Origin of the sequence: Sphingomonas kyeonggiensis (assembly GCF_014204495.1) — a bacterium.
GTDB lineage: Bacteria > Pseudomonadota > Alphaproteobacteria > Sphingomonadales > Sphingomonadaceae > Sphingomonas > Sphingomonas kyeonggiensis_A.
Genome location: NZ_JACHLN010000003.1, coordinates 115,344 through 173,014, shown reverse-complemented (window position 1 = coordinate 173,014; position 57,671 = coordinate 115,344). Strand labels below are relative to the sequence as shown.

At 67.5% G+C, this 57,671-nt stretch carries 41 protein-coding genes (2 of these 41 cut by a window edge); 23 read left to right on the top strand and 18 right to left on the bottom strand.

The annotated features are described in order from the left end of the window. Positions 1–272, bottom strand: partial view of a DUF4336 domain-containing protein gene (locus HNP52_RS15165; RefSeq protein WP_184168482.1) — the beginning only. It extends 457 nt beyond the left edge of the window; 272 of the gene's 729 nt are visible here — the first part of the coding sequence; the start codon lies at positions 270–272; its stop codon lies off the left edge, out of view. A gap of 185 nt (positions 273–457) precedes the next feature. On the opposite strand from HNP52_RS15165, the gene HNP52_RS15160 reads away from it, so the two are divergent. From HNP52_RS15160 to HNP52_RS15145, 4 genes are all read left to right on the top strand, one after another. Continuing rightward, complete coding sequence (locus HNP52_RS15160) at positions 458–856, top strand: Imm39 family immunity protein (protein ID WP_184168481.1); 399 nt, start codon at positions 458–460, stop codon at positions 854–856. Between the two features lie 281 nt (positions 857–1,137). After that, positions 1,138–4,215 carry a YdbH domain-containing protein gene (locus HNP52_RS15155; RefSeq protein WP_184168480.1) on the top strand — a complete coding sequence of 1,026 codons (3,078 nt, stop codon included), beginning with the start codon at positions 1,138–1,140 and terminating at the stop codon, positions 4,213–4,215. Further along, on the top strand, positions 4,212–4,436 hold the full coding sequence (locus tag HNP52_RS15150) for a YnbE family lipoprotein (RefSeq protein WP_260396173.1): 225 nt from the start codon (positions 4,212–4,214) through the stop codon (positions 4,434–4,436). The genes HNP52_RS15155 and HNP52_RS15150 overlap by 4 nt, the downstream gene beginning before the upstream one ends. Then, positions 4,436–4,813: a YdbL family protein gene (locus HNP52_RS15145; protein ID WP_184168479.1), complete on the top strand. Its 378-nt coding sequence runs from the start codon at positions 4,436–4,438 to the stop codon at positions 4,811–4,813. The genes HNP52_RS15150 and HNP52_RS15145 overlap by 1 nt, the downstream gene beginning before the upstream one ends. Positions 4,814–4,882: 69 nt before the next feature. Here HNP52_RS15145 and HNP52_RS15140 read toward each other — a convergent pair whose 3' ends face one another. The 8 genes from HNP52_RS15140 to HNP52_RS15105 all read right to left on the bottom strand — a co-directional run bounded on the left by HNP52_RS15140 (position 4,883) and on the right by HNP52_RS15105 (position 17,549). Beyond that, positions 4,883–8,158, bottom strand: coding sequence for a TonB-dependent receptor (locus HNP52_RS15140; RefSeq protein ID WP_221416447.1), 3,276 nt, complete (start codon positions 8,156–8,158; stop codon positions 4,883–4,885). An 84-nt stretch (positions 8,159–8,242) separates the two neighbouring features. Continuing rightward, on the bottom strand, positions 8,243–9,196 hold the full coding sequence (locus tag HNP52_RS15135; protein ID WP_184168478.1) for a FecR family protein: 954 nt from the start codon (positions 9,194–9,196) through the stop codon (positions 8,243–8,245). Continuing rightward, positions 9,162–9,806, bottom strand: coding sequence for an RNA polymerase sigma factor (locus tag HNP52_RS15130; RefSeq protein ID WP_184168477.1), 645 nt, complete (start codon positions 9,804–9,806; stop codon positions 9,162–9,164). Before HNP52_RS15130 ends, HNP52_RS15135 begins: the two co-directional genes overlap by 35 nt. 52 nt (positions 9,807–9,858) lie before the next feature. Continuing rightward, positions 9,859–11,265 carry an alkaline phosphatase gene (gene phoA, locus HNP52_RS15125; protein WP_184168476.1) on the bottom strand — a complete coding sequence of 469 codons (1,407 nt, stop codon included), beginning with the start codon at positions 11,263–11,265 and terminating at the stop codon, positions 9,859–9,861. A gap of 63 nt (positions 11,266–11,328) precedes the next feature. Further along, the gene (locus HNP52_RS15120; protein ID WP_184168475.1) at positions 11,329–14,088 is read right to left on the bottom strand and encodes a TonB-dependent receptor; all 2,760 of its coding nucleotides are present in this window, start codon (positions 14,086–14,088) and stop codon (positions 11,329–11,331) included. A 422-nt stretch (positions 14,089–14,510) separates the two neighbouring features. Further along, positions 14,511–15,344, bottom strand: coding sequence for a ThuA domain-containing protein (locus HNP52_RS15115; protein WP_184168474.1), 834 nt, complete (start codon positions 15,342–15,344; stop codon positions 14,511–14,513). A 13-nt stretch (positions 15,345–15,357) separates the two neighbouring features. Next, positions 15,358–16,476 (bottom strand): CaiB/BaiF CoA-transferase family protein, encoded by a 1,119-nt coding sequence (locus HNP52_RS15110; protein ID WP_184168473.1) that lies wholly within the window; start codon positions 16,474–16,476, stop codon positions 15,358–15,360. Continuing rightward, positions 16,470–17,549 carry an extracellular solute-binding protein gene (locus HNP52_RS15105; RefSeq protein ID WP_260396224.1) on the bottom strand — a complete coding sequence of 360 codons (1,080 nt, stop codon included), beginning with the start codon at positions 17,547–17,549 and terminating at the stop codon, positions 16,470–16,472. Before HNP52_RS15105 ends, HNP52_RS15110 begins: the two co-directional genes overlap by 7 nt. Before the next feature lie 144 nt (positions 17,550–17,693). On the opposite strand from HNP52_RS15105, the gene HNP52_RS15100 reads away from it, so the two are divergent. The 13 genes from HNP52_RS15100 (at position 17,694) to HNP52_RS15040 (ending at position 33,413) form a co-directional block, all read left to right on the top strand. Next, the gene (locus HNP52_RS15100; protein ID WP_184168471.1) at positions 17,694–18,842 is read left to right on the top strand and encodes a CaiB/BaiF CoA-transferase family protein; all 1,149 of its coding nucleotides are present in this window, start codon (positions 17,694–17,696) and stop codon (positions 18,840–18,842) included. Beyond that, positions 18,839–19,288 carry a MaoC/PaaZ C-terminal domain-containing protein gene (locus HNP52_RS15095; protein ID WP_184168470.1) on the top strand — a complete coding sequence of 150 codons (450 nt, stop codon included), beginning with the start codon at positions 18,839–18,841 and terminating at the stop codon, positions 19,286–19,288. Before HNP52_RS15100 ends, HNP52_RS15095 begins: the two co-directional genes overlap by 4 nt. Positions 19,289–19,293: 5 nt before the next feature. After that, the gene (locus HNP52_RS15090) at positions 19,294–20,295 is read left to right on the top strand and encodes a sugar ABC transporter substrate-binding protein (RefSeq protein ID WP_184168469.1); all 1,002 of its coding nucleotides are present in this window, start codon (positions 19,294–19,296) and stop codon (positions 20,293–20,295) included. Beyond that, positions 20,289–21,935: a sugar ABC transporter ATP-binding protein gene (locus HNP52_RS23120; RefSeq protein ID WP_260396172.1), complete on the top strand. Its 1,647-nt coding sequence runs from the start codon at positions 20,289–20,291 to the stop codon at positions 21,933–21,935. The genes HNP52_RS15090 and HNP52_RS23120 overlap by 7 nt, the downstream gene beginning before the upstream one ends. Continuing rightward, positions 21,932–23,050, top strand: coding sequence for an ABC transporter permease (locus HNP52_RS15080; protein ID WP_260396171.1), 1,119 nt, complete (start codon positions 21,932–21,934; stop codon positions 23,048–23,050). Before HNP52_RS23120 ends, HNP52_RS15080 begins: the two co-directional genes overlap by 4 nt. Continuing rightward, complete coding sequence (locus tag HNP52_RS15075) at positions 23,047–24,222, top strand: extracellular solute-binding protein (protein ID WP_184168468.1); 1,176 nt, start codon at positions 23,047–23,049, stop codon at positions 24,220–24,222. Before HNP52_RS15080 ends, HNP52_RS15075 begins: the two co-directional genes overlap by 4 nt. A 17-nt stretch (positions 24,223–24,239) precedes the next feature. Further along, positions 24,240–25,283 carry a Gfo/Idh/MocA family protein gene (locus HNP52_RS15070; RefSeq protein ID WP_260396223.1) on the top strand — a complete coding sequence of 348 codons (1,044 nt, stop codon included), beginning with the start codon at positions 24,240–24,242 and terminating at the stop codon, positions 25,281–25,283. An 11-nt stretch (positions 25,284–25,294) separates the two neighbouring features. Continuing rightward, positions 25,295–26,017, top strand: coding sequence for an SDR family oxidoreductase (locus HNP52_RS15065; RefSeq protein ID WP_311768483.1), 723 nt, complete (start codon positions 25,295–25,297; stop codon positions 26,015–26,017). Further along, entirely contained in the window at positions 26,014–27,060 is a 1,047-nt protein-coding gene (locus HNP52_RS15060; RefSeq protein WP_184168466.1) for a hypothetical protein, read from the top strand. The genes HNP52_RS15065 and HNP52_RS15060 overlap by 4 nt, the downstream gene beginning before the upstream one ends. A gap of 203 nt (positions 27,061–27,263) precedes the next feature. Then, entirely contained in the window at positions 27,264–29,045 is a 1,782-nt protein-coding gene (locus HNP52_RS15055) for a DUF5060 domain-containing protein (protein ID WP_184168465.1), read from the top strand. Positions 29,046–29,065: 20 nt separating this feature from the next. Continuing rightward, positions 29,066–29,518 carry a hypothetical protein gene (locus HNP52_RS15050; protein ID WP_184168464.1) on the top strand — a complete coding sequence of 151 codons (453 nt, stop codon included), beginning with the start codon at positions 29,066–29,068 and terminating at the stop codon, positions 29,516–29,518. A gap of 11 nt (positions 29,519–29,529) precedes the next feature. Continuing rightward, on the top strand, positions 29,530–31,140 hold the full coding sequence (locus HNP52_RS15045) for an alpha-L-fucosidase (RefSeq protein ID WP_260396170.1): 1,611 nt from the start codon (positions 29,530–29,532) through the stop codon (positions 31,138–31,140). Positions 31,141–31,202: 62 nt separating this feature from the next. After that, positions 31,203–33,413: a hypothetical protein gene (locus HNP52_RS15040; RefSeq protein WP_184168463.1), complete on the top strand. Its 2,211-nt coding sequence runs from the start codon at positions 31,203–31,205 to the stop codon at positions 33,411–33,413. A 177-nt stretch (positions 33,414–33,590) separates the two neighbouring features. Here HNP52_RS15040 and HNP52_RS15035 read toward each other — a convergent pair whose 3' ends face one another. Then, positions 33,591–34,793 (bottom strand): SGNH/GDSL hydrolase family protein, encoded by a 1,203-nt coding sequence (locus tag HNP52_RS15035; protein ID WP_311768482.1) that lies wholly within the window; start codon positions 34,791–34,793, stop codon positions 33,591–33,593. Beyond that, positions 34,790–36,868, bottom strand: coding sequence for a beta-galactosidase (locus HNP52_RS15030; RefSeq protein ID WP_184168462.1), 2,079 nt, complete (start codon positions 36,866–36,868; stop codon positions 34,790–34,792). The genes HNP52_RS15035 and HNP52_RS15030 overlap by 4 nt, the downstream gene beginning before the upstream one ends. A gap of 144 nt (positions 36,869–37,012) precedes the next feature. On the opposite strand from HNP52_RS15030, the gene HNP52_RS15025 reads away from it, so the two are divergent. From HNP52_RS15025 to HNP52_RS15000, 6 genes are all read left to right on the top strand, one after another. Further along, positions 37,013–41,062 carry a glycosyl hydrolase gene (locus HNP52_RS15025; RefSeq protein WP_184168461.1) on the top strand — a complete coding sequence of 1,350 codons (4,050 nt, stop codon included), beginning with the start codon at positions 37,013–37,015 and terminating at the stop codon, positions 41,060–41,062. 121 nt (positions 41,063–41,183) lie between these two features. Continuing rightward, on the top strand, positions 41,184–42,227 hold the full coding sequence (locus HNP52_RS15020; protein ID WP_260396169.1) for an aldo/keto reductase: 1,044 nt from the start codon (positions 41,184–41,186) through the stop codon (positions 42,225–42,227). Between the two features lie 95 nt (positions 42,228–42,322). Then, the gene (locus tag HNP52_RS15015; protein WP_184168460.1) at positions 42,323–43,084 is read left to right on the top strand and encodes a FadR/GntR family transcriptional regulator; all 762 of its coding nucleotides are present in this window, start codon (positions 42,323–42,325) and stop codon (positions 43,082–43,084) included. A 257-nt stretch (positions 43,085–43,341) separates the two neighbouring features. Further along, positions 43,342–45,165, top strand: a complete 1,824-nt coding sequence (locus HNP52_RS15010; RefSeq protein ID WP_184168459.1) for a beta-L-arabinofuranosidase domain-containing protein — start codon at positions 43,342–43,344, stop codon at positions 45,163–45,165. A gap of 4 nt (positions 45,166–45,169) precedes the next feature. Beyond that, on the top strand, positions 45,170–46,435 hold the full coding sequence (locus HNP52_RS15005) for a ribulose-bisphosphate carboxylase large subunit family protein (protein WP_184168458.1): 1,266 nt from the start codon (positions 45,170–45,172) through the stop codon (positions 46,433–46,435). A gap of 105 nt (positions 46,436–46,540) precedes the next feature. Continuing rightward, positions 46,541–47,815 carry a four-carbon acid sugar kinase family protein gene (locus HNP52_RS15000; RefSeq protein WP_184168457.1) on the top strand — a complete coding sequence of 425 codons (1,275 nt, stop codon included), beginning with the start codon at positions 46,541–46,543 and terminating at the stop codon, positions 47,813–47,815. 124 nt (positions 47,816–47,939) lie between these two features. On the opposite strand, the gene HNP52_RS14995 is transcribed toward HNP52_RS15000, so the two are convergent. From HNP52_RS14995 to HNP52_RS14965, 7 genes are all read right to left on the bottom strand, one after another. Next, positions 47,940–48,380, bottom strand: a complete 441-nt coding sequence (locus HNP52_RS14995; protein ID WP_184168456.1) for a hypothetical protein — start codon at positions 48,378–48,380, stop codon at positions 47,940–47,942. 389 nt (positions 48,381–48,769) lie between these two features. Next, positions 48,770–50,842 carry a beta-galactosidase gene (locus HNP52_RS14990; protein WP_311768481.1) on the bottom strand — a complete coding sequence of 691 codons (2,073 nt, stop codon included), beginning with the start codon at positions 50,840–50,842 and terminating at the stop codon, positions 48,770–48,772. Continuing rightward, positions 50,839–52,227, bottom strand: coding sequence for a glycoside hydrolase family 140 protein (locus tag HNP52_RS14985; RefSeq protein WP_184168455.1), 1,389 nt, complete (start codon positions 52,225–52,227; stop codon positions 50,839–50,841). The genes HNP52_RS14990 and HNP52_RS14985 overlap by 4 nt, the downstream gene beginning before the upstream one ends. 11 nt (positions 52,228–52,238) lie before the next feature. Then, the gene (locus HNP52_RS14980) at positions 52,239–53,483 is read right to left on the bottom strand and encodes an MFS transporter (protein WP_184168454.1); all 1,245 of its coding nucleotides are present in this window, start codon (positions 53,481–53,483) and stop codon (positions 52,239–52,241) included. Further along, complete coding sequence (locus tag HNP52_RS14975; RefSeq protein ID WP_184168453.1) at positions 53,480–54,151, bottom strand: aspartate/glutamate racemase family protein; 672 nt, start codon at positions 54,149–54,151, stop codon at positions 53,480–53,482. The genes HNP52_RS14980 and HNP52_RS14975 overlap by 4 nt, the downstream gene beginning before the upstream one ends. Before the next feature lie 2 nt (positions 54,152–54,153). Then, positions 54,154–57,234 (bottom strand): alpha-L-rhamnosidase, encoded by a 3,081-nt coding sequence (locus HNP52_RS14970; protein WP_184168452.1) that lies wholly within the window; start codon positions 57,232–57,234, stop codon positions 54,154–54,156. Continuing rightward, positions 57,231–57,671: the 3' portion of an amidohydrolase gene (locus tag HNP52_RS14965; protein WP_184168451.1), read on the bottom strand. 471 nt of this gene lie beyond the right edge of the window; the window shows 441 of its 912 coding nt (coding positions 472–912); its start codon lies off the right edge, out of view; its stop codon occupies positions 57,231–57,233. Before HNP52_RS14965 ends, HNP52_RS14970 begins: the two co-directional genes overlap by 4 nt.

The following is a 57,671-nucleotide window of genomic DNA, read 5'->3' as shown; positions in this document are numbered from 1 at the left end:
GGTACAAAAACATGAGCGTCGCGGTAGATTGCTGCACATTCCCTGAGGAAAAAATGGTGGTAGAGGCTGGGAGCAACAATCGCCGACACATAGCCCAGATCGTCGATTTGTTGGATGTGCGCCCGTGTCAATGAAACTGGTGAGTAGAGTACCAGCCCTTGGGAGGTGGCGACGACACTCATGCGCAAACTGCCCTTGCATCCTAGCGCCCTGAAATGAGAATCAAGGCACCAGATATCCGTTGCCACCTGCTGAAGGCTCTGCGCTTTCATCGCTTCTTCTTAGCGTACCGATGTGTGGCGCCAACGACGAAATTTGGGGCGTTTGCGGCCCGGCAGCTTTTGGATCGGCCGTCTCCGCTGAGCGGCCGCTATTGGGCGGAAAGCGGTCGTTGTGCTTGCCTAGGAAATGGTCGATCGTTCTCACGAACGAGCGATAGCGGGAAGCGGGCTTCGACATGGCTCACAATAGAAAGTTGGTAATAGGCTGTGTCGCGCTTACGATGGCTAGAGTGCGGCCCACAAAGGCCGTGGCATCGGCCGGTAATCGGGTACGCGAGGAATTGGAACAGGAAATAATCCAGTCAGAGTATCTCGAAAATACGCCATTCAGGTGGGTCGGGCTCATCATTAGAGAGGGGTTGGTCGATGAGGAAAAGCCGCATTTTGGCAGGATAGACCCCAAAGATGGTGAACTGCCACTGGCGATAGAAATCGATGTTCATCGGCTATTGGGCGTAACCGAAGATGAGATGGCTCGGGTATATCGGAAGGCAACGCTTACTGCACTGGTCCACGCTGGCAAGAAATACAATTTGCCCATCGATAGGTTTAAAGAACTTCTTGATGCGACTTGAGGCCGGCAAATCCCACGTCCGCTATTGGGGCGTTAGCCGACAAGCTGCTCTTATGAGCCCACGGCCTAAACCGCTGCATCTGAATATCGATACGCACCCCTCCCTCTAAGGCAGGGGTGTAACCCGCACGCCGTTGCCTTTCACGGAACCTTTGCAGCATAGAAAAGCTCTAAGTGATTACGGCGCCGCAACCGGACGGCCGCTGGTGAGCTGGAGCGGGTGTGAGCGGCAGGGAGGAAGAGACGGACGCAGGGAGTGTGCAACCCGCTGCCCCCCGCGGGATGTCGCGCCGGCGCCGCATTGCCATTGTCCTGTCCATCGTTCTGGTGGTGGCGCTCGCCGCGGTCTGGCTGCAGCGGCGCACGATCGCGCGCGGCTTTGTCGATCGCGAGCTGGCCGCGCGCGGCGTTGCCGCCCGCTACGAGATCGAGCAGCTGTCGCCCTGGCGGCAGCGGCTGACCAATGTGTCGATCGGCGATCCGCGCGATCCCGATCTGGCCGCGGACTGGATCGAGCTGCGCACCGCGCTCTCTCCCTGGCGTGCCGAAGTGCTGGTGGTGAAGGCCGGCGCGATCCGGGCGAAGGGGCGCATCGTCAATGGGGCGCTCTCGCTGGGATCGCTCGACCGGCTGATGCCGCCGCCCTCGGGCAAGCCTTTCTCGCTCCCCCGCATGATCGTCGATCTCGCCGATGCCCGGCTCCGGCTCGACAGCGATGCCGGCCGCGTCCTGCTGCAGTTCAGCGGTAAGGGGATGCTGAGCGACGGGTTCGCCGGCAATGTGCGCGCCACCGCGCCGCGCCTGCGCCTTGCCGAGTGCACGCTCGACGGCACCACCGCCCGGATGCAGCTGCGCATCCGCAAGGGAGCGCCCAGCCTCGAAGGGCCGGCCCAGGCGGCGCGGCTGGCTTGTGCGGATGTCCGCGCCGCGCAGCCGCGCATCGATCTCCGCGCCGCGCTCGACGCGTCGCTGGCACGCTGGCAGGGCAGTGCCGGCCTCGCCGCGCCGGCCGTCGCGTCTTCGCTCGGCAGCCTGCGCCTGTTCAGCGGCACGGTCGATTTCGCCGGCACCGGCGCCCGCACCGAGGGCAAGGTCGCGCTCCGCTCCGGCGCGCTGGCCGCCCGGGAGATCAGCGCGGGCGCGGCTGCGATCTCGGGCAGCTACGCGCTGGGCGACGCGGCGGCGTTCCAGGGCGAAGTCGCGGTCGAGCGCGCGGCGCTGCCGCCGGCGATGCTTGCGCGCCTGGCCGGCTATGGCGATCTCGGCCAGGGCAGCCCGGTGGCGCCGCTGGTCCGCAAGTTCGCCGGTGCCGTGCGCGACGCCGGCCGGCGTTTCAGCGGCACCGCCGCGGTGGCGGTCACCCCGGCCGAGCTGCGCCTGCGCAACCTGGCGGTCGCGGCGGCATCGGGCGCGCGGCTGCATTTCGGCCAGGGGCCGGGCGGGCGGCTGGCCTTGCCCGGCGGCGACATCGATCTGGCGGGCCAGCTGTCGCTCGGCGGCGGCGGACTGCCCGATGCGGTGGTCCGCCTGTCGCGCCGGCCGGGCAGCGCCGAGCTGCGCGGCACCGGTTTCGTCCGGCCCTATGTGGCGGGCGATGCGCGGCTCGCCTTCTCCAATCTCGATTTCCGCCTGCGCGGCACCGCCGGCGAAATGCGGACTTCGGCGACGTTGTCGGGGCCGGTGAGCGGCGGGCGGGTCGACGGGCTGGCGATGCCGTTGCTCGCCCGCTGGGACGCACGCGCGTTCGAGCTGAACCCGGGTTGCGCCACGCTCGGCTTCGCGCGGATCTCGGTGGGCAGCCTGGTGCTGGACGGCGATCGGCTGCCGCTTTGCCCGGTCGGCCAGGCGATGGTCCGGTGGAGCCCCCGGGGCCTTGCGGGCGGGGTCCGTAGCACTAGATTGAACCTGCGCGGCAAGGTCGGCGACAGTCCGCTGGATCTTGCCGTGGACGCGGCGCAGCTCGATCTGGGGGCGAGCGGCTTCCGCCTCGCCGGCGCGGCGCTGCGCCTGGGTGCCGATCAGCCGACGCGGCTCGATATCGCGCAGTTGGACGGCGGTTTCGGGTCGGGGCTGGCCGGCGATTTCCTGGGGCTTGGCGGCCGGATCGGCGCGGTGCCCTTGGTGGTGTCGGAAGGGAAGGGGCGCTGGAAATTCGAGGACGGGAACCTCGCGCTGCTGGGCGGTTTCACCCTGTCGGACGCCGAAGCCCCTGCGCGTTTCGAATCCCTCGCCGCCCCCGCCGCGACCGTGAATTTTCGCGATGGCAGGATCGAAGCCCATGCCGATCTGGTCGGCACCAAGCGCCAGGTCGCGGTGGGCAAGGTGGAAGTCGCGCATGATCTGGCGAAGGGCGAGGGGGATGCCGTGCTCGATATCCCGGGCATCCGCTTCAAGGCCGACGGCCTCCAGCCGACCGATCTTACCGCGCTCACCTATGGTGTGATCGCGGATGTCGAGGGCCTGGTAGCCGGCACCGGCCGCTTCGCCTGGTCGGGGGATGCGGTGACGAGCACGGGCCGCTTCACCGCGACCGACATCGCCCTGGCGGCGGCCTTCGGTCCGGTCTCGGGGCTGACCACGCAGCTCGATTTCGTCGACCTGCTCAACATGCGCACCGCGCCGGGCCAGGCCGCCCGTGTCGCCGAGATCAACCCCGGCGTCCCCGTCCGCGACGGCACCCTGCGCTACCAGCTGCTCGACAGCCGCCGCGTCCAGGTAGAGGGTGCGCGCTGGCCCTTCGCGGGCGGCGAGCTCGTCCTCGACCCGACCATCCTCGACTTCAACGAAAAGGGCGAGCGGCGGCTGACCTTCCACGTCAGGGGCGCGGATGCGGCGCTGTTCCTGAAGGAAATGGCGTTCGACAATCTCGATGCCACCGGCACTTTCGACGGCACCCTGCCGATGATCTTCGATGCGAATGGCGGGCGCATCGAGGGCGGCGAGCTCCGCGCCCGGAAGGGGGGACACATCGCCTATGTCGGCGAGGTCTCCCGGCAGGATGTCGGCCTTTGGGGCAACATGGCCTTCCAGGCGTTGAAGTCGCTCAACTACCGGAACCTCACCATCCGCATGAACGGCCCGCTGGCCGGCGAGATGATCACCGACATCAACTTCTCCGGCATCAGCCAGGGCGAGGGCACGAAATCGAACTTCCTGATCCGCCGGCTCGCGCGGCTGCCCTTCGTGTTCAACGTGCGGATCAGCGCGCCCTTCCGCCAGCTGCTCGACTCGGTTCAGTCCTGGTACGATCCCCGCCGCCTGATCGAGCGGAACCTGCCCGCATTGATCGAGGAGCAGAATCGTGCACAGGAAGCGGCGAAACCAGCCGTTCAGCCTCGCGAAAGCGCCCCTGTTCCATGAAAGGCAAGAAGATGCAGTTTCGACGCATGACACAGGTGCAACCATGCTGGCGCAGATATCTTGCAGTAGCTCCGATCCTGCTCGCGGGCGGCTGCATCAACGTGACCGCGCCCGACAAGCCGATCGTCATCAACCTCAATATTTCGATCACCCAGGAAGTAGTCTATCGTCTCGACAACAAGGCGAAGGAACTCATCCAGGACAATCCGGGAATTTTCTGATGCGCAACATGCTCTCTACCCTCGGCCTGTCGGCGGCGCTCACAGCCAGCCTGATCGCTCCTGCCTTTGCCCAGCGCGACCCGGCCTATCAGGCCGCGCGCGAGGACGGGCTCGTGGGCGAGCAGCCCGACGGCTATATCGGCATCGTCGGCGCAGCCACGCCCGCGCTTCAGGCGATCGTGAACAACATCAACATCCAGCGGAAGAGCCAGTACACCAAGCAGGCCGCCGCGAGCTCCACCGTGGAGCAGATGGCCTTCGTCACCGGCTGCAACCTGATCCTGCGCACCGTGCCGGGCGAGAAATACCGGGCGCCCGATGGCCGCTGGCTGACCCGTGGCAACGACGCCCCGGTGCGCGATCCCCGCTGCCTCTGACGCGATCGCGTCAGAATTGCAGGAATGGGGTGTGGCCGGGTGGTGAGGGAACCGCCCGGCCATCCTCCTTCAGAACTTGATCGTCGAACCGAAGAAGAAGCCCATTCCCATCGCGTCATAGGTGGTGGGATAGGTGTTGGCGCGCGGGTTGTTGACGATCGGCGGCTTGTGATCGAGCAGGTTGTTGATGCCGCCGAACAGCCGGACATTGTCCATCTTGTAGGCGAAGGACAGGTCGAAATATTGCTGCGGGCGGATCCGCGGATTGACCAGGTTCGCCATGTCCGGCGTGGTCGCGCTGCCGCGGCGCTTGGGCAGCAGATAGGTGTCGATCGTCACCGCATCGATGAAGCGACCGCGCACGCTCAGGTCGAGCGGGCCGTTGCGCCAGGTCACGCGGGTAACGCCGCGGAACGCGGGGATCGGCTCGCCGCAGGTGGTGCCGAACGCGCCGACGCACTCGTTCTTGATCGCCGGCAGCGCCGCGACCGGAACCGAGGTGAATTCGCGCGTCCAGGTCCAGTTGGTGCCCAGCTCCAGCGTGCTGCGCCCGTCGCCCAGCCCCGGCAGCGCGAAGCCCAGGTCGAAGGCATAGCGCGCACCGAAGTCGATGCCCGAGGTCTTGAGCGAGCCGGTGTTCGCCTGGAGGATCTGCGCGGTATACTGCCCGCTGATCTCGCCGGTCGCCGGATTGCGACTGATCGCGCGGCAGAACGCGCTCGTGGCGTCCTGCACGGTGTTGTAGCAGAGGCTCAGCGTGTTGTTCAGCCCGCCACCCAAGGGCGCGATCGCGCCGTCCAGCGTGATGTTGAAATAGTCGACGCTCAGCACCAGTCGCGGGATCGCGCGCGGGGTGATCACCGCACCCAGCGTATAGGTGTTCGAGCGCTCCTCACCGACATTGGGGTTGCCGCCATAGGTGGCGGTGACGGTGTTGTTCGGCTGCACGGGCGCGGTGAAAACCATCGATGCCGGCACGCCGGTGGCGATGCAGAGATCGCGCACCGCTGCGGTCTGCTGCGCGGTCGGCTGGCGGCTCGAGCAGGGGTCGATCGCCGCTTCGCTGCTCTGGCGCAGGCCGCCGAACAGCTCGCCGACATTGGGCGCACGCACCGCGCGCTGATACTGGCCGCGCAGCGCGATATTGTCGTCGACGCGCCACTCCACGCCACCCAGATAGGTCCAGACGCCGCCGACACCCTTCAGGTCATAGTCGGAGTAGCGGAACGCGCCATTCACCGCGAGGCGCTGGATCAGCGGCAGGTCGTGGAGCAGCGGCAGCTTGACCTCGCCGAAGATCTCGCGCGCGGTGATGCTGCCCTTGGTCGGCTGGCTGGCCGGAAAGCCGACCGCGTCGCCCGAGGACAGGAAGGTATCGGGCATGTAGCGCGCCGAGGACTTGCGCCACTCCGCACCCAGCGAGAAGCCCGCCGGGCCGGCCGGCAGCTTGAACAAGGTGCCCGAAAGCGTCGCCTGCGCGACCTGCTGCTTCGCGACGCTGCGGTTGGTCGCGTCGCCGACGATCGAGTCGACTGCCGCTTGGGACATGTTCTGGCCGAAGATGTTGATCAGCGGCGCCGTGCCATTCTGCGAGAGCAGCCCGGCCTGGTAGCGGCTGCGCGAGATATTGCCGTCCTGGCTGTCGCGCTGCCTGGTCTCGGCATAGCTGTAATAGACGTCGTAGCTGAGGTCGCTCAGGAAGCTGCTCGAAACGCTGCCGATCGCGCCGCGCAGGCCGAACACGCCGCGCGCCACGTCGCGCTGGCTGTGGTTGACGCGCTGGCCGACCTCGACCAGCCGCCGCGCCGCGGTGAGCGCGACGATGCCGTCGCCGGGCCGGTTGGTGGCGCTTGAGGTGCGCTCGGCCAGGTCGAGCTGACGCAGCACATTCTGCATCGTCGGGGTGAGATAGAGGTTGTTGGTGTTGAACAGGAAGGTACCGCTGATGCTCGCCGGCGCCAGCTGCTGATCGACCTTGTTCTGGCTGTAGTGGAACTCGCCATAGGCGGTCGCCGCGTCGCTGAAGTCGTAATGGCCGAACGCGTTCACCATCCAGCGCTTCTGCGGGACGATCAGGTAATTGTCCGGCTGGAGGTTGTAATTGTCCTCCGGATCAAGTGCCGGACGCGCGGCCGTGCCGGCATCGTTGAAGGTGAAGCCGCGCGAGCCGAGCCCGCCCAGCCCGGCGGCGATCAGCGCCGCATCGAGCCCCGGGGTCGAGGTCGAGGAGCCGACCAACGGCACGCCGGTGAAGCGGCCATTGGGGATGTCGCCGCTGCCGCTGGCGATCAGCCCGGGCACGCCGCCCGCCGCGCGGCAGGTCGAGCCCGAAGGCACCGTGATCGGCTTGCCTGCGCCGCGCTTGTCATAGCTTTCGGGCGTCACGCAGCCATCGACCAGCCATTGCGGGGCGAAGTCACCGCGCTGGCGCCGGGTGACCGCACCGCGATCGAGATAATTGCCCGACACGGTGAGGTTGCCGCGCCCGCCGCCGAAATTCTTACCCAGCGTCAGGTCGATGCTGTACGTTGGCGTCGCGGTCGGGCTGTCGAGGTTGAGCTGGCTGCCCAGCTCGATCCCCTCGAAGTCATCGCGCAGGATGAAGTTGATCACGCCGGTGATCGCATCCGAGCCATAGACCGCCGAGGAGCCGCCGGTGACGATCTCGGTGCGCTTGATCAGCGCGGTCGGGATCGTGTTGAGATCGGTGACCTGCTCGGGCCCCGAGATGGTGAAGCGGCGGCCATTGACCAGCACCAGGTTCCGCGTCGCGCCGAAGCCGCGCAGGTTCGCATCCGCCGTGCCGCCGGGCACGACATTGCCGTACGCGCCGCCATTGGTGGAGGGCACGAACTGCGGCATGTCGTTGAACAGGTCCTCGACGTTGATCGTGCCGGAAAGCTGGACGTCCTCCTGGGTCACCACCGCGACCGGGGTGGCGGTGTCGCGGACGCGCTGGGCGATGCGCGAGCCGGTGACGGTGATTTCCTGGCCCTCGTCCTCGGCGACAGCAGGTTCGGCCTGGGGGCGGGGAGGAGTCTCCGGTCCCTGGCCGAGACTGATCGTCGAGCCGCTGCGCGCGACGACGCGCAGGCCGGTGCCGCGCAGCAGCTGCTCGAGCGCGGCGTCGATCGACATGCGGCCGCTCACCGCCTTGGTCGTCTTGCCGGCGAGCCGGCCGGCGGGCGCCACGACCTGGATGCCGGCCTGGCGGCTGAACTCCGGAATGCCCTTCACCGCCGCCTGCTCGCGCAGGTTGAACTGGCGCACCTGCGCCTGGGCCGGCTGCGAGACGCACGCCATCACCACGGCAATCGCCGTGCCACACACCATCCTGGACTGCATTGAGTATCCCCGCTTGGCCGGCGAACGCCGGCGTCACCCGGTAGATGGCCGGGGCGCGATCTTCCCCCACCCGGTACGCGGAAATTATTTCGCCGCCGGTTTCCGGCTCAGGCGGATCGTGTCGCCTTCGATCGCGACGCGCGCGCCAAGGCTGGCGGCGATCGCCCGGGCAAAGCCGCGCGGATCATTGGCGGCGAAGCTGCCGGTGATCGGCTCGCGTGCCAGTACCGGGTCGGCAATCACGATCCGCGCCGCGCCATAGCGATCGAACTGTTTGGCCACGCTGGCCAGCGTGTCGCCTTCGAAGGCCAGCATCCCCTCGCGCCAGGCCAGCGAGCGTTGCAGAGCATCGGGCTCGAGCCGGGTCACCCGCGCCGCCGCGCCGGGCGCGCTGGCGTCGAGCCGCATATTGGCCTCCAGCACCCGCGCCGCGCCGCCGGCACCGATGCTGACCTTGCCGGTGGAGACGATCACCGATAGCGGAACGCCCTCGATCGCGCGCACCCCGAAGGCGCTTTCGATCGCGCGCATCGTCATTTGCCCGGCGATGACGACAAAGGGTCTGCGTGCATCCTGCGCGACTTCGAAGAAGGCTTCGCCCGAGACCAGCTCGATCAGCCGCCGGGCAGTGTCGAAGCTCCGCCGCAACCGGGTGCCCGGCCCCAGCGTGACCGCCGATCCGTCCTCCAGCGTCACCCGCCGCGTCTCGCCGATCGCGCTTGCGAGTTCGCCGTTGTCGCCCAGCAGGCGCGGCACGACCAGCACGCCGGCGAGCGTCGCGGCGAGCGCCGTTGCGCCTCCGGCGAGCAGCCGGCGCCGGTTGAGCAGTCCTTGGCGCGGCTCGCTCTCGACGCGCGCGGCCCGTTCGGCATGCACCCATAGCGCCCGCGCCCGGGCCAGCGCGCCGATCCGCCGCGTATCGACCGCCAGCCAGGCGTCGAGCGCCTCTTGCTCGGTTCCGCTCAGCCCACGATCGATCCGCGCCGCCCATTCGGACGCCGCATCATCGATAGTTTCGGCTGTCTCGCGATCGTGCATCCGGCGTGGCGTTCTTCTGGTTGGTTTCGTTCGGCTCCGGCGTGCCCGGCACCCTTTCCCCGGATGTAGATGCACGGGGCCCTGCTTTTCCGCCACGTCCAAATTGCGCCATCAATATTCTGATGCCGCGGCCGATATGTTTTTCCACCGTGCTCTCGGAAAGCTGGGTCGCGGCGGCGACTTCGCGCTGCGACAATCCCTCGACCCGGCGCAGCTGGAAGGCGCGCCGCGTCTGGGGCGGCATCGCCTCGATCGCGGCGGCGAGCCGGCGCAGATCCTCGCGCCCGGCGGCCTGATCGAAGGGCGAGGGCGCATCATCGGCGGTGTCGAGCTCGGCCAGATCGGCGACGGCCTGGATCGACACGATCTTGGCGCGCCGCACCCCCTGGAGGAACAGCGAGCGCGCGACCTGGAACGCATAGGCGCGCGGATCGGCGATCTCCGCCACCGAAGCGCGGGTCGCCAGCACCGCATAGGTTTCCTGCACCAGGTCATCGACATCCGCGTCGTCGAGCGCGCTCAGTCCGTGCAGCCAGCGTCGCAGCGCCGGCTCATGCGGCAGGATGCGCGTGGCGAGCCATAGGCTGCGATCGTCGGACGGAGCACTCATCTCGGCGCCCCCTGCCACGCCATTGTGACAAGTCGGATGCGGTCGCGCCCGATCACTTCAGCCCGAGCGCGTCCCGGATGATGTAGTGCAGGTCGGTCTGGTCGAGCAGGCCGCTGACGTTCACCGCGCGCGGGCCATAGGCCGCGATGCGCAGCTGGGTGCCGGTATGCCCCTGCGAGCCTTCCTCGGCGGTCCCGTAGCTGACCGTCATCACGCCGCCCTCGAGCGTGTTGAGCGCCGCGGTCAGGCCCGGTGCCCGGGTGCCGTTGCCGACGATCTGGCTGGTATGCGCATGGTCCGCGGTGACGATCACCAGCGTGTGGCCGTCCTTGCGGGCGAATTCGAGCGCGACCTGCACCGCTTCGTCGAGGTCGACCGTCTCGCCGATCTGCCCGCACGGATTGGCGGCGTGATCCTGCTTGTCGATTGAGGCGCCTTCCACCTGGAGGAAGAAGCCCTTGGGGTTGCCCTGGAGCAGCGCGATCGCCTTGCGCGTCATCCCTGCCAGCGTCGGGATGCCGGCATCGCGCGCGGCATTGGGCTGGCAGGTGATCGCCGGCTGGTCGATATTGCCGTGGTAGCTCGCCTTGGGGCCGATCCAGCGCACCGGCATGTTGCCCTCGGCGAACAGGCCGATCAGCGGCTGCTTGTCGTCGGCGCGGGTGACGGCGTCGAGCTCGGCGGCGTTGCGGACGATCCGATAGCCGCGCGCCCGGGCCTGCTGCTCCAGCGTCTTGCCCTTCCACTTGCCGGCACTCGCGGCCTCGGCGAAGCTCTTGGCGCCGCCGCCCAGCACCAGGTCGGCCCGGACGTCGAGCAGCTGCTCGGTGATCGAGCCGAGGCCGCCATTCTCCAGCGCGTTCTGCGGGCAGGTCTTGAGCGTCACCGCCGGCGCATAGCAGCTGCGGAAGGCGACATGGGCGATCTGCGCGCCCGGGGTCGCGTCCTGGATCTCGGCGGTCGAGACGTCGCCGGTGGCGAGGCCGGCGGCCTTGGCATATTCGAGCAGCGTGCGCTGCGCCTTGCCGTTCACGTCAACGCCGATCGCGCCGTTATAGCTCTTCACGCCCGATGCCCATGCCGTCGCCGATGCCGCGCTGTCGGTGACGTAGTTCGGCTTGCCGGTCTCGCGATCGAGCGAATAATGCGTGTACTGGCCGGTGAAGGGCAGGGCGTCGATGCCCTTGAAATAGCCGCCGGCGCCCTCGGCATAGTTGCGCGCCAGGGTGATCTCGGAATCGCCCATGCCGTCGCCGATCAGCAGGATGACGTTGCGGACTTCGCCCTCCCTGCTCAGCTTCTCGTAGAGCGCGCGCATGTCGCCCGGCAGGCGGCGCGCGCCGCCCGGTTCGCGCGCGTCTCCCCGCGCGGCGCGCGCCAGGTCGGGCGTGGTTTCCTGCGCAAGCGCGGGCTGGCTGGAAAGCGCGAGAAGCGCGGCGAGGGCGATGCGCGAGATCATGGCAATACTCCGAAGCGGATGGCGGGCCGGCATGCCCAGGACATGCCGGCCCGGTCAGAGGGGTCAGAACTGGGCGCGAATGCCCAGCGTGATGCGGCTTCCCGAGAATTCGTAGGTGGTCGGGAAGGACGGATCCATCGTGTAGCCCGTGGTCTTGGCGTTCCCCACGTTGATGCCCTGCAGCTCCACGCGGAAGTTGCGCATCAGCTGGTAGCTCGCCGCGAAGTCGAACTGGCCATAGGCGTCGCGATAGACCGGATACATGTTCCGCTCGATCCGCTCCACATAGGCGCCCTTGCGGTTGTACGACACGCGCAGCGAGATCGGGCCCTTATCGTAGAACACCGTCGCATTGTACGTGTTGTCCGACAGGCCGATCGGCGAGGTCGGCACGCCCAGGTCGGACTGGCCGGTCAGCGAGCTGTCCAGGAAGGTGGCGTTGGCGTTGATGCCGAAGCCGTCCATCCAGCGGGCGAACATCCCGAACGGGATCACCGCGTTCAGCTCGACGCCGCTGACATTGTACGAACCTTCGGCATTGACCGGCTGGTAGACGTCGAAGTCATAGACGCCGTTCACCGAGCCATTGGCGTTGTACACGGTCACGTTCGGCACTTCGCCGGTCAGTCGGCTCTGCACCACGCCCTTGATCTTCTTCCAGAAATACGACGCCGCCAGGATGCCGCCGTCATTGCCGAGATACTTCTCGACGCCGACTTCCCACTGATCGGCCAGCGTGGGCTTCAGCCCCGGATTGCCATCGGTGTAGCGGAAGCTGCTGAAGCTCGCCGTGCGCTTGTATGCCAGGTCGGTCAGCGCCGGGCGGATCAGTGTCTTGGAGGCAGCCGCGCGCAGGTAGAGCGTGTCGGTCAGTTCGGCATGCGCGTTGAACGAGGGCAGGAACTTCTCGTAGCGGCCGGTGCTCGAAATCGGCGTGCCGGTGAGCCCGGTGGTGCCGTTCGAGTTCTGGATCTGGTGGAAGCCTTCCGAGGTGATCGTGGTGCGCAGATAGCGGCCGCCCAGGTTGACGAAGACCGGGATCGAGACGTCGAACTCGAGGTCGAGCATCGCATAGCCCGCGATCGTCTCTTCCTTGACCTTGTAATAGTTGGCGTTCTGGAACGGCGTCACGAAGCCGGCCGGGCGGAAGAAGCTGCGGGCATAGTCGTTCGAGATCTGCGACCAGCTCAGGTTGCGCGCCTGATAGTCCTTGCCGCCGACGATGTCGGTCACGTTGGTGAGCGGGCTGTCGCCGAGCTTGCGGACGTTGACATAGGCGGTGCTGCCGCGCGTCGGGCCCTGGATCTTCTCCTCGCCATATTGGCGCTCGTTGGTCTTGCTGGTGTAGCGGCCGCCGAGCGTGAAGCGCTTGAACACCGAAGAGCCGAAATCATAGCCCAGGTCGACCTGGCCGGCATATTTGTCGTCGTTGATCTGCTCGCGCGTCGTCTCATAGGCCTCGAACAGGTACTTGCTCGGCGCATTGTACATGTCGATCGTGTTGGGGTTGGCGCTCGGGATCGTCTCGCCGCCATTCTCGGTATAGCGGGTGCGCGACGGCGCATAGGCGACGTGCTTGAGGTTGGCATAGTCCAGCACCCGCTTGGCGCCCGAATAGCCGCCCAGCGCGTTGATCGTCAGCCGGCCGGTCTTCCAGTTCATCTCGCCGCTGAACTGGCGATAGTCGGTGTCGGTGGTGTACTGCTTGCTCAGGAATTCATGCTGGGTGTTGGTGTACGAAACGTCGCGCAGCACCACGATGCCCGCGCTCGACAGCGTCGTCGCGTCGAAGCCGTGGATCGTCTCCAGCGTCGAGTTGCTCGAAGCCGAATAGCCGGCCGCGTCATACTCATCCTCGGTCGTGTCGTACGAGCCGAGGAACGCGTCGAAGGCGAGGCTGAAATTATTGTGCGGCTTGTACTGGAGCGAGCCCGAGATGCCGAGCCGGTCCTGGTCGTTCTGGTAGACGCGGTCGCCCACCTTATCGAGGAAGACGATCTTGTTCTTCATCGCGTCGGTGAAGGTGATGCCGGCATCGCGCTGCAGCACCGCGATCGCCTGGTTGCGATAGGTGGTGCCGGCACGGTCGGTCCAGCGCGCGATCGGGCGGAAGTTGATGCCCGAATTGGAATCGGTGCGGTTGGTGCGCTGCTGCTTGGCGACCGAGATCAGCGCGCCGAAATCGCCGAAAGTGTTGCTGGCGAGGAACGAGAAGCTCGGGTCGATCTTCTCGGAGATCGAATTGTAGGCACCCTCTGCGCTGCCGACCAGGCGCAGGCCGGGATTGTCGAACGGGCGCGCGGTGCGGATCGCGACCGAGCCGGCGATGCCGCCTTCCTCGTCCGCCGCGGTCGGCGACTTCTGCACGGTGACCGACTGGATCAGTTCCGAAGCGAAGATGTCGAACTCGACGTCGCGGCCGCCCGAGCCCGAGGCGGTGGCGAGCTTGTTGATCGAGACGAAGGTGAACTCGCTCGGCAGGCCGCGCACATTGACGCGGGTGCCCAGGCCCTTTTCGCGCTCGATGGTCACGCCGGGCACGCGCTGCAGCGCTTCGGACAGGTTCTGCTCGGGGAAGTCGGCGATGTCGGTGGCGACGATCGAATCCGAGAAGCCGATCGTGTTGCGCTTCATGTCGATCGCGTCTTCGAGGCTGCGGCGATAGCCGGAGACGACGATCGCGCCGTCTTCCTCGGCGACCGGGGCGGCGGGTGCCGAAGCCGGCGCGGTCTGCGCGGCGGCGGGGGCAACGCAGAGCGCCGCGAGCGCCGCGCCCAGCAGAAGCTGCGCGGCATGGGTACGATGACTGGACTTGATAAGCATATCTATCCCCCTCTGGATATGGATCCCGCCATGTTGCGCGGGCGAACGCCGGCGTTTCCCGGCCTGCGAGAGACCGGGATGGCGGTGTTGTTCGAACTTCATCTGTCGGCGTTTCAGGGACCCGTCGGCCCCTTCACACCTGCCTCTCCGCTTCTCCAGGTCTGACGACGGCCCTGACGCGTCTCGACCTGAAACTTTTCTTTCGCGGGGTCCGGTGGGGAATAGATATTACGTGGCTGTGACGCGGGGCGAATATATCCGCGGCGCGCGGGCATCCCCGCGCGGCGATCCGCACACGCAAGCATGCAGGCCGTAGGGGAAAGTACCCCCATGGCCGGATATCAGACAAAATGTTGCTGGGGATGTTGGCTGGCAGTTCCCCGGCGAAGGCCGGGGAAAAGAGAATGGAATGTCGCTACGCCCTAGCGCCGCGCGGCCCAGCGGATCGCGCCCGAGATCAGCGTCTGGTGCAGCGGCTCGGCATAGGTCTCCGCCTTGTGCCCCAGCGCCGAGAAGAAGACCCGCCCCTTGCCGACGCATCGGGTCCAGATCAGCGGATGTGTCTTGCCCATCCGGGTGCGCTCCGGAAACGGCTCGTAGCTGGTCTCGTCCAGCGTCGCGAGGATGCGGGTGCAGTTGCCGCTCGGCACCTTGTCGAACGAATACCATTCCTCGGTCCGTACCCATTTGGCGGGCAGGTCGCGGGTCGCGGGGTTGCTGCGATCGATCACGTCGATGCTGCCCTGCTGGAACTGCTTGGGCCGCCCGGTATGGCCGATGAACTGCGCGCCGATCAGCGTCTCGGGATACCACTTCCAGTCATAGGTCGGGTCACCGCCCGCGCCGTGCAGCAGCACTACGCCGCCGCCTTTCTCCAGCCAGGCCTTGAACGCGGCGCGCTGGCTGTCGTCGAAGATGTTGCCCGAAGTGCTGTTGAGCACGATTGTCGAGAATTTGGCGAGGTCGCGAGGGTTGATCACCGCGGCATTCTCGGTCTCGAACACGTCGCGACCCTGCTTGCGGACGATCTTGGCGAGCACGGCCTTGGCGGCATCGATCTGCTCGGGATCGCGGAAGCCGTTGGTCTTGGACAGGACGAGCACCGCGCCGCGCCGCAGCGGCGGCAGCTTGGGTGCCACTGTGTCCATCACCGGCGCAGGCCAGTTGCGCGGGTCGCGCGGCGGCGGCGTCGCCGATTGCGGTGTGGCGGGCGCTGTCTGGGCGAGAAGGGCGAGGGCAAGCAGGCTCAGCGACATCAACTCTCTCCGATCAATCCTGGTCGAGGCCAAATTCGGCGACGATCGCGTCATCATGTTCGCCCACCCGCGGGGCTCCGTTTGGGCTGGCCGCGCGCGTGCCGTCGATGCGGACGGGGCTGCGCGTGGTGGCCACGCCGCGTCCCACCTGCTGGAGCATGTCGAGCCGCTGGAAGGCGTCTTCGGCAAGCAGGCGCGGCCAGTCGTTCACCGGCGCGCACCAGATGTCGTGCGGGCGCAGCCGGTCGAGCCAGTGCCGGGTGGTTGCCCCGACAAGGCGGACGGCGATCAGCGCCTTGATCGCGTCGCGCTCGGCAAAGGCGTCGTGGCCGGTCAGCGGCAGGTCGAGCAGCGGTGCCAGCCTGTCGAGCGGGGTCATCGCCAGTGCCAGCCAGCCGTCCTGCGTTCGATAGGTGCCATAGGGTGCGGCGAGATAGGCATGGGCATTGTCCACCGCCGCGCGGCGCGGCGGGCGGCCGCCGTCGTTCAGATGGGTGGTGAGCACTTCGAACTGCAGGTCGATCAGTGCCTCGAGCAGGCTGGTCTCGACATGCGCGCCTTGGCCGGAAATCCCGCGCCGGACGAGCGCGGCGAGGATGCCCTCCACCAGAACATGTCCGGCAAGCATGTCCGCCACCGACAGGCCGAAGGGTACCGGGCCGTCCTGCGCGTCTCCGCTCAGCCACATCGCGCCGGACAGGGCCTGGGCCAGCAGGTCCTGGCCGGGCAGGTCGGCCCAGGGGCCGTCCTCGCCATAGCCGGAGATGCTGCCGACGATCAGCCGCGGGTTGTGTTCGCGCAGAGCCGCCGGGCCGAAGCCGAGCCGTTCGGCGACGCCGGGCCGGAAGTTCTGGATCACCACATCGGCCAGCGCGATCAGCCGGTGGACGCGCGCCGCGTCGCGCGGGTCCTTCAGGTCGGCGGCGAGGCCCTGCTTGTTGCGGTTGATCGCGTGGAACAGCGTGGAGTCGCCGGCGATGTCAGTGTCGCTCAGGTAGAGCGATCGGCAGATGTCGCCGCTCCCCGGCCGCTCGACCTTGATCACCCGCGCGCCGAGGTCGCCCAGCCGCAGCGCGGCGGAGGGCCCCGACAGGAACTGCGCCATGTCGATGACGAGCAGCCCCTCTAGCATTTCGAGGCCCTGTACAGTTCATTGAGCGCCGCGATGACGGAGGCGCCATCCTCGCCCGCGCGCAGCCCCTGGTTGAGCCGCTCCGAAGCGGCATGCTGGAATGCCATGTACCCGGCATGCCGCGGGCGGACCCAGGCATTGTCCAGCGTGTCCCGGGTCGCGCGGTAGAAGTCGCCGCTGGCCGCATTGGCCTCGGCATCTTCCCACGCATCCGCATGCCCCGGCTGGCCGCCATTCGGCGCGATGATCCCACGCTGCACCGCCCCGCTCGCCACCCAGGCCGCGAAAGCAACCGCACCCGCCCGGTCCTGCGCATAGGCGGAGACGGCGATGCCCGTGCCCCCCAGCGCCGATCCGCGCGGGCCGTGGTCCAGCACCGGGATGTCGGCGAAGCGGATGCGCGTGTCGCGGTAGCCGGGCAGGGCGTAGTTCACATAGCCATAGATCAGCGGCACCACCGCCAGCTTGCTGTCCGGCGCCGCCATCGCCTCGAACATCGCGATCGGGTCCATCCCGAACGCCGCCGGATCCGCCACCGCGGCGAGCAGCTCATAGGCCCGCACCGCCTCCGCCGGGAAGAACGCGTCGCCGCCCAGTTCGACACCGGCGAGCCCGCACAAGGTGAACAGGCTCATCAGGCTATGCGGCGGCCGCAGCGGCAGCGATGCGCGGCCCTCGGCGACCAGCGCCGCGAGTTCCTCCCAGCGCACCACCGGCCCCGCGACCCGCCCAGGCACCCAGGCCTGGACCTGCGCCGCCGCGTCGATCGGCAAGGCCCATTGATGCCCGCCCCAGGCATAGCTCGCATACGAGCCGCCGACCGACCCGCCCGCAATTTCCGCCAGCCCGACCACGTCGTCCAGTGCCACCAGGCACCCGCTTTCCGCCACCTGCCCGACATGCGGATGATCGATCACGATCAGGTCATAGCGCCGCGCCAGTTCCTCGACCGGCCAGCTCTCGAAATCCTGCAGCGAGCGCCGGTCCCAGGCGATCGCCTGCCCGGTGCGCGCTTCCCACACCGAAGCCGCCGCCACCAGCGGATCCGCCCCACGCGAATGGTCCCAGGTCATGCCGCGCACGGCGTTCTCTCCCGTTTCTCCCGCTTCCCGGGAAATCGTTTGACTCGGCATAGCCGCGACAATAGCGTCAGGGCAATAATCATATTAGAATATTAATCGGAGTGGATTGTGGGAGAGGGTGACCACAGCACAGGCATGGGCGCACCAGCGCCGCTGGCCGGCGTGACGGTGCTGGATTTCAGCCAGTTCCTCGCCGGCCCGTCCTGCGCGCTACGCCTTGCCGACCTCGGCGCGCGCGTCATCAAGGTCGAGCGGCGCGAAGGCGGCGACGCGAGTCGCGGCCTGTTCCTCGCCGACATGGCGTTCGATCAGGACAGCGCGCTGTTCCACGCGATCAACCGCGGCAAGCAGAGCTACGCCGCCGACCTCAAGGATCCCGAAGACCTCGAAGCCGTCCGCCGCCTGGTCGCCCGCGCCGATGTGCTGATCCACAATTTCCGCCCCGGCATCATGGAGCGGCTCGGCCTCGGCTGGGCCGACGTCTCCGCCCTCAACCCGCGCCTGATCTATGCCGGCGTCAGCGGCTATGGCCCCGACGGCCCCTGGCGCGACAAGCCGGGGCAGGACCTGCTCGTCCAGTCGCTCTCGGGCATCGCCTGGCTCTCGGGCGAGGGCAGCGGCCCGCCAGTCCCCGCCGGCCTCTCGATCACCGACATGATGGCCGGCGCCCAGCTCGCCCAGGGCATCCTCGCGCTGCTCGTCCGCCGCGGCACGACGGGGCAGGGCGGCCGCGTCGATGTCAGCCTGATCGAGACCGCGATCGACCTCCAGTTCGAGCACCTCTCGGTCCATCTCAACCGCGACGAAGCCATGCCCGCGCGCAGCAGCGTCGCGAACGGCAATGTCTATCTCGCCGCCCCCTATGGCATCTACCAGACCCAGGACGGCTGGCTCGCGCTCGCCATGGCCCCGGTCGACAAGCTCGGCACCATCCTGGACCTCGAAACCCTGGCCGGCTTCCCGCCGACAAGCTGGTTCGCCGAGCGCGACGCGATCAAGGCGCAACTCCGCGACCACCTGCGCACGCGCCCCACCGCCGACTGGCTCGCCCTGCTCGAGCCCGCCGGCATCTGGGCGGCGCCGGTGCTCGACTGGCCGGCGCTCCGGGCCGAACCCGCCTTCGCCGCGCTCCACGCCACCCAGACCGTGCGCTCCCCCGACGGCGCCGAACTCACGCTCACCCGCTGCCCGATCCGCATCGACGGCAGCATCCTCACCTCGCCGCCCGCCGCGCCCCGTCTCGGCGCCGACCGCACCGCAATCGACCGGGAGTTCGCCGCATGATCGTCGAGCAATATTTCGAGCAGTACGAAATCGGTGCCACCCGCACGAGCTTCGGCCGCACGATCACCGAGACCGATTTCGTCGTCCACGCCGGCCATACCGGCGATTTCTTCCCGCATCACATGGATGCCGAGTGGTGCAGCACGCAGGAGATCGGCCAGCGCATCGCGCACGGCACGATGATCTTCGCGATCGGCATCGGGCTCACCGCCACGGTGATCAATCCCCACGCCATGTCCTATGGCTATGATCGGCTGCGCTTCATCCGCCCGGTCCATATCGGCGACACGATCACGACGATCACCCGCATCGCCGACAAGCGCGACCACCCCAAGCGCACCAGCCACGGCGTCGTCACCGAGGCGGTCGATATCCGCAACCAGCGCGGCGAGACCGTGCTGGCCTGCGAGCATCTCTATCTCGTCGCCCGGCGCGATCTGGCCTGAACCCGATGCGGTTGCGCCCGATCCCCCTGGTCCTCGCGCTCTGCGTCGTCGCCATCTCGGCGGCATCGCTCGCCGGCGTGCGCAATGCCGCGCGCGCGGCCAATGGCGCGGTGGCGAGCCAGGCGGGCAACGGCCCGCGCTACGGCCTGTCCACCGTCGGGCTCAGCTATCCCTTCGCCGCCGCCATCGCCAAGGGCTTCAGCGACGCCGCCGCCAAGGCCGGTGCCCGCGCCGTGGTGCTCGATGCCAAGGGCGACGTCCAGAAACAGGCCAACGACATTGACGACCTGATCGCCCAGAAGGTCGCCGGCGTCGCGGTGATGCCGATCGACTCCGTCGTCGCCCAGGGCTGGGTCCGCCGCGCCAATAGCCAGAATGTTCCGATCGCGGCGGTGGCGGCGCTGGTCGGCGATCCGCGCACCCGCGCGATCGACAACGTCTATCCCGGCCTCGTCGCGCTCGCTTCGCAGGACGAAGTCGCCGCCGGCCGCGCGGCGGGCTCGCTCGCCGCGACCTGGCTGCCGCGCGACCGCACCGCCCGCATCGCGATCATCGAAGGTGCTGCCGGCTTCCCCGAAGTCGAGCAGCGCGCCCGCGGCTTCCGCCTGGCGCTCGATGCCGCCGGGCTGCGCTACCGGATCGTCGCTTCGCAGCCGGGCAACTGGACCAGCCAGGGCGGGGAGGCGGCCTGTCAGAACATCCTGGCCGCCCAGCCCGATATCGACCTGTTCTATAACGAGGCCGACGACATGGTGATCGGCTGCGCCCGCGCCGTGCGCGCGGCGGGCGCAAAGGCCCGGCTGATCGGCGTCGGCGGCTCGAAGCTCGCCATCGCCTCGATCAAGGCCGGCGCGGTCGACGGCACCGTCTGCTTCAAGCCCGAGGCGCTGGGCGCGCTCGCCTTCGAAGCGCTGCACGACAAGGCCCAGGGCGCCTCGCGCTTCCGCACCTATCCGATCCCGGCGGTGACCCGGGCGACCGTCAGCGAATGTGTCGGCCAATGGTAGGCGCGCCGCTCCTCAGCCTCGCCGGCGTCGAGAAGGTCTGGCCGAACGGCACCGCCGCGCTGCGCGGGGTCGATCTCACCTTGCATGCCGGCCGCGTCCACGGGCTGCTCGGCGCCAACGGCGCGGGCAAGTCGACGCTGATCAAGGTGCTTGCCGGCGCGATCCCGGCGAGCGGCGGCACGATCCACTGGCGGGGCGAGTCCGTGCATTGGACCAGCCCGCGCGCGGCACGGGCGGCAGGCGTGGCGACGATCTACCAGCATATCCCGCTGGTGCCGACGCTGTCGGTGGTCGAGAACATGCTGCTCGAGCGTGCCGGCGGCTGGCGCGCCGATCGGGCAGGGCGCGCCCGCGCCGCCGAAGTGGCCGGCCTGCTCGGCAATCCCTTCGATCTCGATGCGCTGGTCGGGGATCTGCCGATCGGCACCCGCCAGATGGTCGCGATCGCCCAGGGGCTGATGGCCGATCCGGCGCTGCTCATCATGGACGAGCCGACCGCCTCGCTCGCCGAACATGAGCGCGAACGCGTCTATGCCGTGGTCCGCCTGCTCGCCGCACAGGGCCATGCGGTGCTGTTCGTCTCGCATTTCCTCGACGAGATCCTGTCGCTCACCGACGAAGTCACCGTGCTGCGCGATGGCCGCGCAGTGCTGCACGCCCAGACCGCGACGCTGGACGAAGCGGCGATTGCGGAAGCGATTGCGGGCCGTTCGGTTCAGGCGCTCGAACGTAGGTCGCGGGCCAGGCCGTTGGGCGCAATCGTGCCCACGGCACTTTCTGTTCCCCGGCGAACGCCGGGGCCCAGGGTAACAGAGCAAGACGGCAGAGAAACTCTGGGCCCCGGCGTTCGCCGGGGAACAGCTGGGGTGACGATCCCGCCTGAAGGTCGATACGATCTAACCCCGTCAGATCCACCCGCCCTCGAACTCCGCGACCTCGCTTCCCCCGGCAAGCTCGCCCCAACCAGCCTGACGGTCCAATCCGGCGAGATCGTCGGCATCGCCGGCATGCTCGGTTCGGGGCGCAGCGAATTGCTCCACGCGATCTTCCGCGCCGATCCCGCCGCGCGTGGCGCGGTGCTGCTCCACGGCAAGCCGATCGGGCGCACGCCCGAGGAAGCCGTGGCGGCAGGCATCGCGCTGGTGCCCGAGGACCGGGCAACGCAGGGGTTCATCGCCGGCATGAGCGTCGCCGAGAATATCGCGCTGCCGCGCACCGGCCTGTTCCAGTCGCCGGAGCGCGAGCGCGAAGCCGCATTGGCAGCGATCGAGCGGCTGGCGATCAAGGTGCAGGGCCCCGATGCGCCTGTAGGTGAGCTTTCGGGCGGCAATGCCCAGAAGGTGGTGATCGCCAAATGGCTCACCCCCGACACGCGGCTGCTGCTGCTCGACGAGCCCACCGCCGGCATCGATATCGGCGCGCGCACCGACATCCTCCGGCTGATCCGCGGCCTCGCCGATGACGGTCTGCCGGTGCTGCTGGTCAGCTCCGAGTTCGAGGAGCTGATCGGCATCTGCGATCGCATCCTGGTGATGCGCGACGGGCTGGTGATCGCCGAAGTCGATCCCGAAACCACCGATGAGGCGGCGCTGATCCAGCGCGCCAGTGGCAATTTTCCAAGCACAGGAATGGCTGCATGATGCAGACGACAGACTGGCGCGCCGGCCTCGGGCTGCGCAAGGCCGGCATTTACTACGCGCTGCTGATCCTGCTCGCGCTGCTTGCCGGCATCGCCCATTCGCGCGGGCTCCCGGCGTACCTGTCGGCGCAGAATCTCGGCAACATCGCCTATCAGGCGTCGCTGGTCGGGATCATGGGCGTGGCGATGACGGTGATGCTGATCACCGGCGCCTTCGATCTCTCGGTCGCCTCGGTCGCGGCGCTCGCGGCGGCGGTGCTGGTCGGGCTCGCCCCGAGCATCGGCTTTCCGCTGGCGGCGCTCGCCGCGATCGTCACCGCGATATCGGTCGGCCTGTTCAACGGGGCGGTCGTCCAGTTCGTCGGTATCAACGCCTTCATCGTCACGCTCGGCACGCTCACGGCGGTGCGCGGGCTGGTGCTGGTGCTCACCGATGGCCGCTCGCTGATGGTCGAGCAGCCGGAGGTGCTCCAGCAGATGCTGGCCTTTGAGAGCACCCGCGTGCCGCTGTTCTGGCCGCTGCTCGCGCTCGCCGTCGCGCTGTTCGCCTGGGCCGCATTCCGCCACCGGATCCTGATCGGGCTGGCCGGCCTGGTCGTCGCGGGTCTGGCCTTGCTGGCTGGGCGCGATTTCGCGGTGGCGGCACCGGTGGTCTATCTCGCATTGTTCACGGCTTTGGTCTGGGCGGTGCTGCGCTTCACCGTGGTCGGCCGGCGTATCTATGCCGTGGGCGGCAATGCCGAGGCCGCGCGGCTCTCGGGCGTCAACGTCCACGCCTACAAGCTCGGCGCCTTCATCCTGTCGAGCGCGGCGGCGGGCTTTGCCGGCGTGCTGTTCGGCTGCCGGCTCGGCGCGATCAACCCCACCGCGTTGCAGGGTGCCGAGCTTACCGTCATCGCCTCGGCGATCCTTGGCGGCACGTCGCTGTTCGGCGGGGCAGGGAGCGTGCTCAAGACGGTGGCCGGCGCGCTGCTGCTGTTCACGCTCACCAACGGCTTCAACGTGCTCGATCTGGGCGCCAGCTATCAGGGGCTGATCGAAGGCGTGGTCGTGATCGCCGCCGCCGCGATCTACACCGTGGGCGGCGATCGCCGTCGCAAGGAGGCGGCGCGATGAGCCGGCTGCGCATCGCCGTCCGCCGCTTCGGTCCCTTCGAAAGCACGATCCGCAAGCAGTTCGACGATTTCCTGCGGGTAAGCGGCCGCGATGCCGGGCTCGAAGCCGTGGCGATGGACCTCAATCCGCTCCACGAAAGCGCGATTGCCGGGCGCGGGCTGGCCAGCGGCGAATGGGACATCGCCTTCCTCAACACCGATTGGCTGGCCGAAGCGGTGGCCGACGGGTTGCTCGAGGATCTGGCGCCGCATCAGGCGCGCGCGCCGATCCCCGATTGGCCCGATGCCTGGAGCCCGTCGCTCACCGGCCTGCAGCAATTCGGCGGCGGGCTGTGGGCAATGCCCTATCATGACGGGCCCGAGTGCCTGGTCTACCGCAAGGACCTGATCGCCGAGCCGCCTGCGACCTGGCAGGAATTCCATGCGCTGGCGCGGGCGCATCATGCGCCGGCCGAGGCGCGCTACGGCACGGTGCTCGCGCTCTATCCGGACGGGCACAACAGCTTCTACGATTTCTGCATCCATGTCTGGTCGCGCGGCGGCGAGGTGTTCGACAGCCTCGGGCGGCCCGACCTGGCTTCGTCCCAGGCGCAGGATGCGCTCGATTTCCTGCGGATGCTGGCGCGCGATACGGAGGCTATCGCGCCCGATTGCCGGTCGCTGGACAGCGTCGCGTCGGGCGGGCTCTTTGCCGAGGGCAAGGTCGCGCTGATGGCCAATTGGTTCGGCTTCGCGGCCTATGCCGATACCGCGCCGGAGAGCCGGGTGCGCGGGCTGGTCGATGTGGCACCTTTGCCCGGCAACGTGTCGCTCAACGTCTTCTGGGTGCTGGCGATCGGTTCGGGTGCGCGCGACAAGGTGCTGGCCTGGGATTTCCTGCGCCACTGCGCGACCGCGCCGATGGACCGGCTGACCACCAGCGAAGGCGCGATCGGTGTGCGGCGCTCGACCTGGCGCGATCCGGAGATCAACGCGCGTCTGCCCTATTACCACCGGCTCGAATGGCTGCATGAACATGCCCGTTCGATGCCGATCACGCCCGATCTCGCGCGGATCAGCCATATCGTCGACGATCTGATGACCGAAGCGGTCACCGGTGATCGCCCGACGGCCGAACTGCTCGCCGAAGCGCAGCGGCGTGCGCTCGCCTGCCAGCCTCCCGCCCTCTCATGAATGTCCCGGTGAATTCCATGCTCCAGCAGAGCTGGCCGATGCCCTCGGCCCCGCGTCCGATCGTCATCCTCGGCACCGGGGGGATCGTTGCGGATGCGCACCTCCCTGCCTATCTCAAGGCCGGTTTTCCGGTCGCCGGGCTCTACGATGTGGATCGCGGGCGTGCCGAGGCACTGGCGGCCGAGTGGGGTGTACCCCGCGTGTTCGCCTCGCTCGAAGAGGCCGCAAAGGCGGATGCGGTCTTCGATATAGCCGCTCCGCCGGTGGCGCACGGAGAGATTCTCGAATCCCTCCCCCAAGGCGCGACGGTACTTCTGCAGAAGCCGATGGGCCTCGATCTGCAGGCCGCAACGGCAATCCGGGACACCTGCCGCAACCGCGGCCTGGTCGCCTCGGTCAACTTCCAGCTCCGCTATTCGGCGATGATGCTGGCGATACGGGATGCAGTACGACAGGGCAGGTTGGGCACGCTGACGGAAATCGAAGTCCGCATAAACCTCGCAACCCCCTGGCACCTGTTCCCGCATCTGAAGAGCAACAAGCGGGTCGAGATCGTCAGCCACTCGATCCACTATCTCGACGCGATCCGCGCGTTGGTGGGAGAACCGGAAAGCATCTTCGCCCGTAGCTTCGACCACCCCTCGGGCGAGCTGGCGGATACGCGGACGTCGATGATCCTCGACTACGGTCCGACATTGCGCTGCCTGTTGTCGATCAACCACCAGCACGACTTCGGCCGCCGCTTCCAGGATGCGAGTTTCAGGGTGGAAGGCCTGGAAGGCGCGGTGATCGCCACACTGGGGGTGCTGCTTGACTATCCCGCAGGCGAGCCGGACGCGCTGTGGCTGACCGATCGGCGGCGGGACTGGGAACAGGTCCCATTGGCGGGCGCCTGGTTCCCCGACGCTTTCATCGGCCCGATGGCCAATCTCCAGCGCTTCGCTGCGGGCGAGGACACGGTGCTTTCCACCCATGTCGAGGACGCGTGGCGCACCATGGCGCTCGTCGAGGCTGCTTATCGCTCGGGCGACCAGTCCGGCATGTCCATTCCCAGACCCTGAAGGACCCAATTGTGACCGACCTTACCGGAAAGACCGCGCTCGTGACCGCCGCCGCCCAGGGCATCGGCCGCGCCTCGGTGCTCGCCCTTGCCGCCGCCGGTGCGCGGGTGATCGCGACCGATATCGACGAAGCGCGGCTGGAAGGGCTTGCGAGCGACCGCATCGAGACGCGCCGGCTGGACGTGCTCGATCCTGCCGCGGTGGCTGCGCTGGCTGACGAGACGATCGACATCTTGTTCAACTGCGCCGGCGTCGTCCACGGCGGCACGGTACTCGAGACCAGCGATGTGGATCTCGACTTCGCCTGGCGGCTCAACGTGATGGCGATGGTGCACACCTGCCAGGCGGTGCTGCCCGGCATGGCCGCTCGGGGCGGTGGTTCGATCATCAACATGTCGTCGATCGCGTCGAGCGTGAAGGGCGTGCCCAACCGTTTCGCCTATTCGGTGACGAAGGCGGCGGTACTCGGCCTCACCAAATCGATCGCCGCCGATTTCGTGAGCAAGAACATCCGCGTCACCGCGATCTGCCCCGGTACGGTCGATACCCCGTCCCTGCAGGAGCGGCTGGGCGCGGGCGGCGACTATGAGGGCACCCGCGCGGCCTTTGTCGCGCGCCAGCCGATCGGCCGGCTTGGCACGCCGGAGGAGATTGCCGACCTCGTCGTCTATCTCGCCGGCGCGAGCTACACCACCGGCCAGGCGCACGTCATCGATGGAGGCTGGGGCATATGACGATCGATCGGCGAGCGCTGCTTGGGAGCGGCGCGGGGGCGTTGCTGCTTTCGGGAGCCGCAAGGGCGGGCACCCGCGATCCTCTCGCGCCCTATCGGACGCCTTACAAATATCCCAAGCTGATTCTGGGCGGCTCGGGCATTCCCGGCAGCTTCGACGAGAAGGCGGTCGATTGCCCGTTCGTCTTCTCCGCCAACGGCAAATTTTACCTGACCTATGTCGGCTTCGACGGCACCGGCTACCAGACCGGCATCTGTGAATCGACCAACCTGATCGACTGGACCCGCAAGGGCGTGATCCTGGCCCGCGACCCCAGCGACCCGATCACCCGGTTCAACATCGCCTGCGCCTCGATCCTGCGGGAGAACGAGCTGCAATCGCCCGCGCGGCTGATCAAGGTGGGCGGGCGCTATGTCGCTGCGTGGCATGCCTATCCCAATGCGGGCTATGAGGAAGGGGCGGCCGTGATCGGGCTCGCCTGGAGCGATGACCTGCTCCACTGGGAACGCGGCCCGGTGATCCTGCGGGCCGAGGACGGTGCGGAATGGGAGCGCGGCGGGCTCTACAAGCCCTATCTGGTCAAGATCGGCGACACCTTCCACCTTTACTACAATGCCAAGACCACGGGTCGCCCCTGGAAGGAGCAGACGGGCCTTGCGATCTCGAAGGATCTCAGGAGCTGGACACGGCATCCCGCCAGCCCCTTGATCCGCAACGGGCCTGAGGGTGCGCCCGACTTCCGCTTCGCGAGCGACCCCGTCGTCGTCTCGCACCGCGGGCAATGGGGCATGTTCTATTTCGGCCTCGCCAAGGACGGCTATGCGCGCGACCTGTTCGCGTTCGGCGACAGTCCGACCCGATTCACCAAGGCGGACGAGGTGCTGATCGATGTCGGCCCGCCGGGCTCGATCGACGAGAAATTCGCCCACAAGCCGGCAGTGATCCACCACGACGGCGCGCTCTACCATTTCTACTGCGCGGTAAGCGGCAAATGGCCGAACGACGTGCGCGGGCTCGCAGTGGCGCGCTCCAAGCCGTGGTGAGCGATCAAAATATTTGACTCGGCAAAACTGCAGAAATAGCTTCGCTGAATAATCATATTAGAATATTATTGATGCGGTTGCGTAGGAGCCGGTGCCCAGTGAAGAGCGGGTGCCCAGGAGCGCTCTGACGCGGGGTTGCCGCGCAAACAGGGAGAGGGATGATGGCACACGCCCAACGGCGGTGGAGGCCGCTGCTTGTCTGCTTGAAACTCGTCGCCGTGCTGGTCGGCATTGGCGGCGGCGTTGCAGCTTCGGCGGCAACGATCGAGGGCAAGCTCCAGCAATGGCGCGATGTCCAGCTCAGCTTCAACGGACCGAAGACGAGCGAGACCGCTGATCCCAATCCCTTCAGCGACTATCGCTTGAACGTCACCTTCACCAACGGCAGCAAGACCTATGTCGTGCCCGGCTATTTCGCCGCGGACGGTAGTGCCGCCGAGACCAGCGCGACCGAAGGTAGTGTGTGGCGCGTTCATTTCGTGCCGGACGCGGCGGGTGCCTGGACCTATCAGGTCTCGTTCCGCACCGGCAAGGACGTGGCGGCGAGCCAGGATCCTGGTGCGGGCACTGCGGTGTCGATCGACGGCGAGAAGGGTGTGCTGCAGATTGCGGCGGCGGACCGGTCGGGCCGCAACAAGCTCGACAACGGCATGCTGCAATATGTCGGCCAGCATTTCCTGCGCTATTCCGGCAGCGGGAAATACTTCGTGATGGCGGGATCGCAGAGCCCGGAGAATTTCCTCGCCTATTACCAGTTCGACAACACCAAGGACCATCGGGGGGCGAAGGGCTTCGCGACCGAGGATCAGCTCCACCATTACGACCCGCATGTCCGCGACTGGAAGCCCGGCGATCCGACCTGGCAGGGCGGCAAGGGGAAGGGCATCATCGGCGCGCTCAACTATCTCGCGTCGAAAGGGATGAACTCCTTCTACACGCTGACGATGAACAACTATGGCGATGCCATGGATATCAATCCATGGATCTCCTACGACGCGCATACCCGCTATGACGTGTCGAAGCTGGCCCAGTGGGAGATCGTCTTCTCGCACATGGACCGGCTGGGCATGCAGGTCATGCTCATCACCCAGGAGGAAGAGGGCGAGCAGACGCTCGGCAAGCTCGGGGTGGAGCGGCGGATCTACTATCGCGAGCTGGTCGCCCGCTTCGCGCACCATCGCGGGGTGATCTGGGATCTCGACGAGGAGATGGACCGGTTCCGCTATTTCACGACGCGGGATATCGAGGAAATCTCCAACTACATCAAGGCGATCGATCCCTGGAAACACCCGATCCAGTATGTCCAGTGGAAGGCGGAGATGATCGCCGACGACAAGACCTATGGTCGGCTGCTCGGCTTCAGGAACTTTGACGCGACCGCGCTCCAGCACGATCCCGAGAACACTCATGCCGAGACGATCAAGTGGCTCGACAAGTCGGCCGCTGCCGGACACCCGTGGCTGGTCCAGCTGATCGAGATGAACCCCGGCGTGCACACCGACGTCGAGGATCCCGGGCACGACAAGGTGCGCAAGCTGGCGATCTGGGGCCATTACATGGCCGGCGGCACCGGCACGATGTTCTTCTTCACCGATCCGATCGGCGATCTGAACATGGAGGATTTCCGTAGCCGCGATCAGCTGTTCGACCTGATCCGCCACGCGCATGATTTCGTCAGCACCTACCTGCCGGTCACCGAGATGAAGCATGCCGATGCGCTGACCCCGGCGACCGATGACTATGTGCTGGCCAAGCCGGGCGCGGTCTATGCGGTCTACCTGCCCGAGGGTGGTACGACCACGCTCGACCTGTCGGCGGCGACGGGGCCGTTCGAAGTCAAATGGTACAATCCGCGGACCGGCGGCGCGCTGCAGAACGGCAGCGTGCGCAGCGTGCAGGGCGGTGGTTCGGTCGCGCTCGGCAATGCGCCGAAGGGCGATGGCGGCGACTGGACCGTGCTGGTCCGCAAGACCGGCAAGCGCTGAGCGCAGAGGGGATCAAGCCAATGAACAAGCTTCTACTCACGCTCGGAGCGCTGCTCCTCTCGCCTGCTGCCTTTGCGCAGGAGGCGAGCGGCGGCGCGGAGGTCGTGTCGCCGATGAACAGCAGCATGCTGGTCAAGATGAATACCTCGATCAGCAGCACCGCCAGCAAGCCCGGCGACCCGATCACCGGCATGCTGATCGACCCGCGCGAGCTGCGCGGGGCGGTGATCGAGGGCAAGGTGGTGCGCGCCGATCACGCGATCCTCGACTTTGCGTTCGACCGGATCATCGTCGGCGGGAAGGTGATCCCGATCCAGTCGCGGATCGTGTCGCTGACCAGCTCCAAGGGCAATGAAGGCCGCGATGACCTGGACAACCGGGTGCGCATCGAAGGTGTCGGGATCATCGCTTTCGGTACCGCCACAGCAGTCGACGAAGGCGCGGAAGTTCGCATCACTGCGTGGAAGCGGTGAGCACCAGGATCATGGAGAAGATCAGGATGATATCGGGCAAGCGCATTTTTGGCGCGTCGGTGGCGATGGCCGCGCTGGCGCTGGCCGTACCGGCGGCGGCGCAGGTGCCGGGTTATGAAGCCAAGGTCGATGCCAAGCTGCGGCAGGTGAAGGCGGGGATCGCCAAGGGGCCGTTCAAGTCGGACTGGGACGCGCTGCGCGGCAAATATCGCACGCCCGAATGGTTCCGCGACGCCAAGTTCGGCATCTTCATCCATTGGGGCCCGTATTCGGTGCCAGCGTTCGCCAATGAATGGTATTCGCGCAACATGTATGTGCCCGGCAACGCCGCGTACAAGCATCATGTCGAGACCTACGGCCCGCAGTCCAAGTTCGGCTACAAGGACTTCATTCCGCAGTTCAAGGCGGAGAAGTTCGACCCCACGGGCTGGGTGAAGCTGTTCCAGCAGGCAGGTGCCAGATATGTCGTGCCGGTCGCCGAGCATTGCGACGGCTTCGCGATGTACGCGTCGGACTTCACCGAATGGGATGCCTCCAAGATGGGGCCGAAGCGCGACACCACCGGCGAGATTGCCAAGGCCGCGCGCGCCGCGGGCCTGCATTTCGGCCTGTCCTCGCACCGCGCCGAGCATTGGTGGTGGTATTATATGGGCCGCACCTTCGATTCCGACGTGAACGATCCGAAGAATGACGGCCTGTACGGTCCGGCGGCGCCGATGGGCCTGCCGGCCGACAAGCCGGAGAGCTGGCCCGATGGTGGCCAGCTCCAGACCTGGATGCCGCCCAACAAGGCGTTCCTCAACGACTGGATGGCGCGCACCGCGGAGTTGGTCGACAAGTACAAGCCGGAGCTGATCTATTTCGACTGGTGGACCGCGGCGCCCAGCTTCGAACCGCTGATGCGCGACACCGCCGCCTATTATTACAACCGCTCGGCAGGCTGGGGCGGGCAGGGCATCATCGCGTACAAGGGCGGGCAGTTCGCCGAGGGCAGCGCGCTGTTCGACATGGAGCGCGGCAAGACCGACGCGCTCAAGCTGACGCCCTGGCAGTCCGACACGTCGGTGAGCGTGCATAGCTGGGGCTATGCCAAGAATGACAGCTACCGTACGGCGCAGTCGCTGATCTCCGACCTGATCGACATCGTCAGCAAGAACGGCAATCTGCTGCTCAATGTCGGCCCCAAGGCCGACGGGACGATCCCCGACGAGATCGCCCAGGTGCTGCAGGGCATGGGCGGCTGGCTCAAGGTGAACGGCGAAGCGATCTACGGCACGCGCCCGTTCCAGTTCTTCGGCGAGGGGCCGACCAAGTCGGGTCAGGTGCGCGTGGGCGGCCAGGTCGAGGAATCCGCGGTGAAGGGCTACACGCCCGCCGACATCCGCTTCACCACCAAGGGCGACAATCTCTACGCGCTCGGGCTCGAGCGGCCGAAGGACGGCGCGGTGCTGATCAAGACGCTCTATGCCGGCACGCCCTATCTGACGGCGCCGATCAAGAGCATCGCGCTGCTCGACGGCGGCAAGGTCGAATGGGAGCAGACCCCCAAGGGGCTGCGCATCGCGCTGCCGGCGGTGGGCGACGGGGCCTACCCCTACGCACTCCGCATCCGCACGCGCTGAATCAACGAAAAGGCACGGCCGGGCCAGGTGCACCGGCCGGCCGACACTCAGGGGAAGATATCATGAAGCGGTTCGCTTGCCTGTTCACCGCCGCCGCGCTTGCGGGGACGGCGCTCTCTGCACCTGCCTCGGCGCAGGACATTCCGATGCAGCCCTTCCCGGTGGACCATGAGGCACGGGTCGATTCCGGCGCCGATGCCCGGTTCCTGCTCGACGGGCCGGCGGGCAAGTACGGCTTCATCCAGGCGCGCGATGGCCACCTCTATCGCGGCGACGGCAAGCGCTTCCGCTGCTGGGGCGTCAACCTGACCGGCTGGACGATCGGCGGCGAGGAGATCCCCTCGCACAAGGACGCCGAGACCTATGCCAATGCGCTGGCGCGGCTGGGGGTGAACTGCGTCCGCATGCACTTCCTCGACCGGCCCGACACGCCGGATCAGATGCGCAACGAGGGTACGAACGGGCCGGTCACGCACGGCCCGCGCGGCCTGATCCGCGGCGATGTGAACAATAGCCGCGAGATCAATCCCGAGCGGATGGAACGGCTCGATTACTGGTTCGCGCAGCTCAAGAAGAACGGCATCTACGTCAACTTCAACCTGAATGTCGGCCGGGTCTTCAAGTCCGGCGACGGGGTGCCCGATGTCGATCTGATCAACAACGCCAAGGCCTTCACCTATTTCGGCCCGGAGCTGGTCGCGCTGCAGAAGGAATATGCCAAGCAGCTGCTCGGCCATACCAACCAATATACCGGGCTGCGCTATGCCGACGATCCGGCGGTGATGACCGTCGAGGTGGTCAACGAGAATTCGGTGCTCGAATTCTGGATGCGCAACTGGCTGCGCGGCGAGCGGGTGAAGGGCGGGGCGAACTACCAGCTCGACATGACGCCGCATTACCAGGCGCTGCTGGTCGACAAGTACAATGCCTGGCTGGCGAAGAACCGCACGCCGGCGCAGGTCGCCGAGCTGCACCGCATGGCGGGTGTGGCGGCGGACAAGCCGGTGCCGTTCATGCGGCGCGGCGATCACCCCGATGCACCGCGCCTGCGCCTCGATGCCGAGCTGGCCTTCCTCACCCAGGTCGAGATCGACTTCCACGCCGACATGAAGCACTTCCTGAAGGACGAGCTGGGCGTGAAGTCGCCGGTCGTGCCGATGGCGGACCACACCTATTTCATCGCCAACCAGCCGCTGATGCGCACCGCGCTCAAGGGCGACATCGTCGATGCGCATGTCTATTGGCAGCATCCGGCGATCTATGGGCGGCGGAACGAGCCGATGGTCAACAGCCCCGAGCTGTCGATCATCCAGAAGCTCGCGCGCAGCACCGCTGTCGGCAAGCCGTTCACGGTGAGCGAGGTCAACCACCCGTTCCCGAGCCAATATGGATCGGAGATGATCCCGATCCTCGCCTCCTATGCGGCGCTGCAGGACTGGGACGGGATCTTCTTCTACACCTTCGAGACCAAGATCAGTGGCGAGTGGAAGCCGGCGATCGCCGACCATTTCGACATGACACTGGACCCGGTGAAGATGGCGCAGATGCCCGCCGGCGCGATGATCTTCCTGCGCGGCGACGTCTCGGCGGCGAAGACGCTGCTGACGCGCTCCTATTCGACCGACCAGATCAGCGAGGCATCACGCCTGCCGCGGGCCGAGATGCCCTATTATACGCCGGGCTTCGACAGGATGATCCCGCTGGTCCATGGCTCGCGGGTCTCGTGCCTCGATTGCAAGCCGAGCCTGCCCGCGCCGCTGCCGGCTGCGAACCCGATCGTCTCGGATACGAAGGAGCTCAGCTGGAAGACCTCGGAGGGCAAGGACGGCATCGTCAGCGTCGATACGTCGCGCAGCCAGGCGCTGGTCGGCTTCGTGCGTGAAAATGCCAAGGTGCAGACGCGCAATCTCTCGGCCGAGATCGCCAACCGTTTTGCTACGATCACGCTGTCGTCGCTCGACGGCAAGCCGATCAATCTGTCGAACCGGCTGCTGCTCACCACGACGAGCACGACCCAGAATACCGGCGCCACCTGGGACGAGCGCCGCGCGATGCTGACCAACTGGGGCACCGCGCCGACGCTGATCGAGCCGGTGACCGGCTGGATCCAGCTCAAGGACCTGGAAGGCGCGATCGGCGTGTTTGCCCAGCCGCTGGACGGCGCGGCACGGCCGATTGGGAAGGAGATCCAGGGCAAGATGATCGAGCCGGGCTGGGAGATCCGCGTGGGAGCGCCGGCTACGACGAGCTATCTGATCCGGGTGGAGCGCTGAGCTCAGCCGCCGGGCAGGCGCTTCTCCGCTCCCTGCAAGGGAGGGGCTGGGGGTGGGTTGCGAGCGGAGCGAGCCCAGCCACGCACTTGGTGTAAAAGAAAAGGCCGGGCATCGAGCCCGACCTTTTCTAACCCACCCCTAACCCCTCCCTTGTAGGGAGGGGAATGTGAAATGTGGCTACCGGCAGCCCTGCTTCAGGATCTGGGGCAGGGCGGTCCTCGCCATGTGGGTATAGCCCGCATCGTTCGGGTGGAGATGGTCGCCGATCTGCTCGGCCAGACGCATGGTGCCGGGCTGGCCGGGCTCGTCCATCGCCTTGTCGAAGTCGATCAGGCCGTCGAAGCGCGCGGCATTGGCGCGGATCCAGGCATTGGCGGCCTGGCGGCGCTGCTCGCCCGCAGCATCGGCATAGGCGGCGCCCTGATAGGGCAGCAGCGTGCCGAAGATCACCTTGAGACCGCGTGCCTTGGCCCGGACCAGCAGCTGCTCATAGGCGGCTATCAGGCTGGCGGCGGGGGGCTGCCAGTCCTTGTCCGGGTTCTTCACCTTGCCGATGTCGTTGATGCCTTCGAGGATCACGACATGGGTGGCGCCGGGCACCGACAGCACGTCGCGATCGAAACGGGCGAGCGCACCGGGGCCACGGCCCTGGCTTAACAGGCGGTTGCCGCTGATCCCGGCATTGGCGACGGCCCAGCAGCGGCCCTGCGGATTGGCGGGCAGCAGCCTGCCGAGCTGGTCGGGCCAGCTCATCGCCTTGGACGCGCCGGCGCCCTCGGTGATCGAATCGCCGAAGGTTACCAGCACCTTGGTGGCCATGGTGCCCGACAGCTCGAGCGCACTGACCACGCCCGAGGCGCGGGCGCGGCGAGGGCTGGGGAGGATGAGCTCGGCGGTGGCGTCGCCGCCGGCGATGTCGACCATCTGGGCGTGGGTGGGCGGGGCCACTTCGTCGGGGAAGTAGAGTGAGACCGCGAGCCGCTCGCCGGCGGCCACCGGATAGGCGAGCGGATCGGAGAGCATCGGGGCGCGGGCGGGGATGCGAACATCGCGCGCGGCGCTGAAAGTAAGTGTGCGCAGGCTGCCGGGCACCGGATTGCCCTCGGCATCAAGGCGGAGGATCGAGGCGCCGCCGATGCGTAGCGGCTCGTCGGCCAGCTCGTTGCTGAGGCGCACCCGCAGCGTCTTGCCGGCGATGCCGGCACGCAGCTCCTGGCGGACCGTCTCGGCCTTGAACGGGCGGCCGAGCGCCTTGCCGTCGCGCGTATCGGGCTCATAGCCGATCGGCGGGCCAGACCAGGCGGGCACCCAATGATCGGGGCCGGCTGCCGCGCCGGCGAGGATGAGGGCGGCGAGCGAGAGCGTCAGCGGCTTGATCACTTGGTCTCTCCCAGCGTGAACCAGGCGATGCCGTGGGCGGCGACCTGGCCGTCCGCCCAGTCGCCGCCGGCCGGCTTCGCACCGGCGGGTAGGGCGAGCGGGTGGGCCTGCTTGCCATGGTTGATCGCGATCAGCACGCGCTTGCCGCCACCGGCGCGCACGGCGATTTCGAGATCGGGGTCGGCACCTGGGAGGATCGGGGTCACCTTCGCATCGGCGAGCAGGCTGGTGGCGAGCTGCGCCATCGCGGCCGGATCGAGCCAGGCGCCGACATAGGTGATGCTGCCCTTGCCGACCTTGCGGGTGACGATTGCGGGTTTGCCGTCGAGCCAGCCATGCTTGTCGGCATAGGTGGCGCGGACCTGCACGTCCTTGGCGATAGGCATGATGTCCTCGGCCCAGATCGTCGCCTTGCCCGCGACCGCGCCGGTTACGCCGACGCTTTCGTCCAGCGCATAATATTGGGCGATTTCAGCGCCGAGCAGGCCGGCGAGCGGCCCCGGCTGCTTCTGCGGCCAGAGCGCATTGGCATCGTCACGCATGCCCGAGCGCGGGCCGAGCACCAGGTTGCCGCCGCTGCGGACATAGGTTTCCAGCGCCTTGGCCTGTGCCTCGGTGAGGACCATCAGATTGGGGGCGACCACCAGCTTGTAGCGGGCGAGATCGGCTTCGGGGGCGACGACATGCACGCCCTGCGCCTGGGTGCGCAGCGGGCGGTAGAAGTCGGTGAACGCCTTGATCGCGTCGAAGCCCTTGTGATGGCGCTGGATATCGATCGCCCAGCGGCTGTCATAGGAGAAGAGCATCGCGACATCGGCGGTGGGCGCGGTGTCGGCGAGCAGGGGCGCGGCGGCGACGAGGTCGGCGGCGGTGCGGGCGATCTCGGGCTGGATCGGGTTGGGCTTGCCGTCCTGCCCCAGCACCGCGCCGTGATAGGTTTCCTGGCCATTGGCGGCGGGGCGCCACTGCCAGTAGAGCACCGCATCGGCGCCGTGGGCGACGGCCTGCCATGCCATTTCGCGGACCTGACCGGGATCGAGTGCGCGGTTGACCGGGGCCCAATCGACCCGGCCGGGCTGGGTTTCCATCAGCCAGAAATTGCGCTGCTTGTAGCCGCGGACGAGATCGTGGTTGGCGCCGTTCGCCACCCAATCGGGGCGGCCTTCCTGGATGTAATTGTCCCAGGAGGCGATATCGAGATCGCGGTGCATCGCGAAGTGATCGAAGCCCGCATTCCAGAACATCGTGTTGGTGGTGACGAAGGCGCGGGGATCGATCAGCGGGCGGATCGCGCGGACCTGGTTCTGGACATAGTCGGTCCAGGTCGCGGTGGTGAAGTGCTTGAAATCGAGCAGCAAACCCGGGTTCTGCTGGCCGGTGGCGCGCAGCGGGACCTGGCCGAAGTCATTGTAATGCTGGCTCCAATATTCGGTGGTCCAGCGGCGGTTGAGCTCGTCGATGCTGCCGTAGCGCTTCTGCAGGAAGGCGTGCCAGGCAGCGACGGACTCGGGGTCGAACGAGGGCGGGCCGACTTCGTTGTCGATCTGCCAGCCGACCACCGCGGGATCCTTGCCGTAGCGCCTGGCCATCTCGACCGCGATCCGGCGGGAGAAGTCGCGGTAGCGGGCGCTGGCGAAAGAGAAGTGGCGGCGGCCGCCATGGCCGGCGCGGGTGCCGTTCTCATCGACCCGCAGCACCTCGGGGTATTTCTGGGTGAGCCAGGCGGGCGGAGCGGCGGTCGGGGTGCCGATCACCACCATCATGCCGTGCTTCCTGGCCGCCGCGATCGCGCGGTCGAGCCAGGCGAAATCGAACTTGCCCTCTTCAGGCTCCATCCGGCTCCAGGCGAACTCACCGACCCGTACCGTATTGAATCCAGTGGCTTTCATCAGCGCGAGATCCGTGTCCCAGCGCGCCTCGGGCCATTGCTCGGGATACCAGGCGACACCGACCGCGATGGCCGGCTTGTCGGCAAAGGCGGTGGCGCGGCTGAGGCTGCCCGCCTGCGCCAAAGCCGCCGGGGCGGTGGTGCTCAGGGCCAATGCCAGCACCGCCCATCCTGCCCAACGGGCCATCCTCTCTCTCCCTTGTCGTTTCATACGCTTTTGGTTGCAAAGGTGATGCCGCGAGATGGCTTCGAGGCCAAGCCTTATTTATCGTTTTATATGATGTTTCGAGCTGCTAGGCTGCCGCAAAAGAATAGCCGGAGAGGGAGAGATATGGCGGGCATCGGACGGTGGCTGGCGGGGTGCGCGCTGGTGATTCCGGCGGCGGGAGCGATGGCGCAGGAGGCGCCGCAACCGGCGGCCGACCGGCCGAGCCCGGAGGCGTTCCGCGATCCGCCGGCCGAGGTGCGGCCCGGGACTTTCTACCACTGGATGAACGGCAACGTATCAGCAGACGGTCTGGACGCGGATCTTCGCGCGATGCGGGAAATCGGCATCGGCAGCGTGATGGCGTTCGACGGCAGCAGCGACGTGCCGAAGGGGCCGGTCGACTATCTCAGCCCGGACTGGTTGCGGCTGATGACGCACATGATGGCGAAAGCCGACCAGCTGGGCATGAAGGTGGGGCTGCACAATGCGCCAGGCTGGTCGTCCTCGGGCGGGCCCTGGATCACCCCCGAGCGATCGATGCAGCAGCTCGTCTGGACCGAGACGACGGTGGCGGGTGGCAAGCCGGTCACGGTGAAGCTCGCGCAACCCTATACGAAGCTTGGCTATTATCGCGACGCCGCGCTGATCGCCTTTCCGGCGAGCGCGGGCGACGACAGCGTGTACCGCGACGCGGTCGCCGAGATGCGGACGGCGAGTCCGGTCGCCCCGGCGGTGCTGACCGACCGGGACTTGAACACCGGCGTGGATGCAACCCCCGACGCACCCCTGACCATAAGGATGAAGTCGCCCTTCACCGCGCAGGCGGTGACTCTGTACAGCGACGCGCATGCCGGGCCGTTCAGTGCGAACATCGAAGCCTCAAGCGACGGCAAGAGCTGGACGCGGATCGGCCAGGTCAGTGCGCCGGCGCAGCATGAGCGCGGGATCGAGGCGCCCGGCACGATCAACTTCGCGCCGGTCACCGCCAGCTGGTTCCGCGTCACGCCCAAGGGCAGGCTGAAGCTCACCGAGGCGCTGTTCCATGCGACGCCGCGCATCGACGGCTGGGACCTGAAGGGCGAGCATCTGTTCCGCGCCTCGCCCGCCGTGGAGCCGCACCCGGGCGATCTGCGCAAGGCCGATGCGATCGACCCCGCGAAGGTGATCGACCTGACCGGCAAGCTCGATGCCAGTGGCACGCTGCGCTGGACGCCACCGGCGGGGCGCTGGACGGTGCTGCGGCTGGGGCATACCAGCACCGCGCATTTGAATGTCGCGGCATCGGATGCCGGGCGGGGGCTCGAGGTCGACAAGCTCGATCCCGATGCGGTGGATTTCCAGTTCCAGAGCAGCGTCGGCAAGCTGGCCGAGGCGTCGGGCGGCTATCTCGGCAAGACCTTCGACATGCTGATGATCGACAGCTATGAGGCGGGGCTGCAGAACTGGACGGCGAAGCTGCCGCAGTTCTTCGCGAAGCAGAAGGGCTATGCGATCACGCGCTGGCTGCCGGCGCTGACCGGGCGGATCGTCGGCGATGTCGACCAGTCCGACCGCTTCCTGTTCGATTTCCGCGATACGCTCTCGGACCTGATGGCGGACAATTATTATGGCCGGATGCAGAGCCACGCCAACGCGATCGGCCTGCATTTCTATGCCGAGCCCTACGGGCCCGGCGCGTTCGACACGCTGCAGGTTTCGGGGCGGACCGAAGTGCCGAGCAGCGAATTCTGGACGCGCACGCCCTGGACCGACAACCGATCGATGAAGATGGTGACGTCGGCGGCGCATGTGTACGGCAAGCCCGTCATTGCGGCGGAGAGCTTCACCGGCGAGGCACAGACCAGCCGCTGGCAGGATTATCCCTATGCGATGAAGGCGCTGGGCGACCAGATGTTCGCGCTGGGGCTCAACCAGATCATCTTCCACCGCTATGCCCACCAGCCCAATCCCAAGGCGGCGCCGGGGATGGTGATGGGGCCGTGGGGCATCAACCTCGATCGCAGCAACACCTGGTTCGCGCAGGCCAGGCCGTGGATGCAGTATCTGGCGCGTAGCCAGTATCTGCTGCGGCAGGGCACTTATGTTGCCGATGTGCTGTTCTTCACCGGGGAGGAGACGCCGTACCAGGCCGAATATGCGCGGCCCGATGTGTCGCCGGACAGCAACCCGAAGATCGGCCAATATTTCGAGCCGCATATCCCGCCGGGCTATCAATATGACCTGGTCAATGCCGAGGTGCTGCTGACCCGGGCAAGCGTGAAGAACGGCCGGATCGTGCTGGCGAACGGGGCGGAGTATCGGTTGCTGGTGCTGCCCGCGACGCTATCGAGCATGACGCCGCAGCTGGCGAGCAAGCTGCACGCGCTGGTCGAGCAGGGCGCGGTGATCCTGGGCCCGCGGCCGGTCCATTCGATGACGATGACCGGCGACGCGGATTTCCGCGCGGCGACCGAGGCGCTGTGGGGCAGCGGGGATGCGCCGCGCAAGGTCGGCGCGGGGATGGTGTTCCCCAGGGGCAGCGTGCTCGAGGCGATGGACGCGCTCAAGGTCGGGCCCGATGCGCGGTGCGAGACGCGGACGCCCGACGGGCAGGTGGCGTGGCTGCACCGCAAGCTGGCGGGCGGCGACATGTATTTCGTCGCCAATCGCCAGCGCCGCGCCGAGACGGTGACGTGCAGCTTCCGCGTGGGCGGTGCCGTGCCGTCGCTCTGGGATGCCGAGACGGGGACGGTCTCGCGCCCGGTGCTGTTCGCGAGCGATGCGGCGGAGACGAAGGTGACGTTCGACCTGTCGCCGGCGGGTTCGACCTTTGTGATGCTCGACCCCGATAAAGGGGAGAAGCGTACCGGCTGGATCGCGCGCGACGGCAAGCGGGTGGCCGAGCTCGATCCGCCGGTCGCGGTGCGGGCGGCGGCGCCGGAGGGCAGCTTCACCTTGTCACTATGGGCCAAGCCGGACATCGATTTGCGCGTGCTGCCCGACGAGAAGACCGAGGGGCGGATCAACGAGACGGGCAAGAACTATCTGATCAACGCGCGATCGGGGCGTGACCTGCACGGCGAAGGCACCGCGATTGCCGGGCTGGCGATCGGCCGCAACGGCGCGATGGTGATCGAGCGGGCGAGCCCGGACAGCGTGCCGGCGGTGCTGGTGAGCCGCACCCCGGTCTCGGGCTGGACGCATGTTGCGCTGGTCTATGACCAGGGGACGCCGAGCCTCTATCTGAACGGCAAGCTGGTGCGGACCGGGCTGCGCAGCGGGCGGCGGGTGTTCGCGGGCGGCAGCGATGCGCCGCAGCCGCTGGGCGTGAGCTATTTCTTCGAGGGCAATTCGACGCCGCTCAAGACGGTGGCGCGGGCGCTCGGCGCGGACGAGATTGCGGCCGAAGCGGCGGGCGCGCCGCCGGTCGCGCCGATCGCGGCGACGCCGGTGACGGTGGAGCGCGACGATACCGGCGGGCTGCACGGGCTGGCCTGGACGAGCGGGCGCTATACGCTGGAGGGGGGCGGGGGCTTCACCGCCAAGGTGCCCGAGCCGGTGACGGTGGCGGGGCCGTGGACGGTGCGCTTCCAGCCCGGGCGCGGGGCACCGGAGAGCGTGGTGCTGCCCAGGCTGGAATCGCTCAGCCATCATAAGGATGACGGGGTGCGGCATTTCTCGGGCACCGCGACCTATCAGCGCAATATCGACGTGCCGGCGAGCGCACTGGGCAAGGGGCGGCGGGTCTATCTCGATCTGGGCCGGGTCGAGGTGCTGTCGGGCGTGACCGTCAACGGCAAGGATCTCGGCGTGGTGTGGAAGGAGCCCTACCGCGTCGACATCACCGATGTGGTGAAGCGGGGGGCGAACAGCGTGTCGCTCGCCGTGACCAACCTCTGGGCCAATCGGATGATCGCCGATGCGGCGCTGCCCGAGGAAGGCAAGTTCGTCGATGCCGAGTGGCAGATCGGCGAGAAAGTGACAGCGGACGGCAAGAAGGTGCCGGTGATGGCGCGCAAGATCACCGCGCTGCCCGACTGGTACAAGGCGGGCGAAGCCAAGCCGGCGGGCGGGCGGGTAACCTTCACGCCCTGGACCTTCTATTCGGCGGACGAGCCGTTGCTCGATTCCGGGCTGCTGGGGCCGGTGCGGCTGGTGTTCGCCCAGGAAGTTTCGGTGAAGCGGGAGCGCTAGCTCGTGGCGGCCTTCATCCTTCTTGTTCCCCGGCGAACGCCGGGGTCCAGGGCCGCGAGCGGTCCGGCAGAGAAACCCTGGGCCCCGGCGTTCGCCGGGGAGCCGAGAGGGGGCAGTGACGATGCCTGAGGCCATGCAATATGCCCTGCTCGGCAATAGCGGGCTGGTCGTCTCGCGGCTGGCGTTCGGCGCGCTGACGCTGACCCGGGACGATCCGATGCAGGGCCTCGCCAAGGTGCGCGGGGCGGATGCCGATGCGCTGGTCGGTCAGGCGCTCGATGCCGGGATCAACTTCTTCGACACCGCCGACATCTATGCGGGCGGCCAGTCCGAGGAAGTGCTGGGCAAGGCGCTGGCGCCGCACCGCGACGGGGTGGTGATCGCGACCAAGGTGATGGGGCGGATGGGCACGCCGCTGGTGCAGGCGGGGCTGACCAAGCGACACATCGGCTGGGCGATCGACCAGAGTTTGCGTCGGCTCGGGACGGACTGGGTGGACGTCTATGTCGCGCATAACGAGGATGCGCGGACGCCGCTGGAGGAGACGCTGGAGGCGCTCGACGCGGTCGTGCGGGCGGGCAAGGCGCGTTATCTCGGCTTCTCCAACTGGTCGGCCTGGAAGGTCGCCGCCGCGCTCGAGCTGCAGCGCGCCAATGGCTGGGCGCAATTCACCCATGGGCAGATGTACTACTCGCTGCTCGGCCGCGACATCGAGCGCGACCTGATGCTGATGCGGGGGCGCTACGGGATCGGGGTGACCGCGTGGAGCCCGCTGGCCGGCGGCTTCCTGTCGGGGAAATATGATCGCGACCGGCCGGGTGGGGCGGGGGACCGGCTGGCGGCGACCGGCCATATGCCGTTCGACCGGGAGCTGGGCTTCGCGCTGCTCGACCTGTTGCGGGTGATCGCTGCCGAGTTGGGGGCGAGCGTGGCGCAGGTGTCGCTCGCCTGGTTGCTCGCCCGGTCGGTGGACAGCGTGATCCTGGGCGCGTCGCGGCCGGAGCAGCTGGCGGACAATCTGGGGGCGGCGGAACTGGTGTTGCCCGATGACGTGGTGGCGCGGCTCGATGCGCTGACCGCGCCGGTGGAGATCTACCCGCACTGGCATTGGCGCAACGCCGCCGACGGGCCGCTGGAGGCGGCGCTTTCCGGGCGGGGGAGATAGCACCGGAACCGCGACGAGGGGCTGGCCACAAATACTATTATAACTGTAAGGAAGTGGATTGGCCGGCTATTCCGGTCCCCTGGAGAACCTTGAAAATGCTGGCCCGCCCGAACTTCAGCCGTTTTGCAGAGACAGCGCTGTCGAGCCACGATCAGGTGGCGCGGGCGCTGGGGGGCGAGATCCTGGCCGGCGTCTATCCGCCCGGCGCGAAGCTGCCCTCCGAGGCCGAGATGCTGGCGCGCTTCGGCGTGTCGCGCACCGTGCTGCGCGAGGCGTTCAAGACGCTGACCGCCAAGGGGCTGATCGTGTCGCGCACGCGCGTGGGCACCACGGTGCTGGATAGCGCGCACTGGAATTTCTTCGATGCCGATGTGCTGACCTGGAAGGTGTCGCAGGGCTTCGACATGGCGTTCGTGCGCGATCTCGCCGCGATCCGGCTGGCGATCGAGCCGGCGGCGGCGCAGGCGGCGGCCGAGCAGGCGAGCGAGGCGGACATCGCGCTGATGCGCGACTGCGTGGCGCGGATGGGCGATGCGCCGGGCGATGCGGGCGAGTTCGCCACCGCCGATCTCGAGTTCCACAAGGCGGTGGGCCAGGCTTCGGGCAATGTGCTGATGCGCTCGCTCTCCGCGGTGATCGAGACCGCGCTGCTCGCGTCGTTCCGGATGAGCTCGCCGGTGCGCGAGGCCGAAGTGCATGAGGAGAGCGTGAAGGGGCACAGCCGGATCGTCGATGCGATCGAGGCGCGCGACGGCGAAGGCGCGGCCCAGGCGATGCGGGATATCATCGGGCATGGCTTTGCGCGGCTGGAGCGCGCGGGGACGGGTGGCGCGAAGAAGAAGCGCGCGAAGGACTAGGCGGACCACAGGCGGCTCTTGCTGTTCCCCGGCGACAGCCGGGGTCCAGGGTCACGAGCGGGTCGGCAGAGAAACCCTGGGCCCCGGCTTTCGCCGGGGAACAGATGGGCTCGGGTTGCCCTGAGCCTCCCCTTGATGCGGGATAAAGCATTACAAAGTTTGTCCGGTCTTGCGCCTCTGATTAGTATTATTATAAGCCTAGCGATAACGGTCGGTACGCCGCGCAAGGGCGGCCGATTCCATGTGAGAGGATCGCTATGAAGGGCTTCGAAAAGGCCGGAATTTCGCGTCGCGAGTTCGTCCATTGCGCCGCGTGCGCGACTGCCGCCGCCGGCACGACGATCGCGAGCCCCGCAGCGCTGGCAGCCGCCGCCGCGGTGGCGGGCGGCAAGGAAGCCGTGCACGAGTTCGCCTATGGCAAGGTCCGGCTGACCGGCGGGCGGATCAAGCAGCAGTACGACCATATCCAGTCGCACTACCTGGCGCTCGACAATGACCGGGTGCTCAAGGTGTTCCGCGAGAATGCCGGGCTGCCGGCGCCGGGCCCGAACATGGGCGGCTGGTACGACAAGGACGGCTTCGTCCCCGGGCTGACGATCGGCCAGTATATCTCCGGCCTAGCCCGGCTTGGCGCGACCACCGGCGACAAGGACATCCACGCGAAGGTCGCGGCGCTCGTCCAGGGTTTCGGCGAAGCGTTCGTCAAGGGCAGCAACCCCTATGCCGGTCCCAAGGCGCAGGACCAGTGGGCGGCCTATGTGATGGACAAGTATGTCGTCGGCATGATCGACGCGTACCGGCTGTCGGGGGTCGAGCAGGCCAAGAAGCTGCTGCCGATCATCATCGAGAAGTGCCGGCCCTATATCTCGCCGGTCTCGCGCGATCGCATCGGCAAGGTGAACCCGCCGTATGACGAAACCTATATCATGTCGGAGAACCTGTTCCACGTCGCCGACATCACCGGCGACCAGAAGTATCGCGACATGGCGGTGCACTATCTGCTCGACAAGGAATGGTTCGATCCGCTCGCGGCCGGGCAGGACGTGCTGCCGGAGAAGCATGCCTATAGCCACACGATCGCCCTGAGCTCGGGCGCGCAGGCCTATCTGCACCTGGGCGACGACAAGTATCGCAAGGCGCTGGAGAATGCCTGGAAGTTCATGGAGCCGCAGCGCTTCGCGTCGGGCGGCTGGGGGCCAGAGGAGCAGTTCGTCCACCTCCACCAGGGCAAGCTCGCCGCGAGCCTGAAGAGCTCCAAGGCGCATTTCGAGACGCCGTGCGGCGCCTTTGCCGACCTCAAGCTGGCGCGCTACCTGATGCGCTTCACTGGTGATGCGCGCTATGGCGACGGGCTGGAGCGGACGCTGTACAACACGATGCTCGCGGTGCGGCTGCCCGACAGCGACGGCGGCTATCCCTATTATTCGGATTACGGCGCGGCCGGCGAGAAGCGCTATTACCACCAGAAATGGCCGTGCTGCTCGGGCACGCTGGTGCAGGGCGTCGCCGATTATGTCCTCAACCTCTATTTCCATGACGACGACAGCCTGCTGGTCAACATGTACGCGCCGTCCGAAGTCAGCTGGGATCGTGCCGGTGGCACGGTCGAGGTGGTGCAGGAGACCGAGTATCCGGCGCGCGACACGGTGAAGCTCAAGGTGCGCAAGGCGGGCAATGGCCGCTTCGCGATGAAACTGCGCATCCCGGCCTGGACCAAGGGCGCGACGCTCAAGGTCAATGGCGTGGCGCAGGCCGCGACGCCGGGCTCGCTGGCGGTGGTCAAGCGGACCTGGAAGGCGGGCGACGTGGTCGAGCTGACCATCCCGCAGCCGCTGCGCACGCTGCCGATCGACGACCAGAACCCGAACCTCGCGGCGGTGATGCGCGGTGCGGTGATGTACGCTGGTATCAACCCGTGGGAGGGGATCGACCAGCAGGCGATTGCGCTCCCGGGCGCGCTGGAGGCGATGCCCGACCAGGACCAGGCCTACCGCGTGAAGGTCGATGGCCGGAACCTCGTCTTCATCCCCTATTTCAACGTCGATACCGAGCGTTCGACCACCTACTTCAAGACGGCCTGATCGGATGGAACCGCGGATCTACGCCACCTACTGGATCGAAACCGCTTTCCCGCTCGCCCAGGCGGCGGCGACGATGGCCGGCGAGCAATCGACCGGTACCTTCGTCCGCGTGCCGGGCGAGACCGACGAACTGCGCGAGGCGCATGCGGCGCGTGTGGAGGAACTGACCGAGCTGGGCGAAGTCGCGGCGCCGTCGCTGCCGGGGTCGGGGCTGCCCAAATCGGGCGACGCGACCCGGCGGGCGGCACGCGTGGTGCTGTCCTGGCCGGTGTCGAACATGGGGCTGTCGCTTCCGAACCTGCTGGCGACGGTCAACGGCAACCTCAGCGAGCTCAAGGCCTTTTCGGGCCTGCGGCTTATCGACCTGAAACTGCCGCCCGAATTCCTGACCCGCTACCAGGGGCCGCAATTCGGCGTGGAGGGCACGCGCAAGCTCGCCGGCGTGCATGGCCGGCCGATCATCGGCACGATCATCAAGCCGAGCGTCGGGCTCGGGCCCGAGGCGACTGCCGAGCAGGTGCGCGGGCTGGTCGAGGCGGGGATCGACTTCATCAAGGACGACGAGCTCCAGGCCGATGGGCCGCATTGCCCGTTCAACGAGCGGGTGAGCGGAGTGATGCGCGTGATCAACGAGCATGCCCAGCGCACTGGCAAGAAGGTGATGTACGCCGCGAACCTGACCGGCGAGATCGACGAGATGCTGGCGCGGCACGATCATGTGCTGGCCGAGGGCGGCACCTGCATCATGGCGAGCATGAACTCGATCGGCCTGCCGGCGATGAGGGTGCTGCGCGCCCATTCGCAGCTGCCGATCCACGGCCATCGCAACGGCTGGGGCATGCTCGGCCGCTCGCCGGCGATCGGGATGAGCTATATCGCCTTCCAGAAGCTGTGGCGGCTGGCGGGCATCGACCACACGCATGTGAACGGCATCGACAACAAGTTCTGCGAGACAAACGAGAGCGTGATCGCCTCGGCCCGCGAATGCCTGACGCCGATGTTCGATGCGCCGAACAAGGGCTGCGAGATCATGCCGGTCTTCTCCTCGGGCCAGTCGGCCCGGCAGGCGGCGCCGACCTATGCCGCGCTGGGATCGGTGGACTGCATGTTCGCCGCCGGCGGCGGGATCATGGCGCATCCGGGCGGCCCGGCAGCGGGCGTGCGCGCGCTGCGCCAGGCCTGGGATGCGGCGGTTGCCGGGGTGCCGGCCGAGCAGGCGGCGAAAGATGCGCCCGAGCTGGCGGCGGCGCTGGGGGCGTTTGGGGGATGATCCGCCACCGTCGTCATCCCGGCGAAAGCCGGGATCTCGTGCGGCTCCTGTCCCGTGCCTTCGCCTGAGATCCCGGCTTTCGCCGGGATGACGGATGAGAGTGAAATGACCGACCTTCTCTACGGCTTTTACGGCGACGATTTCACCGGCTCCACCGATGTGCTCGAGCAGCTTGCCGAAGGCGGGGTGCCGGCGGTGCTGTTCCTGCGCGCGCCCGATGCGGCGCTGCGGGCGCGCTTTGCCGACGTGCGCGCGATCGGCATTGCCGGGGACAGCCGCAGCCAATCGCCCGCGTGGATGGACGTGCATCTGCCCCCCGCCTTCGCGGCGCTTGGGGAGGGGGCGATTGTCCATTACAAGACCTGCTCGACCTTCGATTCCAGCCCGACCACCGGATCGATCGGCCGCGCGATCGAGCTGGGCCGGGCGGCGTTTCCGGGCAAGGCGGCGATCCTGGTCGGCGCGCCGCACCTGCGCCGCTATGTCGCGTTCGGCAATCTGTTCGCGGCGGCGGGCGCCGAGGTGTTCCGCATCGACCGCCACCCGACCATGGCGCGCCATCCGGTCACGCCGATGCATGAGGCCGACCTGATCCGCCACCTTGCCGTGCAGAGCGACGCGCGGGTGGCGCTGGTGTCGCTGGAGGCGATCCGGGCCGGGCAGGCGGGCGACGGGTTCGACGGGGCTGAGGCCGAGGCGGTGCTGTTCGACGGCGTCGCGATGGAGGATCTGGCGGCGGCGGGCGAGGTGCTGCTGTCGCGCGGCGTGCGCTTCGCGGCGGGCAGCTCGGGCGTGACTCGGGCGCTGGTGCTTGCCTGGCAGGCGGCTGGATTGATCGGCGGCCGGCCGGCCGAGGTGCGTGCCGGAGCGGTCGATCGGTTGCTGGTGGTGAGTGGGAGCTGCTCGCCGGCGACGGCGCGGCAGATCGGGCGGAGTGCGGCGGACGGGTTTGCGGCGACGCTGGCCGATGTCGGCGCGCTGCTCGAGGGTTCCGCGGCGGAAGAGGCGCGGCTGGCCGATGCGGCGGTGGCGGCGCTGGCCGGTCAGGGCAAGGCCTTGATCCATTCGGCCGAGGGGCCGCTGGATGCGACGGCACCGGCGGCGGGCGAGAAGCTGGGCCAGGCGCTGGGGCGTGTTGCCGGGCAGGTGGTGCGCCGTGCGGGCTTGCAGCGGCTGCTGTTCGCGGGCGGCGACACGTCGAGCCACGGCGTCGCGCAGCTCGGCATCGACGCGCTGACCTGGGCCGCACCGATCGAACGCGGCGCGCCGCTGGTGCGGGCGCATGCCGCGGATGCTGCGGTGGATGGGCTCGAGCTGGTGCTCAAGGGCGGCCAGATGGGCGGGGATGGGTTCTTCGAGACGGTGCGGCTGGGGGGATAGGGTTGCTCGTATTGAGCTTGCCCAATTTACCGCGCTACCCCGGCCTTGTGGCGGGGGCCGCAAGCGGTAAGCGCTGAAATAGGTCGTGAACCCATAGACGACTGCTATTGGGTTGAAAGCCGACCTAGTCCTCCGCTTCAACGAGGAAGAGAGCGATCCTTGAGTCGTCCATCGACACGAAGGCCGCTTCTATGGTGGATGAGGTAATCGGATTCCACCCATTGCCGATGCGGTTGGCTAATCGCGTAACTTTTCCATGCTTAAAGAGGGAATAGAATTCTTCGGCGCAGGCTTTTGCGTCAGATGCACTGAGCCAATCGAGGTTATGCCCAACCAGATCTCGCTTCAAAATGTTCGCTAGATGGGAGCTCGGCTCCGCAGCATCTTTGTCGAGGTCAAGCCAACCATCACCGATTGGTGTGAAACCTAGGCTGCTCACGAAGGCGTCGGCCGCATCACGTGGCTCACCCGGAAAATCCGATCGCGATCCTTCCCGGATCGTCAACTCTACTTCATCGTTGAGCAACTTCGCCGTTCGTTCGACGAATGTCGTGAAGTCATCCATGCTCAAATGCTAGCGAGGAGTTCCTAAGTCCGCAAATGGGGCGATCGCCGACGTAGCCTGCGGCCTGAATCGAGAGTGTAGCGCCTGCCTCCTGATGGAGCCCGGCACAGGACCGCGTGACAGTGGTATCGGGCCACGGCGGGACGGGTTCTTCGAGACGGTTCGGCTTGGGGCTGAGGGCAAAAGCCTCGGCCGTTGGCATTTCGCTATTTTCGTTCCCCGGCGAAGGCCGGGGTCCAGTTGCGATGTCGTTCGTGAGGTTCCTGCGCCATCGATACTGCGCCGAAACTGGACCCCGGCCTTCGCCGGGGAACGGGTGGGGTTGAGCGAACACACCATCCCCGCCTTCCTGCTCCCCTCCCTGCAAGGGAGGGGAAATAGTGGAGGTATCACCGCTGCAGCACCGCCACACCCTCACGGTCCAGCGTCACCTTGCTGACCTTCCCGCCAGCCAGCAGGTCGGTCATCGCCGTCGGCAGAGCCACCTCGCGGATCTCGCGGCTGTGGTTGACCAGGATGACGATGCGCTTGCCCTGGCCCTCGCGGGTCATCAGTTCGACATCCTCGGGCACGGCGAAATCGCGCGAGACCTTGGCGTCGGCGAGGGCGGTGTCGATCAGCCCCTTCATCACGCCGTCATCGACCAGCGCGCCGACATAGGTGATGCTGCCCTTGCCGACCTTGCGCGAGATCACAGCGGGCTTGCCGTCGAGCCAGCCATTGGCCTTGCCGTAGCGCAGCAGAATTTGGGTGTCCGGCGCGCTGGTCGAGAGCATCTCGGCCCAGATCGTCGCCTTGCCGGTGCCGACCTCGATGGCCTCGTCCAGCGCGTAGAATTGCTCGACCTGGCCGCCGAGCAGTTCGGCGAGCGGGCCGGGCTGGCGGATGGGGTCGAGGCGGTTGTATTCGTCCTTCATGCCCGAGCGGGGGCCGAGAATCAGATGGCCGCCGGCGCGGACATAGTCGGTCAGGCGCTTGGCGGTGGCGTCCGTGATGACGTTGAGGCTGGGGGCGACGACCAGCTTGTAGCCCGATAGCGGCGCCTCGGCGGCCTCGACCACATCGACGGCGCCCAGCGCGTCCTTGAGCGGCTGATAATAGTCGAGCAGCGTTTCGATCTGGTCGTAGTCCTTGTGGTGGAGCTGGAAGTCGATCGCCCAGCGGCTGGGATAGTCCTGGAGGATCGCGACCGGGGAGACCGGGGTGGTGCCGGCCAGCGCCGGCGAGGCGGCCTTCATCTCGCGGCCGATCTGCTGGATCTCGGGATAGACGGGCAGCGGCTTGCCATCGGGCCCGACGATCGAGCCGTGCATCGTCTCCTGGCCGTTCAGCGCGTTGCGCCACTGCCAGTAGAGCACGGCATCGGCGCCGTGGCCGACCGCCTGCCAGGCGACCGCGCGGGTCTCGCCGGGATAGAGCATGTTGCTTACGGGTGCCCAGTTCACGAAGCCGGGCTGGGTTTCCATCACCCAGAAATTCTTGCGCTTCCAGCCGCGGACGAGATCGTGGGTGGCGCCCATGCGATAGGGCTTTACATGGCCCATGCCGACATATTCGTCCCACGAGGCGAAATCGAGGTCGCGGTTCATCTCGTAGCGATCGAAGCGGTTTGCCCAGCCGAGCCCGCCGAAGTTGATCGTGATGAACTGCTTGTCGCCGACCACGGCGCGGACCGCGTCGATCTGGTTGCGGTGGAAGGCGCGCCACTGCGAGGTGATGAAGCGCTTGAGCTCGAGCATCCAGCCGGGATTGGCCTTGTCGTTGTTGAACGGCACCTGATCCCAGGCGGTATAGGTCTGCGACCAATATTCGGTGGTCCAGGCGGCGTTGAGCTTGTCGAGCGTGCCGTAGCGCTGCTTGAGCCATGCCACCCAGGCGGCGCGGGCTTCGGGGTCATAGCTCTCGTCGGTCGGCTCGTTGCCGATCTGCCAGCCGATGACATTGGGCTCGTCCTTGAGCGCCTGGGCCATGCGGGTGACGATGTCGCGGGCGAAGGCGCGGTAGCGGCTCGACGAGATCGAGAATTGGCGGCGGCCGCCATGGCCAATCTGCTTGCCGGTGCCGTCGATCTGGAGCGTGTCCGGGTATTTCTGGGTCATCCAGGCCGGGGGCGTGTCGGTCGGCGTGCCGACCACGACCTTCATGCCATATTTGTTGGCGAGCCGTACGGCGCGGACCAGCCAGTCCATGTCGTACTTGCCCTCTTCGGGCTCCATCTTGCTCCAGGCATATTCGCCGATGCGGACGACATTGGCACCGTGGCCCTGCATCAGGCGGAGGTCCTCGGCCCAGGCGCTTTCGGGCCATTGCTCGGGATACCAGGCCGAGCCGATATAGAGCCGTTCGTGCGCGACCTTGGCGGCGGCGGGGGAGGCCTTTTGCGCCTCCTGCTGGGCGAGTGCGGGCATCGGCGCGGCGGCGCCGGCGAGGAGGAGGGCGGCGGCGAGGGCGAAGGTCTTCACTGGTTATTCCCCTTGGCGTCGTCGAGCACGAGCGTCCAGTCATTGCCCGGTGCGGTCTTGCCGGGCGGCGTGAACAGGCGGACGCCCGTGTTGGCGAAAGTGCCGATCGGCGTGCTCGCCCCGGTGCGCGGATCGAACCAGGCGGCGCGGACGCGGGTGCCGCTGATCTTGCCCATCCGGACATGGAAGGGGCGGCCGGTATAGGTATAGGCGATCGCGTAGCTCTTGCCGCGGGTGGCGGCGACGCGATCGTAGCGCGGCCCGCTGTCGGTGATGAGCGACTGATCGGGCATGCGCTCGAAGAAGGGGCGCGAGAGGATCAGGTCCTTCAGATGACGCATCTGGCTGCCGCCGGGCGCGTCGAGCCCTTCCTGCCAGGAGAGCTTGGGCCAATAGGCATTGGCCTTCTTGCCCGGCGTGAAGAACTGCATGACGCTGTTCTCGCCATAGGTGTGGCCGAAGGCGCCGGCGAGGACCGACCACCAGGCATAGCGGCGGACATCGGCGGCGCCCCAGCGCGGCTCGGGCGTGCGATCGAGGCCATGGGGGATGTTCTCGTAGCTCGGCTCGGCGTCGATCGTCGGCTTGGCCGGGCTGCGCGAGAGATCGTCGGTGGTGTAGACCCAGTTATCCTCGCCGCGCGCGTTGAGCTGATGGTCCTGCGCGTAGCTCTGATGGCCCGACTGGTACATGTTGAAGTCGAGCCAGGGCGCGTCGTGGAACATCCAGGACGAGCTGGCGCGGCCGGCCGGGTGATAGGTCATCAGATGGTTCGGATCGATCGCGCGGATCGTCTTGCCGAGAATATCCCAGGCGAGCGGGGAGAGCTCGGGATAGCGATCGCCGCCATTCACCCAGATCAGGTTGGGCTTGTTCCTGTAGCGCTCGGCGGCGAAGCGGCCGATCACCGGGGCGGTATCGGCGTTGAGCAGGCGGAAATCGGCGAAATCGCCCCAGACCGGCACCAGCGCGATATAGAGGCCGTGCGCGGCGGCGCGATCGAACACCCAGTCGAGATGGTCCCAATAGTCATATTCGCCGGGCTTGGCGGGATCGTTGCCGGGGGTGACGCGGGGGCGGGTGAGGTCGCCGTCGACCAAAGCGGGGCCGGCGACGGGGTTCTCCATCTTGGGCCCGTGCAGCATCATGACCTGGATGACGTTGTAGCCCTGGGCCTCGCGCTTGGCGAAATAGGCCTCGGTCTCCTCGCGGTTGAGCTTGCCGAGCAGCAGCCAGCCGGTGTCGCCGAGCCAGAAGAAGGGCTTGCCCTGCGATTCCAGATAGCGGCCGTTCGCCGACACCTTGAGCGGCGGCGTGCGGTCCTGCGCGGGTGCGGCGGATGCGGCGAGCGCGCATCCGATAGCGGCGGCGATCAGCCAGCGCATGTCTTCCCTCCTCAGATCGACTTCTTGTGGTCGAAGCCCTTGGTGCAATCGATGGTCGCGAAGATCACGGCTGCCAGCACCACCATCAGCGCGATGCCCTGCAGCGGCAGATTGTAGTTGCCGGTGGCGGCGACGACGTAGCCGAACGCCACCGAGCAGACGAAGCCGCCGAGATTGCCGGCGGTGTTCATCACGCCCGATGCGGTGCCGCCGTAGCGGCCGCCGATCGACATGCACATCGCCCAGGCGGCGGGCAGCATCAGGTCCATCACCATGAACGCGGCGCCGGCGAACAGCACGATCGCGAGCTTGCTGGTGGCCAGGCTCATCGCGACGAGCAGCGCGGCGGTGCCGACCAGGCAGGTCGAGGCGATCAGGCGATAGGCGTTGCGGCTGCCGATGCGTGCCGCGAGCCGATCGCACAACACGCCGCCGGCCAGGTTGCCGACCACGCCGAGCAGGAACGGGATCGAGCCGTACAGTCCCATCTCGTCGACGGTGAAGCCGGCGCCCTTGACCATCCAGGTCGGGAACCAGCCGAAGAAGAACCAGCTGCCGAACGCGTAGAACAGATAGGCGATCGAGATCAGCCAGAGCTGGGGCAGGCCGAACAGCTGCTTCCACGGCGTGCCGCTATGACCGGCATGCTCGTCGCTGCCGATCTCGGCGACTTCGGCCGCGGTGATGCCGGGCTGCTCGGCGGGCCTGTCGTGGAACCATTTCCACCAGGCGAGCGCCCAGACCGCACCGATCACGCCGAGAATCACGAAGACCGCTTGCCAGCCGAGATGCTTGTTGGCGGGGACCAGCAGCAGCGGGGCGAGCGCGCCGCCGAAGCGGCTGGCGGCCCAGATCACGCCCTGGCCACGCGCACGCTCGCGCGCCGGCAGCCAGCGATAGAGCACGCCGGTCATGTTGGGATAGGCACCAGCCGCGCCGAGGCCGAACAGGAAGCGCGCGGCGGCGAGCTGCCAGAAGTTGCGGCACACCGCGGTGATCGCGGTGAAGAACGACCACCAGACCGTGATCCGGGTCAGCTCCTTGCGATAGCCATGCTTGTCGCCCATCGCGCCCGAGGGGATCTCGAACACCGCATAGGCGATGACATAGGCGCTCAACACCCAGCCCCATTCGGCAGGGGTGATGCCGAGGTCCTTCTGGATCGACGGGCCGGTGACCGCGATCGCCAGCCGGTCGATAAAGGTGATGATCGACAGGGTGGCGAGGAAGCCGAGGACCAGCCGCCGCTTCTTCACTTGCCGAGGCCTGCCAGCACGGTGCGCGCATGCTCCATGCCGAGCTCGGGGCTGGCATAGACCGGGGCCGAGACCGCACCCTCGGGCAGGCTCGCGACCACGCGGGCCATCGATGCCTGGGCGAGGACGATCGCGTCGACGCCCTTCATGCCTTCGGTGAGGCCTTCGCTCACGATCCGGTCATGCGTGGCGCCGTCGCCGGCCATCACCGCCTGGAACGCGCCTTCGCAGAGATGCTCGACGATCTCGATCTGCTTGCCCTGCTCGGCGGCGACGCGGCGGACGAGATCGGCGGTTGGCTGGAGGGTGGTGGAAAGGGTGGCGACCACGCCGATGCGGGTGCCGCTGGCGACGGCCTTCTCCGCCATCGCGCGATCTACGCGCAGTACGGGCTGGTCATAGAGCTCGGCTGCCATCTCGACTGCCTTGCCGATCGACGAGCAGGTGACCATCGCGACATCGCAGCCGGCATCGAAGGCCGAGCCGACCAGCCGGACCACCTGGCGCATCGTCGACTTCTGGAGATGGCCGGCGGCGATCGTGTTCTTGATCGTGCTCTCGTCGACGAAATGGAGCAGCTTGACGTCGGCGGGCATCACCCGTGCCGCGATCTCGGTGAAGATCGGCACGAGGGTTGCCGAATTATGGATCAGGCCGAGGGTAGGCATCGTCACTCTCCGGATTTCATGAATGCATGGGTGCCGGCGCCGACTTCCGTGCGGCTGTCGACCGGCGTGCCGCCGAGGCGCCAGCCGCTTCCGGGCAGGTCGACTTCGGCGATGGTGTTGGCGGGGATGGTGAGCGTGAAGCGGGTGAGGCCGCTCGCATCGCCATCGGTCTCGGCGGCGATCAGGCCGACGACAGACTCGTAGCGCGCCGAGACCCGGCCGATCGCCGGATACCAGAGCGGCCGTGCGGCGATCCGGCGGAAGCCGGGCGCGGCGGGGGCGATGCCGGCGAGGCGGCGATAGAAGAAGCCGACGATCGCGCCGAAGGCGTAGTGGTTGTAGCTGTTCATCGACAGATCGCCGGTGTCGCCGTTCCAGCGTTCCCACATCGTCGTGGCGCCCTGCGACGGCATATAGCCCCAGCTCGGATAGCCGGTCTGGAGCAGCAGCCCCGAGACTTCGTCATGCCGGCCGGCATCGGCGAGCACGTCTAGGATATAGGGCGTGCCGAGGAAGCCGGTGGAGAGCTTCATACCACGCGTGCGGATGTCGTTGGCCAGCACCTCGGCCGCGGTGGCGCGGCGATCCTCGGGCACCAGGCCCATGAATAGCGCGAGTACCTGGCTTGCCTGGCTGCCATTGCCGGCGGTGCCGTCCGTGGCGACGAACTCGCTGGCGAAGGCGGTGGCGATCTTCGCATGCAGCGCGCGCCATTCGCCGGCGTCACGGCCGCTGGCCTCGGCCATCTCGGCCATCAGCTCGGCACACCAGGCCCAATAGGCCGTCGCGCACAGGATGCGCGGGGTGGTCTCGTCATCGGGCTTGATCGCATCGACCGAGAGCCAGTCGCCGAGATCGAGCCCGCGATCGTTGCGCCAGATGCCGTCGGGATTGGTCCGCGCGACATAGGCCATCCAGCCCGTCATCGCGTCCCAATTCTCGTCGATCACCGCGGTGTCGCCGTAGCGCTGCCAGAGCTGCCAGGGCAGGATGATCCCGGCCTCGCTCCAGCCCGCCGTCACCACATCGGGGAAGGAGAGCGGCTGGGGCACCACGATCGGATAGGCGCCGTCGGGGCGCTGCGCCGCACGCGCTTCGAGCAGGAAGCGGCGAAGGAAGGGATCGACCTCCATGTTGAACGCGGCGGCGTCCGCGAACACCTGGATGTCGCCCATCCAGCCCATGCGCTCGTCGCGCTGGGGGCAATCGGTGGGCACCGCGAAGAAGTTCGAGCGCTGGCTCCACAGCGCATTGTCGAAGATCGTCTGGAGCAATGGCGCGTCGTGGAACGTCACCCCGCCGGTCTCGCGACAGGCGCTGTGGACGACGACGCCGGTGATGTCGTCGATGCTGGGCACGCCGGGATAGCCGGCGATCTCGACATAGCGGAAGCCGTGATAGGTGAAGCTCGGCTCGAAGGACTCCTCGCCGGTGCCGGCCAGGGTGAAGCTGTCCGTCGCCTTTGCCAGGCGGAGATTGGCGAGATCGGCGGTGCCGTCCGGGTTGAGCAGCTCGGCGAACTTGGCGGTGATCGTGGTGCCCGCCGGGCCGGTCACGCGGATGCGGACCCAGCCGGGGAAGTTCTGGCCGAAATCGAAGACATAGCGGCCGGGCAGCGGCTCGCTGACGCTGCGCGCCTTGAGGCTGCCGGTGCGCTGGAGCAGGGGCGAGGTCTGGGCGATCAGGCGGGTGTCGGGCGCAGCGCCGCGCTTGGCGTGTGCCCATGCCGAGACGTCGAAGCCGGGCAAGTCCCAGCCGGGCTGCTCGTCGCGCGCGTCGCGGGTCTCGCCGTCATAGATTTCGGACTTGGAGATTGCCGAAGGGGTGAGGCGCCAGTCCGGGCCGGTCTCGACCCATTGGCTGGAACCGTCGGCATAATCGAGGCGGAGCTGGGCGCGGAAGCGGCGCGGGGCGGGGCCGAAGCCGTAGCGCTCGATCCGCCAGCCGAACGGGCTGGCATAGAAGCCATCGCCGACCGTGGCGCCGAACGCGTTGGCGCCGGGCTGGATCAGGTCGGTGACGTCATAGACCTGATAGAGGACATGATCGGCGGCGACGCTGATCTCGGGGGCGAGGATCGCGCCGGAGACGGGCTGGCCGTTGATCCGCGCGTCATAGGCGCCGAGCGCGGTGGCGTAGAGCCGGGCCGCGACGACCGGGCGGTCGGCGGTGAACTCGGTGCGCAGCAGCATCGCCGGTTCGCTGGGGCGCGGATCGTTATGGACATTGGCGCCGCTGGGGACAGGGGCGGTCCAGCTGCCGGCGTCGAAGCCGGGTGCCGTCCAGCCCTCGGGCGGGGAGGGCATCAGGCGGAAGGCGCTGCTGACGATGCGATCGATGCTGCCATCGGCGCGGTAGAGGCGGATCAGCGCAGCGAAGGCGCCGCCATCGACCGGGAAGAAGCCGGTGGTGTCGGCCTCGACCAGCGCGCAGACGCTGTTGCGGCCCGGCTTCACCTCGCCGGCATAGGGCGCCAGCGTGCCCCAGAAGGGGAGATAGGTGTCCCAGTCGAAATGCCAGTCGAGCGGCGACTTCTCGCCATTCACCCAGACGCCGCGGAGGTGGTCCTTGCCGGCGACCAGTACTTCGGCGCGGACCAGATCTTCGGGGGCGTCGAAATCGAGGCGGAAGGCGTGCGGGCGATCGTCGAGCGCGGTTTCGCTCCACACCCAGGTTACGCCCGCGGCGCGCTCGGCGGCGGCGAAATCGTCCTCGGCCTCGATCCAGTCGGCGCGCCAATCGGTCGGCGCCAGCAGGCCGGTTTCGAACCAGGCGGGGCCGGATTGGGCGGTTCGGCCCTTATTGTCGGTCACTTCGACCGACCACCAGATGCGCTGCATCGAGGCGAGAGCTGGGCCGGCATATGCGATGTCGAAGCTGGCATCGCTCGCGACCGTGCCGCTGTCCCAAAGCAGGTTGCCCGAAAGGGCTTCGGCGCTGGCGGCGGCGCGGATGCGGTACTGCGCCTGCTTCGCGCCGGCGGTGTCGCTCTCGATCCGCCACGACAGGCGCGGGCGGATCGCCTCGGTGCCGAGCAGATCGACGGTGTTTTCGGTGCGAAGATCGACGACGCGCAGGGTCATAGGGTCAGGCCAAGACGGTAGAGGCGGTTGGCATTGCCGGCGAACAGCGCCAGGCGCTCGTCGGCGGAGAAATCGGCGGTGATCGCGTCATAGGCGCCGAGATGCTTGTCGAAGCTGCCGAACAACTTGTCGGTGGGGAAGTTGCTGGCGAACATCGTGCGGCCGGTGCCGAACAGCTCGATCGTATCGAGCACATAGGGGCGGGCCTGGTCGAGGTCCCAGGGACGCCAGGTGAAGCCCATGCCCGAGATCTTGACCGCGACATTGGGCAGCGCGGCGAGCGCCGCCATGCCGTTGCGCCAGACCGCCCAGCCATGGACGTCGCCGGGGATCGCCATGCCGGTGTGATCGATGATGACCTGGACGTCCGGGTGCCTGGCGATCAGCCCGGCAAGATGCGCGAGCTGGCCGGGATAGGCCTGGAGATCGAAGCTCAG

Excerpts from the sequence above, each read along its gene's own strand:
- HNP52_RS15145 (WP_184168479.1), top strand. The coding sequence starts at position 4,436 with ATGCGCAACATGCTCTCTACCCTCGGCCTGTCGGCGGCGCTCACAGCC.
- HNP52_RS15060 (WP_184168466.1), top strand. The coding sequence starts at position 26,014 with ATGACGATCGATCGGCGAGCGCTGCTTGGGAGCGGCGCGGGGGCGTTG.
- HNP52_RS15040 (WP_184168463.1), top strand. The coding sequence starts at position 31,203 with ATGAAGCGGTTCGCTTGCCTGTTCACCGCCGCCGCGCTTGCGGGGACG.
- HNP52_RS15130 (WP_184168477.1), bottom strand. The coding sequence starts at position 9,806 with ATGAGTGCTCCGTCCGACGATCGCAGCCTATGGCTCGCCACGCGCATC.
- HNP52_RS15090 (WP_184168469.1), top strand. The coding sequence starts at position 19,294 with ATGCGGTTGCGCCCGATCCCCCTGGTCCTCGCGCTCTGCGTCGTCGCC.
- HNP52_RS15000 (WP_184168457.1), top strand. The coding sequence starts at position 46,541 with ATGACCGACCTTCTCTACGGCTTTTACGGCGACGATTTCACCGGCTCC.
- HNP52_RS15080 (WP_260396171.1), top strand. The coding sequence starts at position 21,932 with ATGATGCAGACGACAGACTGGCGCGCCGGCCTCGGGCTGCGCAAGGCC.
- HNP52_RS15015 (WP_184168460.1), top strand. The coding sequence starts at position 42,323 with ATGCTGGCCCGCCCGAACTTCAGCCGTTTTGCAGAGACAGCGCTGTCG.
- HNP52_RS14985 (WP_184168455.1), bottom strand. The coding sequence starts at position 52,227 with ATGCGCTGGCTGATCGCCGCCGCTATCGGATGCGCGCTCGCCGCATCC.
- HNP52_RS14975 (WP_184168453.1), bottom strand. The coding sequence starts at position 54,151 with ATGCCTACCCTCGGCCTGATCCATAATTCGGCAACCCTCGTGCCGATC.
- HNP52_RS15020 (WP_260396169.1), top strand. The coding sequence starts at position 41,184 with ATGCCTGAGGCCATGCAATATGCCCTGCTCGGCAATAGCGGGCTGGTC.
- HNP52_RS15050 (WP_184168464.1), top strand. The coding sequence starts at position 29,066 with ATGAACAAGCTTCTACTCACGCTCGGAGCGCTGCTCCTCTCGCCTGCT.
- HNP52_RS23120 (WP_260396172.1), top strand. The coding sequence starts at position 20,289 with ATGGTAGGCGCGCCGCTCCTCAGCCTCGCCGGCGTCGAGAAGGTCTGG.
- HNP52_RS15025 (WP_184168461.1), top strand. The coding sequence starts at position 37,013 with ATGGCGGGCATCGGACGGTGGCTGGCGGGGTGCGCGCTGGTGATTCCG.
- HNP52_RS14995 (WP_184168456.1), bottom strand. The coding sequence starts at position 48,380 with ATGGATGACTTCACGACATTCGTCGAACGAACGGCGAAGTTGCTCAAC.
- HNP52_RS15140 (WP_221416447.1), bottom strand. The coding sequence starts at position 8,158 with ATGCAGTCCAGGATGGTGTGTGGCACGGCGATTGCCGTGGTGATGGCG.
- HNP52_RS15095 (WP_184168470.1), top strand. The coding sequence starts at position 18,839 with ATGATCGTCGAGCAATATTTCGAGCAGTACGAAATCGGTGCCACCCGC.
- HNP52_RS15030 (WP_184168462.1), bottom strand. The coding sequence starts at position 36,868 with ATGGCCCGTTGGGCAGGATGGGCGGTGCTGGCATTGGCCCTGAGCACC.
- HNP52_RS15115 (WP_184168474.1), bottom strand. The coding sequence starts at position 15,344 with ATGTCGCTGAGCCTGCTTGCCCTCGCCCTTCTCGCCCAGACAGCGCCC.
- HNP52_RS15150 (WP_260396173.1), top strand. The coding sequence starts at position 4,212 with ATGAAAGGCAAGAAGATGCAGTTTCGACGCATGACACAGGTGCAACCA.
- HNP52_RS15075 (WP_184168468.1), top strand. The coding sequence starts at position 23,047 with ATGAGCCGGCTGCGCATCGCCGTCCGCCGCTTCGGTCCCTTCGAAAGC.
- HNP52_RS14970 (WP_184168452.1), bottom strand. The coding sequence starts at position 57,234 with ATGACCCTGCGCGTCGTCGATCTTCGCACCGAAAACACCGTCGATCTG.
- HNP52_RS15110 (WP_184168473.1), bottom strand. The coding sequence starts at position 16,476 with ATGCTAGAGGGGCTGCTCGTCATCGACATGGCGCAGTTCCTGTCGGGG.
- HNP52_RS15070 (WP_260396223.1), top strand. The coding sequence starts at position 24,240 with ATGCTCCAGCAGAGCTGGCCGATGCCCTCGGCCCCGCGTCCGATCGTC.
- HNP52_RS15045 (WP_260396170.1), top strand. The coding sequence starts at position 29,530 with ATGGAGAAGATCAGGATGATATCGGGCAAGCGCATTTTTGGCGCGTCG.
- HNP52_RS15160 (WP_184168481.1), top strand. The coding sequence starts at position 458 with ATGGCTCACAATAGAAAGTTGGTAATAGGCTGTGTCGCGCTTACGATG.
- HNP52_RS15010 (WP_184168459.1), top strand. The coding sequence starts at position 43,342 with ATGAAGGGCTTCGAAAAGGCCGGAATTTCGCGTCGCGAGTTCGTCCAT.
- HNP52_RS15005 (WP_184168458.1), top strand. The coding sequence starts at position 45,170 with ATGGAACCGCGGATCTACGCCACCTACTGGATCGAAACCGCTTTCCCG.
- HNP52_RS15155 (WP_184168480.1), top strand. The coding sequence starts at position 1,138 with ATGTCGCGCCGGCGCCGCATTGCCATTGTCCTGTCCATCGTTCTGGTG.
- HNP52_RS15135 (WP_184168478.1), bottom strand. The coding sequence starts at position 9,196 with ATGCACGATCGCGAGACAGCCGAAACTATCGATGATGCGGCGTCCGAA.
- HNP52_RS15105 (WP_260396224.1), bottom strand. The coding sequence starts at position 17,549 with ATGACCTGGGACCATTCGCGTGGGGCGGATCCGCTGGTGGCGGCGGCT.
- HNP52_RS15100 (WP_184168471.1), top strand. The coding sequence starts at position 17,694 with ATGGGCGCACCAGCGCCGCTGGCCGGCGTGACGGTGCTGGATTTCAGC.
- phoA (WP_184168476.1), bottom strand. The coding sequence starts at position 11,265 with ATGATCTCGCGCATCGCCCTCGCCGCGCTTCTCGCGCTTTCCAGCCAG.
- HNP52_RS15120 (WP_184168475.1), bottom strand. The coding sequence starts at position 14,088 with ATGCTTATCAAGTCCAGTCATCGTACCCATGCCGCGCAGCTTCTGCTG.